The following is a 57671-nucleotide window of genomic DNA, read 5'->3' as shown; positions in this document are numbered from 1 at the left end:
CGTAACTGACCGTTCACAACGCTTTATGGCTTCAGAGATCATTCGTGAAAAGCTGATGCGTTTTACGGGTGAAGAACTGCCATATTCGGTAACAGTAGAGATCGAACGTTTTGATTACAATCCTAAAATGGATGGTTTTCATATTAATGGTTTGATCCTTGTTGAACGTCTTGGCCAAAAGAAAATGGTCGTAGGTAAGAACGGCGAAAAGATCAAAGTCATTGGTCGTGAAGCTCGTCTTGATATGGAAGGGTTATTTGACCGCAAAGTGTATTTAGAACTTTGGGTTAAAGTTAAATCTGGTTGGGCTGATGATGAGCGAGCACTTCGTTCTCTTGGTTACATCGACGATTTATAATCCTCTAGATATAAATAAGAGCTAAAACAAGATCCCATATAACTTAAGTAGATAAAATTATTTTAGTTATTTGGGATTTTTTTGTTGTTATCAAAGTGTATTGCGAACTTTATTATAGGTAATAAATGTGGAAGAAGGCTTACAACGTTGTTTTGTCCTGCACCGTAGACCGTATAGCGAAAGCAGTCTAATTTTAGATGTATTTAGCGAAGAGTATGGCCGTTTATCTATTATCTCTAAAGGGGCACGCAGTAAGCGTTCAAACCTTAAAGGTGTATTACAAGCATTTACACCGCTATTGATGAAATGGTCGGGTAAAGGCTCAATGCGAACTTTGCGTCAAGCTGAAACTATCAGTCTGGCTATTCCTCTCACTGGAATTAATTTATATTCAGCCTTATACATTAATGAACTAGTGGTAAGGGTGATTGAACAAGAAACCCCGTATCCTGCTTTATTTCTCGATTATCTCACCGCATTGACTGAACTTGCTCAGACTAAAAACCCAGAACCTGCATTAAGACGTTTTGAATTGGCTTTACTGTCGTCATTGGGTTATGGCGTGGATTTCTTGCATTGCGCAGGCAGTGGTGAAATGGTTTCTCCTGAAATGACGTATCGCTACAGAGAACAGAAAGGGTTCATGGCATCGATTCGACACGACCCTTTAATGAGTTTCAAAGGTGATGAACTTATCGCTATCAGTGAGCGTCGATTTATAACACCAGAGCAATTAAAAGCGGCAAAACGCTTTACACGTATAGCCTTAAAGCCGTATCTTGGCGGTAAGCCCCTAAAAAGTAGGGAACTGTTTCTTCCAAGAACAAGGAGTATTCTAAAATGAGTTCAATTTTACTTGGCGTCAATATCGATCACGTAGCCACTCTTCGTAATGCAAGAGGGACTAAATACCCCGATCCAGTGCACGCTGCTGAAATTGCAGAACGTGCAGGTGCTGCGGGTATTACGATTCATCTACGTGAAGATCGTCGTCATATAAAAGATCGTGATGTGCGAATTTTACGTGAAACACTGCAAACTCGAATGAATTTAGAAATGGCAGTGACGGATGAAATGGTCGGAATTGCATTAGAAACACAGCCAGAATTTGTTTGTCTTGTGCCAGAAAAGCGTGAAGAGTTAACTACTGAAGGTGGTTTGAATGTCGTTGGTCAACTTGAAAAAGTGAAAGCCGCAACTCAAACGTTATCAAAAGCAGGTATTAAAGTATCCTTGTTTATTGATGCAGATAACGCCCAGATTGATGCAGCTGTTGCGTGTGGGGCTCCTTTTATTGAGCTTCATACTGGTGCGTATGCTGATGCAGAAACAGAAGAAGCCGAACAAATTGAATTGAAAAAAATTGCGGCAGGGGCAACTTATGCGGCAAGTAAAGGGCTGATTGTTAATGCGGGTCATGGTTTGACGTATCACAATGTTGAAGCTATCGCAGCATTGCCTGAAATCTATGAGTTAAATATTGGTCACTCGATTATGGGAAGAGCGGTGTTTGATGGATTAGAGAAAGCGGTCGCTGATATGCATAGAATTATGCTAGGTGCTCGTAAGTAATGGCAATTGTTGGCCTTGGGACTGATATCGCTGAAATAGAAAGGGTAGAGAAAGCCCTTTCTCGCTCAGGAGATGCGTTCGCTGAACGCATCTTAAGTCAGTCTGAGTTTGAGCGTTATCAAGGATTAAAGCAAAAAGGGCGTTTTCTCGCAAAACGTTTTGCCGCAAAAGAAGCCGCGTCAAAAGCCTTAGGGACTGGAATTTCTCATGGAGTGACTTTTCATGATTTTACGATTTCAAATGATGATAATGGAAAACCGATCTTAACGCTTTCGGGTAAAGCACTTGTGTTGTCTCAGCAGTCCTCAGTGTCACACATTCACCTCACCATTTCTGATGAGCGTCATTATGCGGTAGCGACGGTTATTTTTGAGTCTTAATACTACGCCACTAATTACTTGATTAATGGCGTATCACTAAGATAGGAAGTCTTAGTTAAGTAAGATTTGAGCGTCAGAGGTTACTTTTTCCATTTCGTCTTGAAGTTCGAATAACTCAGGCTCAATATTTTTAATGTCTTGTCCTTGTCGTAACGCCGTCTCTATCAAATTACACAATTGCTTTAGTCGTAATACCCCACAATATGAACTGCTACCATGAAGCTTATGGATATAGTGGCAAAGATCTTCTGCTGTTGCTTTTTTATCAATGGCTTTCGTCACCCAGCTATCGACTTCTGGAATAAACTCAATAAGCATAAGCAACATTTCTTTTGCGAGATCTTCTTTTCCTGCTGATTGTTTTAGTGCTGCACTCCAATCAATGCTACTAGTCGCAGGGCAAGATGGATCATCAATTGTAATATCAGGAATATTATCAGGAAGAATAACGATTTTTTCTACTTCCTTATGATCGGTTAATGGACTCCAATGAATGATGACTTGTTGCAGTACATGTTCTTCAATTGGCTTTGTTAAGTAATCGTCCATGCCTTCGCTAATCAATCTTTCTCGTTCACCGGCCATTGCATGAGCCGTTACCGCAACAATAGGCGTTCCAGAATTCAGGGCTGTTTTTCGGATCTCTTTGCATGCCATTACGCCGTCCATTTTCGGCATTTGAATATCCATCAAAATAATATCAAACTTTTGCTCTGTTGCTTGTTGTACGGCATCAATACCATTCTTACAGGTAACCACACTTTCAACTTGTTCATGCAGTAATGCTGAGATTAGCTTAAGGTTTGCTGGGTTATCATCAACAGCCATCACTTTGATCGGTAAGCGTTTTGGCACGTCATGTGACGCCATTAAATCAGGTAACGCTTCGATAACTTGAGAATTCGGTTGTACTAATAAAGCATCTAATAGTTTTTTCTTCGCAAACGGTTTTGATAAACACGTCATGTATGAATATTTATTGAGCTCTTCGGTTAAGGTCAGTTCAGTACTTGGTAATCCAATTACAATTGTTGGGCAATATGGTGTAATTTTCTTAACCATTGCTTTTAATGCTTCTGCATCAGGTTTATCGCTTGAGCTTAAACTTATTAATGCATAATCGTGATTTTCAAGTGTGTCTGGCAATGTAGAACGGTAAGTGACGAAGACACCATGGTGAATAAATTGTTGTTGTAATATGGAGGCTGACTGCATATTAGGTTCAATTAAGAGCAGTTTTTTCTTCTCTAATTGGCTGACATCTCGTTCATCAATCATTGGTAATTCTGTTGGATGCATTCTCATCGTAAACCAGAATGTAGATCCCTGATGAAGACGACTGCTTAATCCTATTTCTCCGCCCATTTGAGACACGAGTTTTTGAGTAATAACAAGACCAAGGCCAGTACCACCATAACGACGAGATATACTCGCATCCGCTTGACTAAATGCTTGGAATAGTTGTGCTTGTTGACGCTCAGATATACCAATGCCGGTATCTCGAACCACAAACTGCACATCAATAAAGTCATCATTAAGGTGTTTTAACTCGATGGAGATATCGATGTTGCCTTTTTCTGTAAATTTAATTGAATTACCAACCAAATTGTTTAGTACTTGCTGAATTCGTAAAGGATCACCAATTAACCCAGATGGAATGCGAGGGTCGATTTTTAACGTAATTTCTAATCCTTTTTCGTGAGCGCTTGGGGCGAGTAAGCTAACCACTTCATCTAAACTGTCTTGGAAATCAAACGGTAGATTCTCTAGCAGTAATTTGCCCGCTTCCAATTTGGAGAAATCAAGAATGTCATTAATGATGGTCAATAAATTATTGGCCGATCGCTCAATGGTTTGTAGGTAATCTTTTTGATTATCAGACAGTGATGTTTTTAGCATTTGACGAGTAAAACCAATAACCCCGTTGAGTGGTGTTCTCAGTTCGTGAGACATGTTTGCTAAAAATTCAGATTTAACTCGAGCAGCTTCTTGAGCGCGTTTTTTAGCGATGTCTAACTCTACGTTTTGTATTTCAAGCTGTTCTAACGTTTCTCGTAAATCGGAAGTCGCTTGGTCGATGCTTTGTTGCATTTCAACATGATAATCAGATAAAGAAATCGCCATGGCATTGATGCCGTTTTTGAGAGTATCTAATTCGCCATGCAATTTATTCTCGATACGCACATTCAAGTGACCACGGCGAATACGGTCAACAACACTTACCATGTGTGAAATAGGTTGGGTTACGTCTTGCATCAAACGAAAGGCAAAAACGCCAGATAAGCTGAGACCTAAAATTAAGACTAATAAGGCTGAAAATATCTCTTGGTATTGCTGGAGTCGTAAGCTTGATAAATCGAGCTCAATAGCAATATACCCTAGCGCCTCATTGACATGGGAAGCATCAAAGTTTGCGGTAAATTGCCCCTCGGCTAAAATTGGCGCTCTTAAAATTAATGAATCATCTAAAAATTCAATATCAAGCAGAAGCGGGATAGGTTTGTCTTTAGGAAAAGTGAGGCTTTCAAAGTTAGGATGAAAATTGGACGTGACAAACAGGTCATGATTTTCATCAAACACCGCAATACTACGCACAATTTTTGAGTGTTTTCGATGCGCATAGCTGATCAGTCGACGTACGGCTTCACGATTTTTTGCTGTCATGCTGTATTCACTTGAAATAGCAAGCGGTTCAATAATACTGGTTCCACTTGAGACTAACTGAGTTTCAAGATCGTGGTATCTGTTTATGGTGAAAAAGCCACTTAATAGCAAACCAATAATTAACGTTGGTGCTAATGTTAGTGTGATGACTCGTGCACGTAAGCCGTATTTTGTCATATCTCTTCATTTTAATTAACTTCCCTAACCGTGTAGCTTAATCAAGTTCAAGGTGAAGCTCAATTGTTCAATCTATAAACCTGAAGCTTAGGCACAAATGAGGACTGCATCTTCAAATCGTTTTGGTATAATAGTGCTAATTTTTGTAAATCAGGCAGTAATCATGGCGCAATTCTTCAAACCGAAAAAGAAAGCTTCGGTAAACACAAAACACCTATCTGTAGATGTGGTTCGATTAGACCACAATAGTGCGGGTATTGCTTTTGTGGATAAAAAACCGGTGTTTATCGAAGGCGCCTTACCTGAAGAACAAGCGATAATTCAATTCATTGAGCAAAAGAAACAATATTCTCGTGCTAAATTGATTAAATTGACAAAAAAAAGCAGTAAACGCCAAGCTCCAATTTGTCAGCATTATGACGATTGTGGTGGTTGTAATCTTCAACATTTACAGCATGCAGAGCAAATCATTGCTAAAAATGACAAGCTGCAAGAGTTAATGAAAAAACAAGGTGTTGATGCTTGTGATGTTGCTGAACCCATTCTTGCGAATGAGCATGATTACCGACGCCGAGCTCGTATTAGTTTAATCATGAATAAACAAACGAATCAATTGGATTTTGGTTTTAGAAAAAAACAGAGCAAAGAAATTGTTAATGTTCGTCATTGTCCCGTTTTAGTAAAAGAACTCGATCAGCATTTAGAATCGCTATACACCTTACTTAATCAGCTTAAAGGTAAGCGACATTTAGGTCATGTTGAATTAGTTCAAGCAGATAACGGAAGTGTATTGCTCATTCGCCATGTCGCTGCATTTAATGAAAAAGATCAACAAGCTTTACTTCATTATTGTGAAGAACGAGATTTGATCCTATACCTAATGCCTGAGTCAGATGTATTGAATCACGTATATGGCGAAGAACCGTATTATGTCATTGATGAGGTGAAGATTTATTTTACGCCTAAAGATTTCATTCAAGTTAATGCCTCAATTAATGACAGCATGGTAAATCAAGCATTAACTTGGTTGGATCTCAATGCGGACGATTGTGTACTCGATTTATTCTGTGGCTTAGGTAATTTCAGTTTGCCATTGGCACAGAAAGTAAAAACAGTCGTAGGTATTGAAGGCGTTGAAGAAATGGTTAAGCGCGCTCAATCTAACGCAAAACGAAATGAATTAGATAATGTGACGTTTTATCAAGCAAATTTAGAAGAGCCGATTGATCAGCAAGTGTGGGCAAGCACAAAGTTTACAAAGATTTTACTGGATCCTGCCAGAGCAGGGGCTGCAGGAGTGATGCAAACTGTGGCAAAATTGAAGCCTGAAACCGTCGTTTATGTATCGTGCAACCCAGCAACACTTGCACGCGATAGCCAATTGCTTATTCAACGCGGTTACAAGCTTACTAGGCTAGGTATGCTTGATATGTTCCCACATACGGGACATTTAGAATCTATGGCATTGTTTGAGCGATAACTGGCAGAAATCGTCAGGTAAGCGAAATGGAGCCAAGCAGAATCATTATAAAATTGGATTATAGGAAACGGACATGGTCGCAGTTCGCGGAGCACATCTTAAGGAAAATGAAACGTTTGAGTTAGCTGAATGGATAATCAGCCTTGAACAAGATAAGAGCACCTCTAAAAAACTGACAGAGGTGTATCAACAATGCCAAGAGTTAGTGGATTCCCATGAAAATGGTCCACTCTTGTTGTGGCGTGGTCGAGAGATGATAGAAATCTTGATCACCCTAAGCATGGATAAGCCGACTTTAATTGCAGCTCAGTTATTTCCTTTAGTTTCATCTGGTGTGTTAGACAGAGAAACGTTAACTGAAAACTACAATAAAGAAATAGAAAAACTGATTGATGGCGTTGAAGAGATGGACGCGATTGGTCAGTTGAATGCGTCTGTTGGGGAAGAGTCAGCCTCTTCCCAAGTCGATAATATTCGTCGAATGTTATTGGCTATGGTTGATGATTTTCGTTGTGTGATCATTAAATTAGCTGAGCGTATTTGTAATTTACGTGAAGTGAAAAATGAACCTGAAGACGTTCGCCGAGCAGCGGCTAAAGAATGTAATAATCTTTATGCTCCTTTAGCGAACCGTTTAGGTATTGGTCAGTTGAAATGGGAAATTGAAGATTACTCTTTCCGTTATCAGCATCCTGATACCTATAAGAAAATAGCAAAACAATTGTCTGAGCGACGTATTGTTCGTGAACAATATATCCATGATTTTGTCACGGGGTTAAGTGATGAAATGGCGGGTTATAACATCAATGCCGAAGTCAGTGGGCGTCCAAAGCACATCTACAGTATCTGGCGTAAAATGCAGAAGAAGAGCTTGGAATTTGATGAATTGTTTGATGTTCGAGCGGTTCGAATTATTGCGGATAAACTGCAAGATTGTTATGCCGCATTAGGGGTTGTACACACGAAGTTTAAGCACTTACCAAGTGAATTTGACGACTACGTTGCAAACCCAAAACCGAATGGCTATCAATCTATTCATACGGTTGTTTTAGGCCCTGAAGGGAAAACCATTGAAATCCAGATCCGAACAAAGGATATGCACGAAGACTCAGAACTAGGGGTTGCTGCGCACTGGAAATACAAAGAAGGCTCATCAAACAGCAGTCGTACTGGTTATGATGAGAAGATTACGTGGCTACGTAAACTGCTTGATTGGCAAGAAGAGATGTCAGATTCTGGTGAAATGCTGGATGAATTACGAAGTCAAGTGTTTGATGATCGTGTTTATGCCTTTACCCCTCGTGGTGATGTTGTTGATCTACCAATGGGCGCGACACCTTTAGATTTTGCGTATCATATTCACTCAGAAGTAGGGCACCGATGTATTGGTGCGAAAGTGGGTGGACGAATCGTGCCATTTACCCATAACCTTGCAATGGGTGACCAAGTTGAAATTATTACCCAAAAAGAACCGAACCCTTCTCGAGATTGGTTAAACCCAACCTTGGGTTTTGTGAACTCTGGCCGTGCTCGTGCAAAGATCAATGCCTGGTTTAGAAAACAGAGTCGTGAAAAAAACCTTGATGCAGGTAAAGAGATTTTAGAAGTTGAATTAGCAAAAATTGGCGCAACGTTAAAAGATGCAGAGCAATACGCACTTAAGCGCTTTAATGTGAATTCAACGGATGAGTTGTTTGCTGGTGTTGGTAGTGGCGACTTACGTATTAACCAAGTGATTAATCACATTAATGCGTTAGTGAATAAACCAACCGCTGAGCAAGAAGATCAAAAAGCGTTAGAGCAATTGCAAGAATCTGAAGCGAAGGCACAAGCACAAGCTCAGGCGCAGAATAAAAAACGCAATGATGCAGTGGTGGTTGAAGGTGTCGATAATTTAATGACGCACCTAGCACGCTGTTGTCAGCCGATCCCTGGTGATCCTATCGCGGGGTACATAACTCAAGGTCGTGGTATTTCAGTTCACCGCAGTGATTGTGATCAGCTTGATGAATTACGTCATCATGCTGCAGAACGAATTATCGACACGGTGTGGGGGAGTGGTTTTGTTGGCTCTTATATATTGACGTTAAGAGTCACAGCCATGGATCGTTCTGGTTTATTGAAGGATCTTACCAGTCTGTTTGCGAATGAAAAAGTAAAAGTGTCTGGCATGAAGAGCCGTAATGATTACAAAAAGCAGCTGACTATTATGGATTTTGATCTTGAAGTGTTCAGTGCTGACATCCTTAGTCGATTAATTACTCGTGTTGAACAAGTAAAAGATGTCATGGAAGCCTCTCGATTATCATAGTAAAACAGAGAAAATAAATTGATGTAGATTTTCTTTAAGTTATTGATAATTAAAACAGATAAAAAATAGAGCCGAATATTAGCGATGATATTCGGCTTTTTTTTATAAAAATTATTCAAGTTCTGAAACTTCGAGCCGTAAATAAATGTATCAACGATGAATTATAGGCTTCAATCCTATAACAATAAATGAAGCGACCCGGAGCAAGAACTATGTCAATTTCAGTAAATACAAATATCTCAGCAATGACAGCACAACGTTACATGAATAATGCAACAGCTGCTCAAGCGGATTCAATGGAGAAATTGTCTTCAGGTTTAAAAATCAACAGCGCTGCTGATGATGCTTCTGGTCTGCAAATTTCAAATCGTATGACAGCACAAACTCGTGGTTTGAATGTTGCTGTTCGTAATGCCAATGACGGTATGTCGATAGCTCAAACTGCTGAAGGCGCAATGAAAGAAACAACAAATGTTCTTCAGCGTTTACGTGATTTATCACTGCAATCTTCAAATGGTTCAAACACGGATGCTGACCGTGAAGCAATGCAAGAAGAGGCAAGCTCACTAACGGATGAGTTGAATCGTATCGCTGAAACAACATCGTTTGCAGGAACTCGTTTAATTAATGGTGAGTTTGGTACTAAGTCATTTCAAATTGGCGCGGATTCAGGCGAAGCCGTTGCGATGACATTAAATAGTATGCGAGCAGATGAAGCGACGATGGGCGGTAAATCTTATTTTGCAGAAGAAGGTCGTGATATTAACTGGACGGTAGGCAAAGAGAATTCGCAATTTAATGTTCAATATAATGATAAAAATGGTAATGAACAAAAAATCAATATTGCCGCAAAATCGGGTGATGATATTGAAGAGTTGGCTACTTACATTAATGGCCAGACAAATGAGTTAAGCGCTTCTGTTACTGAAAAAGGTGTCCTACAAGTATTCATGTCTGGTGAGACTATCTCTTCTCCATTAACCTTCAGTGGCTCTCTCGCTAATGAGTTGAAAATGGGTGGGGAATCAGACGATACCGTTGCTTCTATGAATCTGACGACCGTTGGTGGAGCTCAGCGTTCTATTGATGTGATTGATGCAGCATTACAATATGTTGATGGTAATCGTGCATCACTCGGTGCGTTTCAAAATCGTTTTGAAAGTGCAGTTAATAACTTAACCAACATCAATGAAAATATTTCTGACTCAAACAGTCAAATTAAAGATGTTGATTTTGCTAAAGAAACGACAAACTTAACTAAGAATCAAATTTTAACTCAATCAAGTTCTTCGATTCTAGCCCAAGCAAAACAAGCGCCGACAGCAGCACTGGGTTTATTAAAGTAAGCTTTCTAAATGCCCTTTAGTTTAAGGCGAATGTATTTTTGAAAAAGCGGTGACTATAATGGTCACCGCTTTTTTGTTTTTAATCACAGGAAAATAGGTATGACAACCCCAAATAATATGGAACAGTTACTTTCAATTATGACTCAGTTAAGGGATAAGAAATCTGGTTGTCCGTGGGATCAAAAGCAAACCTTTGATTCTGTTATTCCTCACACCATAGAAGAGACCTATGAAGTGGTGGATGCAATTCATAAGAAAGATTGGGTTAATTTAAAAGAAGAACTTGGGGACCTATTATTTCAAGTTATTTTCTACTCTGAAATAGCAAAAGAAGAGCAGCTGTTTGATTTTAATGATGTGGTAGATACATTAAATGAAAAATTGATCCGCCGTCATCCACACGTTTTTGGTGATGAAATCCTTTCTACGGATGATGAGATTAGTGCTAATTGGGACAAAATAAAGCAACAAGAGCGTGCAAATAAACAGGAAAGTGACCCAAGGTCTAAGATTGGGAATGACAGTATTTTAGATTCAATTCCTACCGCCTTACCTGCATTATTAAAAGCCAATAAAATACAAAAACAATGCTCAAAAGTAGGGTTTGACTGGAATGAACTGCAACCGGTTGCTGAAAAAGTGAATGAAGAGGTCGCAGAGGTTTTAGAAGAGGCGATAAAAAATCCACGGGATGAAAATAAAGTAGAAGAAGAATTAGGCGATTTACTTTTTGCTACAGTAAATTTAGTTCGCCATTTAGGAAAAAATCCAGAGCAAGTGTTATGCAAAGCAAATGATAAGTTTGAACGCCGTTTTCGTCAAATTGAAGCGAACATCGCTAAAAAACACAAAACTTTGCAGCAATGTGATTTAAATGAACTAGACTCTGAGTGGGAAAATGTGAAGCGAAGTGAGCGGAATTGATTTGGAGCAAAAAATAAATCAATTAACTGTGATACTTTTCACGTTGTGGCCATAAAGCGGTTCTGGTATATTCATTTCCCGTCCAGATAAAATCCATTTTATTCCTCAATACACCAATTTCAGGTAACGTATGACGACGAATTACATTTTTGTAACTGGCGGGGTTGTATCCTCTCTAGGTAAAGGTATTGCAGCAGCATCATTAGCAGCTATTCTTGAAGCTCGTGGCTTAAAAGTCACTATGATGAAGCTTGACCCATACATCAACGTTGATCCAGGCACAATGAGCCCAACTCAACACGGTGAAGTATTCGTCACGGAAGACGGCGCAGAAACTGATCTAGATTTAGGTCACTACGAGCGCTTCATTCGCACCAAAATGACTAAACGTAATAACTTTACGGCTGGTCGAGTTTACGCTGATGTTCTACGTAAAGAACGTCGCGGTGACTACTTAGGTGCAACTATTCAAGTTATCCCTCATATTACGAATGCGATTAAAGAACGTGTTATTTCTGGCGCTGCAGGCCATGATATCGCACTCGTTGAAGTTGGTGGCACAGTTGGTGATATTGAATCTCTGCCATTCATGGAAGCGATTCGTCAGCTTGCTGTTGAGCTAGGTCGTGAACACACAATGTTTATGCACTTAACACTTGTTCCTTACTTGGTTGCAGCAGGCGAGCTTAAAACTAAGCCGACTCAACACTCAGTAAAAGAGCTACTGTCTATTGGTATCCAACCAGATATCTTAGTTTGTCGTTCAGATCGTGTTATTCCAGCAAACGAACGTAAGAAAATTGCTCTTTTCTGTAATGTACAAGAAAAAGCAGTTATCTCAATGAAAGACGTAGATTCAATCTACAAAATCCCACAATTGATCCGAGCGCAAGGTACTGATGATTTAGTGTGTCAACGCTTTGGTATTACCGCTCCTGCCGCTGATCTTTCTGAGTGGGAACAAGTAATTTATGAAGAAGCGAACCCGACTGGTGAAGTTACTATCGGTATGGTTGGTAAATACATTGAATTACCAGATGCTTACAAGTCAGTAAACGAAGCATTAAAACATGCGGGCTTGAAAAATCGCTTGAGCGTCACTATTAAATATATAGATTCACAAGATGTTGAATCTAAAGGTACTGAAATCCTAGAAGGTCTAGATGCAATTCTAGTTCCTGGTGGTTTTGGTGACCGTGGTATTGAAGGTAAGATCCTTGCTGCTCAATACGCTCGTGAAAATGCAGTACCATATTTAGGAATTTGTCTGGGTATGCAAGTTGCGCTAATTGATTACGCGCGTAACGTTGCTAATATGGAAGGGGCTCACTCTTCTGAATTCTCTAAAGACACGAAATTCCCTGTTGTTGGTCTAATCACAGAGTGGATTGATGGCGACGGTAATGTTGAAGAGCGTACTGAGAAATCAGATCTAGGCGGTACAATGCGTCTTGGTTCTCAACTATGTCATCTTGCTAAAGGCTCTAAAGCTCGTGAGCTTTACGGTAACGCAACAGTTGAAGAGCGTCATCGTCACCGCTATGAAGTAAATAATAATTTACTTCCGCAGCTTGAAAAAGCCGGTCTTAAGATCTCTGGCTTATCTGCTGATAAGAAGCTTGTGGAGATAATTGAAATCCCTAACCACCCATGGTTTGTGGCTGCTCAATTCCACCCTGAATTCACATCAACACCTCGTGATGGACACCCATTATTTGAAGGTTTTGTTAAAGCAGCAGGCGAAAATGCCCGCGGTGAATTCGAAAAGTAATAGGATTTACGGGTAGCTGTCCAATGTTGTGGCAGCTATTTTTAGCTTTTAAATTAAAGAAAATAGAGGAAACACAATGTCTAAGATCGTTAAAGTTCTAGGTCGTGAAATCATCGATTCTCGTGGTAACCCAACAGTTGAAGCTGAAGTTCATCTAGAAAGTGGTTTTGTTGGTATGGCTGCTGCTCCATCTGGCGCATCTACTGGTTCTCGTGAAGCTCTTGAGCTACGTGACGGCGACAAATCTCGTTTCCTAGGTAAAGGTGTTCTTAAAGCTATCGCAGCTGTAAATGGCCCAATCGCAGAAGCTCTAATCGGCAAAGACGCGAAAAACCAAGCTGAAATCGACCAAATCATGATCGATTTAGATGGCACAGAAAACAAAGCAAAATTTGGCGCTAACGCAATCCTTGCTGTTTCTCTAGCGAATGCTAAAGCTGCTGCAGCTGCTAAATCTATGCCTCTTTACGCTCACATTGCTGAACTAAACGGCACTCCTGGCGTATTCTCTATGCCTCTACCAATGATGAACATCATCAACGGTGGCGAGCACGCTGATAACAACGTTGATATCCAAGAATTCATGATTCAACCTGTTGGCGCTAAAACGCTTAAAGAAGCGGTACGCATGGGCGCAGAAGTTTTCCACAACCTAGCTAAAGTTCTTAAGTCTAAAGGCTACAGCACAGCGGTTGGTGATGAAGGCGGTTTCGCTCCTAACCTTAAATCTAACGCTGAAGCGCTAGAAGTTATCGCAGAAGCTGTTGCAGCTGCTGGTTACGAGCTAGGCAAAGACGTTACTCTTGCTATGGACTGTGCTGCTTCTGAGTTCTACAACAAAGAAGACGGTATCTACGACCTTAAAGGCGAAGGTAAGAAATTTACGGCTGAAGAATTCAACCATTACCTAGCTGGTCTTGTTGAGCAATTCCCAATCGTTTCTATCGAAGATGGTCTAGACGAGTCTGATTGGGCTGGCTTCAAGCACCAAACTGAACTTCTTGGTGACAAGATTCAACTAGTTGGTGACGATCTATTCGTTACAAACACTAAGATTCTTGCTCGTGGTATCGAAGAAGGCATCACTAACTCAATTCTTATCAAGTTCAACCAAATCGGTTCACTTACAGAGACTCTAGCTGCAATTAAGATGGCTAAAGATGCTGGTTTCACAGCAGTTATCTCTCACCGTTCTGGCGAAACTGAAGATGCAACAATTGCTGATCTAGCAGTTGGTACAGCGGCAGGTCAAATCAAAACTGGTTCTATGAGCCGTTCTGACCGTGTTGCTAAGTACAACCAACTAATCCGTATCGAAGAAGCTCTAGGTGAACTAGCGCCATTCAACGGTCTTAAAGAAGTTAAAGGTCAATAATCTCAATTTTTGAGAATATGACTTAATTCTTTAATCGTTCGATTAGAATTTTGATACAAAAACCGTCTCATTTGAGGCGGTTTTTTTTATTTCAGCTATACAGCTAGTGAAGTTCTAATGAGGGGTTGATATAGTTAGCGCTCTTTTCATTATAACTCAAACATTTGTTGCCGGAGCTACTATGCGTGCATTCGCCGTTTTACTGATTATTGCCTTAGGTTGGCTGCAATATACCTTATGGTTTGGAAAAAATGGCATGGAGGATTACGCTCAAGTATCCAATGATGTTCAGCTTCAAGAAGAAGTAAATCAAGGGTTACGTAATCGAAATGGACAAATGTTTGCTGAAATCGACGATTTAAGAAAAGGTTCAGCGGCAATAGAAGAGCGAGCTAGGCATGAACTCGGTATGATTAAAAAAGGTGAGACCTTTTATCGCATTATTGATGAAAATAGTGAGGAATAAAAAATGTCTTCATTGTCTCCTTTATTTATTACCGTAATCGTGCCTGCTGCAGGTGTTGGCAGCCGAATGAAAGCCGATCGCCCAAAACAATATTTAGTACTTGATGGTAAAACAGTCATTGAACATACCATTGAGAACTTATTGGCCTTTCCTATGGTCAATACTGTCATTGTTGCAATCAGCGATGATGACCCATATTTTGATGCGTTATCTATTGCTACCGATAAGAGAGTTATTCGAGTCTCTGGTGGGGAAGAGCGTGCTGATTCTGTTCTTTCTGGTCTAGAATACGTACAAAAAAACACATTAAGTCAATGGGTGATGGTTCATGATGCGGCACGCCCTTGCCTTCGCCATAGCGACATTGCTAAGTTAATTGAAGCCGTGATCCCGGATCATCTGGGTGGTATATTAGCCTCGCCAGTTCGAGATACGATGAAGCAGGCAAATTCAGATTTAAGCATCAGTACAACGATTGATCGCAGTGTGTTGTGGCATGCATTAACACCGCAACTGTTCACTACCGAGTTATTGTATACCGCATTAAAAACAGGTTTAGAACAGGGCTTATCGATTACGGATGAGTCTTCTGCTATCGAATTTATGGGATATCAGCCTAAACTCATACAAGGTCGGGCCGATAACTTAAAAATAACTCAACCTGAAGATCTTGATTTAGCAGAGTTCTACCTTCAAAAAATGAAAAAGGAAATCAACGAATGAGAATTGGACACGGATTTGATGTACATAAATTTGGTGGAGAAGGCCCAGTTATTATTGGTGGAGTCAGCGTTCCTTATGAGCAAGGGTTAATTGCTCATTCAGATGGTGATGTTGCACTGCATGCATTGTGTGATGCTTTGCTTGGTGCCATTGCGGAAGGAGATATTGGTCGTCATTTCCCTGATACTGATGATAAATGGAAAGGCGCCGATAGCAGAGCTTTGCTTAGAGATGTATATCGTCGAGTTAAAGAAAAAGGCTTAGAGCTAGGGAATGCGGATGTCACAATCATTGCACAAGCCCCTAAGATGGCGCCTCATATTAAACATATGTGCGCTGCTATTGCTGAAGATTTAGAAACAAGCTTGGATAATGTGAACGTCAAAGCGACCACGTCCGAGGGTTTAGGCTTTACTGGTAGAAAAGAAGGCATCGCTTGTGAAGCTGTGGTGCTGTTAGTTAAAAAATCTTATTAATTAGAGACAAACTTATGTCAGACATCATGTCTACTTTTTCATGGTTATACGGAAAGCCAGTTGCAACTGGTAAATTAAAGCAGCTACCTGAACACTTTATTGTAAAAGAAGTATTAGGGTATGAGTTCACTGGTAAAGGTGAACACTTAATGGTTAAAATTCGTAAAACTGGAGAAAACACGAAATACGTAGCGAATGAATTCGCTAAGTTTTGTGGTGTTAAATCAAAAGACATCAGCTGGGCTGGTTTGAAAGATCGCCATGCGGTGACTGAACAGTGGTTAAGCGTTCATCTTCCAAAAAGTGATCACTTGAATTTTGTTCTATTTGAAGTGGCACACCCTGGTGTTGAAATTTTAGAAATGACGCGTCATCATAAAAAATTACGTCCAGGCGATCTTCTCGGAAATAGCTTTCAGTTAATTGCGACTGAAGTGACTGATATGGATGATGTACTGGCTCGTTTAGAGAAGGTAAAAGTAACGGGTGTACCAAACTATTTTGGTGCTCAACGCTTTGGACATGAAGGCAATAACGTAACAGAAGCGCGTCGTTGGGGGCGTGAAAATGTCCGTACTCGTGATAATACGAAACGCAGTTTTTATCTATCAGCAGCGCGTTCGTGGATTTTTAACCATATTATTTCTCAAAGAATAACAGAGGGTTACTTCTCTCTACCTGTTGATGGTGATATTCTACTTGATCAAAACGATCGTACGGTTAATGAGAATGTAACGTCAGAAGACTGCATTCAAAAAATTAAAAAGGGTGAATTATCAATCAGTGCAGCACTTGCTGGAGATAATCAACTGCCAACGACAGAGAAAGCATTAATGTTTGAGCAACCACAACTGGATGCTGAACCAGACTTAATGGCCTTGATCCGTGGTAACCGTATGCGTCATGAACGCCGTAGCATTGAATTACATCCAGAGAACCTACATTGGTCTGTGGAAGGCGATCAACTTACCTTAAACTTTTCACTAACATCGGGCAGTTTTGCTACGGTTATCGTTCGTGAATTGTTACAAGAAATTGAAGTTGAACGTACATACGATTAGAACGACTTAAGAAATGAAGTGGAGAACTGAGTGAAGAAATTGCATATATTGCTAAGTAATGATGATGGGGTATTTGCTGAAGGGATGAATACTCTTGCTTTAGCTCTTATTGATATCGCAGATATTACTATTGTTGCTCCTGATCGTAATCGTTCAGGCGCGTCAAATTCCCTTACTCTAGAATCGCCACTTCGTGTCCGCCAAATTGCGGAGCATATTCACTCAGTACAAGGAACCCCAACCGATTGTGTTCATTTTGCATTGAATGAGTTAATGAAAGATAACTTACCTGATTTAGTCATTACAGGGATAAACCATGGTGCTAATTTAGGGGATGATACGCTGTATTCTGGTACCGTTGCAGCGGCAACAGAAGGGCATTTTTTAGGTTTGCCAGCCATAGCAATGTCATTGGTCGGAAAAACACATTTTGATACGGCAGCTCAGGTTGCGGTTGAATTAGTTAAGAATCATTTAGTAAAACCATTAACAACCAAAAGAGTATTGAATGTTAACGTTCCGGACTGTGAATATTCACAATTATCAGATTGGAAAGTGACTCGTTTAGGTGCAAGGCATCATTCTGAAAGCATGATAAAGGCAAAGGATCCTAGAGGAGAAACCATTTATTGGTTAGGTCCTCCAGGGAAAAAGCAAGACGCTGGAGAGGGCACGGATTTCTATGCCATTGCCAATAACTGTGTGTCTATTACCCCTTTACAAGTCGATTTAACAGCACATGATTCATTAACAATGATGAAAGAGTGGCTATCATTGCCGGAGAGCACTCATTAATGATGCATTCTCGCTCTGAGTTACTTGATCAATTCTTACGTCAGCAAGGTATCCTCAATGAGGATATTCTTTTGGCTATCCGACAATTGCCACGTGAGCGATTTGTTCCTGAAGCATTAGCACATCAAGCCTATCAAAATAATGCGCTACCAATCGGTGAGGGTCAGACGATCTCTCAACCGTATATTGTTGCAAAAATGACGGAACTATTGGAGCTTCAATATGACTCCAACTTGTTAGAGATTGGAACAGGCTCAGGTTATCAAACCGCAGTATTAGCCAAATTAGTAGGGCACGTGCACTCTGTTGAGCGTATTAAATCATTACAATGGAACGCGAAGCGCTTATTAAAGCTGTTAGATCTTTATAACATTTCAACTAAGCATGCTGATGGTTGGAATGGTTGGCCAAGTAAAAGCCCGTTTGATGCCATCATCGTTACCGCTGCCGCAGAATCCATTCCTAATGATCTTCTTTATCAATTAAAAGAGGGAGGACGGTTAGTCATTCCCATTGGTACAGAGTCACAACAATTGCTCCGAATTACCCGTCATGGAGATGAATTCCACTCTGAAGTGATCGAAGAGGTGCGGTTTGTGCCTTTAGTTTCAGGGGACTTAGCATAAGTGAATATGGATAAAATAAAACAATACTTCTCTTTCTCTTACTTGGGTGTGATAGCTCTTAGTTTATTGCTTGTTGGCTGTTCATTGGGGCCACATCGTCCTGCGCCAGTATCAAGCGTTAATAGTAAGGCATCTTCTTATGGTGGCACTGAGCGTGGCAGCTATCGAGGAAGTTACTACAAGGTTGAAAGCGGGGATACGTTATATTTTATTTCATATGTAACGAATAAAGATGTTAAAGAGCTTATTGCATATAACGAACTTAAAGCACCTTATGTGATCCAGCCAGGACAAAAAATAAAATTATGGGGCCCTCGATATATTGCTCCTGCGTACGGTGATGATGGCCATTCCGTTATTAAAGAGAATGGTACCCCAAGGTCTACTGCAACAGCGGTTGCCGTTGTTCCTGTTGCTACGAATAAAGCACCGAGTACGGCAAAACCCGTTACGTCCGCTAGCACAAAAACACAACCTGTTCAAAAACAAAGCACAAAAAAGGTTGAAAAGGCGAAATCGAAGGAGTATGTTGAATCTAACAAATCGATAACATCTTCTAAGCCGAAGCCGGTTGTTAAGCCAAAACCGAAGCCAACACCGAAACCAAAACCAGTAGAAAAAAAATCGGAGAAGGTAGATTCGTGGTTATGGCCAACTAAAGGAAGAATCATTGCTAAGTTTTCAACAGGAGACCAAGGAAATAAAGGGATAGATATCGCAGGTCAACGTGGCCAAGAGATCATCTCAACCGCAAAAGGAACCGTGGTTTATGCAGGCAATGCATTAAGAGGTTATGGCAACCTGATAATTATTAAACATAATGACGATTACTTAAGTGCCTACGCCCATAATGAATCATTGTTTGTGAAAGAAGGTCAACACATCAATGCGGGACAAAAAATCGCATCAATGGGTAGCTCAAGTACGAGCAGCGTTCGTTTGCATTTTGAGATCCGTTTTAGAGGGAAATCGGTAAATCCACAACGGTATTTACCGTAACAGGGATGACATAGCTGAGTTGTAATGTCTTGCTGGCTCGCCATAGGGAGGCGCTATGAGTAAAAGCAATGCAGTAACTAAAGTTGAAGAATTTGATTTAGACGTAGTTGATGAAACTGAACTAACGACAAAGACAGAAAAAAAATCTGAACGTCTTGAAGTTAGTAGTTCGCAAAAAGTAATGGATGCGACTCAACTGTACTTAAGTGAAATTGGATTTTCACCACTTCTAACCGCTGAAGAGGAAGTGTATTTCAGTCGCCTAGCCTTGAAAGGTGATGTTGCCGCTCGATCTAGAATGATTGAAAGTAACTTACGATTAGTGGTGAAAATTGCACGTCGTTATAACCATCGTGGTCTTGCTTTATTAGATTTGGTTGAAGAAGGTAATTTAGGTTTAATTCGCGCGGTTGAAAAATTTGATCCAGAAAGAGGCTTTCGCTTCTCTACTTATGCCACTTGGTGGATACGTCAAACGATTGAACGTGCCATTATGAACCAAACGAGAACCATTCGTTTACCTATCCACGTAGTGAAAGAGTTAAACGTATACCTGCGTGCCGCTCGTGAGCTATCCCAAAAATTGGATCATGAACCTACACCAGAAGAAATAGCAGAAAAGCTAGATAAACCAGTAAGCGATGTGAGTCGAATGCTGCGTTTAAACGAGAGGGTCGCTTCTGTTGATTCAATGGTTGCAGGTGACTCAGATAAAGCGCTGCTTGATATTATTCCGGATACGAAACATGCCGATCCTGAATCCGAAACACAAACAAACGATATTAACGAATCTTTAGTTGGCTGGTTAGGTCAATTAAATCCAAAACAAAAAGAAGTCGTTGCACGTCGTTTTGGACTGTTAGGGTATGAAGCGTCAACGTTAGAACAGGTAGGCCGAGAGATTGGTTTAACTCGAGAACGAGTAAGACAAATCCAAGTTGAAGGGTTAAGGCGTTTAAGAGAAATAATGACGCAACAAGGTTTGAATATGGAAACTCTATTTGCTGTTGATGACTTTTAAACTCATTTTTATTTAACAATAAGTAGAATCATAAAAGCCACAGCAAGGTTACTTGCGGTGGCTTTTTTAGTTTATGAGCAAGAGGATTGATTTATCATTGATCGCTTTTTTCACTGTCTTTTAGTGTATGAAACCCAGACCAAATTCTGTTTATTGTCGTGATCCAACATAGAGCGGAAAACACATAAGCAATGATTGAAAAGTGAAAAGGGAATAAGCAAAATAAAACAAAACAGCCAATCGTTTCTGTTCCTTCGGTTAGCCCTCTCATGTAATACAATGATTTGTTTTTGTAGACTGGGTTATCTATATTTCTTTTTCCTGCCATCACCGCAAAAGCCAAAAAACTGCTGCCAGTACCGATAAATGAAAAGATAATTAATGCGCCTGCAATGGCGTTATGTTCTGGATTTGCGAGAACAAATCCAAAAGGAATTAAAGAATAAAAGAGAAAATCTAAACTAATATCTAAAAATCCTCCCGAATCTGTAATGCCGTTGATTCTTGCTAATGCCCCATCCAAACCATCACAAATACGATTTAGTAAAATGAAAACCAAAGCAATATTGTATTCTTGAAAGATTAACGCCGGAAAAGCCATGCAGCCTAAAACGAAGCCAAAAACCGTCGTTTGATTTGCGGTTATACCAAGTTTATTTAATTGACTTGCCGTTATTGATAAGGGTTTACGTATAAGTTGGATGCTGAACTTATCAAGCATGGGGAATCTCCATTGGCCAAGAGAGTTGTTGGCTATTGTTCGGAATGTCATCATTATCATGAGTGACTAATAGTGTAGGTATATTGGCTTCAGCGAGTTGTGTGAATACCCAATCTCTAAATTGTATACGAAGTGCTTTGTCTAATTTACTAAAAGGTTCATCAAGTAAAGCGACTTTGGGCTTTGCTAGAAGCATTCTGACTAAACTAATACGAGCTCGTTGACCTCCTGATATTTGATCTGGAAAAGAGTGAGCTAAATGGTCTAATTGAATGTTTTTTAATGCGTTAATGGCCTCTGCTTGTCGTTCTTTTCCTTTAATTGCATTAGGCAAAGCAAAGGCAAGGTTTTCCCATACCGAAAGGTGAGGGAAAAGAAGATCTTCTTGAAAGAGAATACCGACATTTCTTTTATGGGGAGCCAAAGTATCAATGTTTTCTCCATTTAACTGGATGCTGCCTGAGTAGTTGAAATCATTCGTTAGATGACCTGCGATCACGTTTAATAGTGTTGATTTTCCACAGCCACTTGGCCCCATAATACTCAGTACTTCCCCTTTATTTACAGATAAAGAGCAAGAGGACAATAACTCAGTCCCACTATGAGTGAAAATGGTGAGATTCTTTATTGATAGGCTCATGACCTTCAACCTTCCTTGTCTTAATATTGATGTGGGAATGACGAGAATAATATCGACCGATAACGACGGCTAACGTAAAGAAAACAAAAGGCAACAGCGCTTGCCAAAGTGCATAAAGTGCCGTAATTCGACGATCAAATCCACTGGATAATGCCACAGCCTCCGTCGTTAGCGTCATCACTCTTCCTGCTCCTAACATCTTTGTTGGTAAATATTGAGCCAAACTGACACTGATCCCTATTGCTCCCGCATAAATAATGGCAGGAAAAAGTAAGGGGGCTTTAATCGTGAACCAACAATGCAATGGTGATTTACCTAAGCTTAACCCAGTTTGAATTAAGCGTTGATCAAAACTACGCCAAGGGCCATCTAGTGCAAGAAAAATATAAGGGAAAGAGAAAAATATGTGTGACCAAATCACCCAAATATAATAAGAATCATGAGAGAAATAGAGTGCGGCAACTTGAATACCAAACAAAAGAGAAAGTTGGGGTACTAACATCGGTATCGCTATCAGTAGGGGCGGGATATGCCAACGATATTTAAGTCTATATTCATGCCCAATTAATGCCAATACAAGCGCGATACTTGCTGAAATAAGAGCAATAAAAAGGCTGTCAGCAATGGTAGGGACAATATTCGGCCATTCTTCAATCCAGAACCGTAGAGAGAACTGAGTAGGCGTTAAATTAGGAAATCGCCACCGCTGTGTGATGCTCCATACCCACATAATAGGAAAAGAGATAACAATAATGCTACTAACCATCCCAAATAAAGAAAGCCCTGGAAATAAAAATCCAAATCGGCCAGAGATTTGCCATGCTCGGCAATAGCTTGTTATTCCCCATTCGATAAAGCGGTGAATGGCAATTAGCAGTAAACACAGGATAAATAGGATAACAGCCCCTGCGCCCGCTCTAGGCTGAAGGTTAATGTCTGGATCACTAAACCATTGCCAAACTAAAACAGCAAAGGTTGGGGGATTACTGGATCCAATAATTAAACCCACATCAACCACTGAAACGCTGTAAGCAATGATCGCCAATAAAGGGAAGCGCGCTTTTTTTAGCCATTGAGGAAAAAGGCACTTCCACCACATTTGATGAGGCTTATAGCCTAAACTGGTCGTTACTTTTATTGTTTTATCAATATTGAGCTGCTGCATTATCGGAATGCTCATGAGTAACAAAAAAGGCACTTCTTTAATGATGAGCACTAAGATTAGACCGATATTGAACGGGTCATTAATGATTGAAAATAAAGGTTCATTAGTTATGGGAGCAATGAGTCTGGCAATCATTCCGGTTGGAGAGAAAAGAAAGGCGAACCCAATAGCGAAAGCAACATGGGGCATCGCAAGTAAAGGGGCTAGAAGTGGTTCTATTTTTTTCCAAATAGGACGATGCCAACCACTTTGCAAAATGGCAAAGGAGATAATGCAAGTAAAGAAGGTACTGATGATTGCACTGGATAGCGTTAATAAAATGGAATGCCAAACGCCACTCCACTCAAAAGCCGCATGATAGCCATTCAGAGTAAACTGAGTTAATCTAATGGAGGGGATATAACTCAATGATGAGCTTAATACACCAATTAGACCGGGAGCAATAGGGACAATGCAGATCACAACAAGAAAAGCATAGAAAACGTGTAATATCATAATCTTGTTATTTAGATCCTAAAAAATTATAGACCAGTATTGGAGCAACAAGTTCCAGTTATAAAATGAATCATTTGATTAAATTACCCCTATCCATTTAGGGATGGGGGCACTGTTATTGACGCGATTTAATTTTGATAATACGCTTTATTGCCAATATCAAAGTGCAGTGGCATACGCCATTTTTGTATAGCAAGAAAAGCAAATACAACGCTAGAAAATGCCAAACAAGCGAGTGCAATGATCCAGATATTTAATGCGAGCATTAACACGGCGGTACAAAGTAAAAATGGAATGGCTTTTAGTCCCGGAACGCTGAAACAAAATGATTCTTTCATCGCAATACCAGAGAAGGTAATAAACAAGAATCCGATAGGTAACCAAAAGTAGTGGCTATTGTCTAACGGGCTTAATAATACTAAACCTATCCACGTTGACCACGTAATTATTATACGGATTTTTTTATCATACACATGCAAATTTGCGGCGCTCATTGCACTTGATACCGCTAAGGCTAGGTACGCCAATTTATCGAGAGGTTGTTCAAGAGCGATAAGTCCGATCTCATCTGACAGTGCAATGCACGAAAGAAGAAGTGCCAAGCTAAAAAGTGCGATTCCACAACGATAAGTAATAACACTGAATTTATCGATATTATCCAGTTTTTCAATGTGCTCTGTATTCGCCATATTTATATTCCAATTTTAAGCTTAGCCTATAACTGTAGCATGCTTATGATTGAAATTGCCTGTATATATTTCGTTGTATATGTTTATTTTTATGGTGATAAAGGCGGTTTTTTTTGGTTATTTGTACCTTATTAGTACGGTTGTTTTTCAGTTAGGTAAATTCAGTGATTAATGTCACATATTTGGTGATTTTAAATCTGCACAATGTATACTCCTTTTCCCAATACAAGCCGTCACAGGGAACAGTGAATGACCCCAAGGATTAGGACCAGCTACTGTTAAACAGCTTGTAAAGGAACCCAAATGAACCGCTTTTTATCTATTTCTACCTCCTCTTGGTACAGTAACGCTTCACCATTAACGTCCTTTATTGCGGCGTGCCCTTTCGTTTCTTCATATTTATCTTTAATCATTAAATAGGCATTACTATGACCATTTTATTTATTCTACTTGGCATGTGCGCGCTTATTTTTTGTGCATGGATATTTTCTGAAAAACGTTCAGCTATCAATTGGAAAACCGTTCTTAGAGCTCTTTTTCTACAACTCACTTTTGCAGCTCTTGTACTTTACTTTCCATGGGGTCAGACGGCTCTTGCTGCGCTAAGCAGTGGGGTATCAAGTTTGTTGGGTTTTGCTGATGAAGGCATCGCGTTTTTATTTGGTGATTTAGCATCAACAGGCTTTATTTTTGCGATTCGTGTATTACCAATCATTATTTTCTTCAGTGCCTTAATTTCTGCTCTGTATTATTTAGGCATCATGCAAAAAGTGATCGCTGTTTTAGGTGGCGCGGTTCAGAAATTCTTAGGAACAAGTAAGGTTGAATCTTTAGTTGCGACAGGTAACATCTTCTTATCTCAAGGTGAATCTCCTCTACTTATCCGTCCATTCTTGGCAAAAATGACACGTTCGGAGCTGTTTGCTGTGATGGTCGGTGGTATGGCATCGGTTGCTGGTAGTGTTCTAGGTGGTTATGCCGGATTAGGGGTTGAGCTTAAATATTTAATCGCAGCAAGCTTTATGGCGGCACCCGGCAGTTTATTAATGGCTAAGATTTTAGTGCCTGAGCAAGAAACGCCGGTTGATCAGCATGAGTTAACGATCGATAAAAGCGAACAGAGTAATGTGATAGATGCACTGGCAAGTGGTGCAATGAATGGCATGAAAATCGCGGTCGCTGTCGGTACGATGTTAATTGCTTTTGTCAGTGTGATTGCAATGCTAAACAGCGGACTAGAAATGGTTGCTGGATGGTTTGGCTTTGAAGGCATAACGCTGCAAATTGTGTTTGGTTATTTATTTGCACCTATTGCTTGGATCATTGGTATTCCTGAAAGTGAAATGGTGATGGCGGGTTCATACATTGGCCAAAAAATAGTATTAAATGAGTTCGTTGCTTTTATCGACTTTGTTCAACATAAAGATCAATTATCAGCTTACAGCCAAGTAATTATTACTTTTGCATTATGTGGTTTTGCTAATATTAGCTCGATAGCGGTTCAATTAGGTTCTATTGGTGTGATGGCACCAGAGCGCCGTGCTGAAGTCGCGAATATGGGTTTTAAAGCGGTACTTGGTGGCACGTTAGCTAACTTAATGAGTGCGTGTTTAGCTGGTTTGTTCTTTAGTTTATCTCTGTAAGATTGTTTTAAAAAAGCCCGTGATACAGGTTGTTATTAACAACCATGCTCACGGGCTTTTTTTTAAACGTTAAGTCTGATTAGGTTGCCTTAACCAATCACTATTTGTCCTAATACATAACCGACCATACAGGCCGAAATTACCCCGATTAAACCAACCGACATAAACGAGTGGTTAAAGTAGTATTTACCAATCTTAGTCGTACCTGAGCTATCAAAGTTAACCGTAGCAATATCTGATGGGTAGTTTGGAATAAAGAAGTAACCATAAACTGCAGGCATTAAACCAATCACCAAAGCAGGCTCTAGACCTAGAGCAAGGCCAACAGGTAACATCATTCGAGCCGTTGCTGCTTGAGAGTTAACCACTACAGATACAATGAATAGCGCTAAAGTGAATGTCCATGGGTGAAGTGTCACCATATCCACAATTCCGGCTCTAAATTGAGGCATTGCGTATTGGAAGTAGGTATCTGACATCCAAGCAATACCGAAGATAGCAATCGCGGCAACCATACCTGATTTAAACACCACACCATTTGGAACATCACGAGGATCGGTCTTCGTCGCTAATAGAATGACACCACCAAACGCCAACATCATCATTTGGATCACGACTGACATTTTGATCGGAGCGCCACCTTCTGTGATGGTACGGATCTCTGGCAACATAGCGATGACAACAATAGATACGATGGCAGCTAAAAAGATAAGTACCGCATTGCGGGCTTTGGTTGGTAGTTTTTCATCTAAAGACGTAGAGGTAGTGTTTAAGATTTTTTCACGCCAAATAGGATCTTTTAAACGAGCTTGATACTCTTCATCATCGTCTAATTCTTTACCACGACGTAAACTGTACAGCGCCAACATTAGTGTACCAAATAACGTTGAAGGAACCGTAACCATTAAGATCGACAATAAGGTAATTGATGCATCGATATCGACTAATTGCGCTAAATAGTAAACAACCGCAGCAGAAAGAGGGGAAGCGGTAATTGCGATTTGAGAGGCAACAGAAGCCGCCGCCATAGGGCGTTCAGGTCGAATACCATTTTTTAATGCTACATCACCAATGATAGGCATAATCGAATATACCGCGTGACCTGTACCTAGCAAGAATGTCATCGCATAGGTAACAAAAGGAGCGATGATAGTAACGCGTTTCGGGTTCTTTCTTAAGATCCGCTCTGCGACTTGCAGCATGTACTTGAGGCCCCCAGCGGCTTCTAGTATCGATGCACAAGTAACAACCGCTAAGATAATAAGCATAACGGTAACGGGAGGAGATGTAGGGGGCATTTTGAAGATAAACACTTCAATAACCAGACCAATCCCAGAAACGACGCCTAAACCAATCCCGCCAAAGCGAGAGCCAATATAGAGCACTAGTAATAGAAAGATAAACTCAAAATACAACCACCTGCATAAATGCAAAAAATAATAAAAAATCAATTACAGGCATTAATACCTTATATATCAGAGGCTTTTATTGAGCTTGTTCTCATTTAGAGTGTTGTTGGTTTTGTAAATAGAGGTTTGATTGATCTGAGTTAAAGGGATGACTATTTTTTTGATCGAAATAAAAAAGTGTGGGCTATCTATCAGATAAATCTAGGTGGTTTTATTATTAGGAGGGCGTAATTGATGTATTACGCCCTAGTGAGGAGTTAATCGCGGGTGAAGTTGAGCTCTGAAAAATGGTCAAGATCATACGGTGTTTGTTGGTAAACACAGTAATTCAACCAATTAGAAAACAACAAATGTCCGTGACTACGCCACGTCGCTTTTGGTGGAATATCAGGGTTATCATCAGGGTAATAATTAACCGGAATAATAGGTTCCATTCCTTCACCTAAATCACGAAGATATTCATTATGTAAAGTGAGAGAGTCGTATTCAGGGTGACCAGTAACAAATACATTTCGCTTGTCTTTGGTTGATGCTAAATAAACCCCGGCTTCTTTTGAGGTAGCAAGGATGTCGAGATCGGTATGAGCGTTAAGATAATCGGCAGAAAAATCCGCATAATGAGAATGAGGCGCTAAAAATTGATCATCAAAACCACGTAAAATGGGGTGATGTTGTTCAAGGTTGGTGTGTTTGTAAACACCAGACAGTTTTTCTTTGCGTGTGCGTTTTGGTAAATCATACAGCAATTTTAAACCGGCTTGTGCCGCCCAACAAACATACAAACTCGATGTGACATGATCCTTTGCCCACGTCATGATGGTTTGTAAGTGCTCCCAATAAATAACATCTTCAAATTGGACTAAACCCAATGGAGCGCCAGTAATTATCAATCCATCAAAATTACGATTTTTAATGCCTTCAAATTGGCGATAAAAAGTATCTAAATGTTCGGTCGGGGTATTTTTACTGGTGCGATTATCAATGCGTAATAGCTCAACATCCACTTGTAGTGGACTGTTTGATAACAAGCGAAGAAATTGAGTTTCTGTTTCTATCTTCTTAGGCATCAAATTTAATATGATCACTTTAAGAGGACGAATGGCTTGTGTGGTGGCTCGAGATTCTTGCATGACAAAGATATTTTCTTCACGCAATACTTCAGCAGCAGGGAGTTGGTCAGGGATTCTAATTGGCACAACTTATCCTTAAGTTATTTTTAATTCATAGCATTCTATACGTCTATACTCCTAAACTACCTTAATATGAATAGGGTGTCGACACAAGAAAGGGCACTAATTGCGCCCTTTCTTCTTTTTTTAGTCCCTAGTTATAAATAACCAGATTGTCTCTTTCATCATGATGCCGATTTATAGAAGACTTTTAATTTACTTAATGAGAGTGCACTTCGTGGGATCTTCGACAGTAAAATCCCACCAAGCAGCGGCGCTAGCATGATAAGGGACTTATCTGAAATAGTGGTTCCAGAAGTGAGTGAAGACAAACTGAGTGCGACTAATGGGAAGATTAAGAAACAGATTGATGCGGCAAAGGGGGTTGATATTTGACCTAATTTAAAATAAGCCACAATGCCACCGACACTTGCAAAGACACCTAAGTAAGCGACAGCTATTACAGAAGATGATGAGAACGCTTGTACGTCGACCTGTTCAAAAGCAAATGACGTAATAAACAATAATAGTGCGGCAATAAAACTAGGAATGGCGTTGTAAGTGATGACTTGAATATCTTTACAGTATTTTTGCACCATCACATACATGATCGCATGAATAGCAACGGCTAACGCTAACGCAGCTGAACCAATCAGTAAATCATCACCACCAATCCCCAGTTCATTTGATAAAATGACATACAAACTGCTAACAGCAATAAACAAGCCTGCAAATTGATGGGGTGAAAGTCTAAGTCCTAAAAATAAAGTGGATGTGATCATTACGGCAATTGGCATGTTGGCAAAAATAATAGATGCAAGGCCAGAAGAAATATACATCTCACCAGCTATCATTAAGGTAAATGGAATCGCAAAATAGAAAACAGCGACAATAATCATCCACTTATTTTTCCCTCTTGGAAAGAATAAAGGCTGATTAAAAATCTTCGACAATAAAATTAGAATAGGCGAAGCAATAAGAAAGCGCAGAGCCGTCGAAAAAATAGGTGGGATGGTATCGACGGCTATTTCCATAGCAAGCCATGTGGTTCCCCAAATGAAGCACACAGAGCAAAACAGCAGCAGCGAAAGGTATTTCTTATCCATATAAAGTGTCCATTCTATATTGTTTTAATGTATCGATATTTTTTGTGCAATAGCAACAAGATGAACGGGAAATATACGTGCTTCACCGGAGAATAACTTACTCATTTATGTCATAAAAAATCAAGTTTATAGAATTTTTTTCTCTTTTATTGAGTTTGTTAAGTATTTATTCCATATTTTACTTCTTATTGTCTGTTTAGTTGACTGTAAATTCACATAATCTAAATTAGTTGTTGCTAAATAACCTTTGACTAATGTTCGTGATTTAGTATGCTTAACACTGAGTTAACCTAAAAGAGAGAAGAAAATAATGAGTATATCGATTCCATGGGAGTCCTTATTTGGCGGCATGTTACTTGGCGTTTCTGCGACGTTGTTATTACTGCTAAATGGTAAAATCGCAGGAATTAGTGGGGTGCTTACTGGGCTATTAGTACCTAAAAAACAAGATTATGCTTGGCGTGTCTTGTTTATTGTGGGAATGATCTTTGGTGGTGTTGTTGGTGTTCATTATCTTGGTGCTTATGTGCCTAGTGAGTATAATGCGACGGTGAGCACCCTTGTTATTGCTGGTTTACTGGTTGGTATTGGCACCCGTTTAGGCAATGGTTGTACTAGTGGGCATGGGATCTGTGGTATTGGTAGATTGTCTGTTCGCTCAATGATTGCTACCGCTACTTTTATGATTGTTGCGGCTATCACTGTTTTTGTTCTCAATCACCTTCTTTAGTTGGATTCGATGATGACTACTTTATTATTTCTTTTTGTATCGCTGGTTTCAGGGCTTCTTTTTGGTATCGGTATGGTTATTTCTGGAATGGCAGATCCTCACGTTGTGATTGCTTTTTTAGATATTGCTGGAGAGTGGGATCCAAGCTTAATGTTTGTGATAGGAGGGGCGTTATTGGTATTTATGCCCGCGTATTTCCTATTGATTAAGCCGAAAGAAAAACCATTAAATGCAGGTGAGTTTTGTTTATCTACCAATAAAAAAATTGATAAGCGATTAGTTATCGGTGCGGTAATTTTTGGTTTAGGATGGGGCATTGCCGGTGTTTGTCCGGGACCCGCCGTATCAAGCATCGCTCTTGGTAATAAAGATGTGATTATCTTTTTTGTTGCTATGATTATCGGGTTATATATGACCCATAAAATACTGCAATCTAAAGACGCGTAAATTGACGTCGATTTAATTAATACAAAAAATGGGCAAACCTATTTGAGTTCGCCCTTTCTTATTGATTAGTAACTGTAACGTTCTTCCGGCTTTTCACTGTCGTATTCTACTAACTCCCACTCGAATCCTGCTTTGTCATAAAAGTAAGTACGTCGCCCATGTTTTTCTTGAGTGACTAGACCATTCTGTTCGTAACCTAAAGTAAGTAATTTTTCCTGAAGACGGTCTAAATTGTCGACGATCATTCCAATATGGTTAACACCGATATTGTGATAGGGCTTACGGGTATCTTGTGATGAGATCGCATCTTTGGGTTCTTGTAAGGCAAAATAACATTCATCGTTACCGACATGAGCCCATCGATAACTACCTACTGGCGTTTGATCTATTTTGACTCTAAAGTCAGGTGCTGCATTTAATAGAAAAGCGATGGCCGCATCTATGTTTGGAACGGTGATGTTGGCGTGTTCAAAGCGTGTCATAGTGACTCCTTGTTATACTCATTATTAACGTAGAGACACTGTAAAAGGTAAAGTTAACTTTAGGTCAATACATTATATGTTTTTTTGTTCACTATTATTTATTGCTTAGTGATGTAAATATTAATAGCATTTTTATGTTTTCTTGATTTTTATTTTCCCTTCTTTTTATAAGGTTATAAGTTGATAAAACTTGATCTATTTATATTCCATTTATGTTGCATTCATAAACGCTAGGTTCTATTAATATTAAAAATAGACTTGTTCATGTGAAAAATGGTTATGCTATGTTATCTTTCTTATATCTTGAATTTTATTAGTTTGTTTTAATTCAATAGCTTATATTTTTATTTTTTGCTTTTTATGTTGTTTTAATTCGTTGGATCCTAAGATTTCATTTTTGATAAGGGAATGATATAGGCAGATATAAATAGTTTATTTATAATCGCCATCTCTTTTATGAATCGTATCAATATAAATAGATAATCTTTATTTTTTGAGATGCATAAACTGCTTATATTAATAACGATTTAACACCAATGAGTATCTTATGGTCGGATTATGTTTTCAAATTAATGACTGGACTCTCGTCATTGAAGAAAATAAATTATATCGCCAAGATAGGGAAGTCTCGGTTGAACCTCGTTTAGTTAATTTGCTTCGTTTTTTAGCCCAACATTCCGGTGAAGTATTTTGCCGTGATGAATTAATACAACATGTTTGGGATGGTGCGTTCGTCACTGATCAAGTTGTCACTCAATCTATTTTTGAATTACGCAAGATATTAAGAGATGGGCGTTTAGATAACGCGAGATACCTTGTGACCGTGCCAAAACGTGGTTATAAGCTTGTTGCTGACACTCAACTCGTTAATTTTGAAGAGACAGAGTTTTGGAAACCTTGTGACTATTCTAAAACGGTAATCTCTTCAGCGTTAAATTATGCAGAATCAGGGCATGCAGCTCACGAGCTTGTTGATGAGAAAGTAACAACAACAGAGCATGATCTTTCTTTTCCATCAGGCCCACTAACCCGTGCTATCACGACAATATCGAAAGATGTTGAAAAAGAAAAAAATAAACAGGGGGCAAGCTTTAACTCTTTCCATCGTTGGAAACTACTCGCTTTTGATGCTTTTCTTGTTTGTATTTTAATAGCAGTAATTATGTCGACAACGTATCAACACACCAGTACACACATTACAAAAGCGATCGATATCGATTTAATCGAATTTACGTTTCATGCAAGCCGTAATCAAAAAGATGAAACGGAATTTCTTGCTGATGGGATAAGCCAAAAATTAATGGCAGATTTAGCCAGTGTTGGTAATTATCGTGTTCAATTAGATAAAACCGCCTTTACGACTGGGATTTTACCTGGGAAAGCGGTGGATGTACGTGTTGAAGAGCAGCAAAATAAAACCTATTTAGATGTAGAGTATCGCAGCAATACATCCAATAAAGTGTTGTTTAGTCGTCAATATCGAATGACGCCATCCAATCTTGAGCGTGTCTTACGTCAATCGTCTTTTGATTTAATGAACGCACTGGGTGTTACTGTTTCTGAAGCACAGATGGACGAATTAATGATTGGCTTACCTAAAGAGGAAGGGTTGCTAGAGGTATTGATTCAAGCAAATCATTATATCAATCAACCGGATCCTCGATTGTTTGAGCAAGGCATACGACTGTTAGAGAAAATATCATCAGAAGAACCTGATAATGGGTATATTTTGGCTGAATTATATATTGCTTATAATGCATTTTCAGCACTTAACCCTGAGCTTGAATTGAGCGATAACACCATGAAAATTGATAATTTAAGTCAAGATTTGGTGGGCAAATACGGGGTTGCAACAGATGAAATATGGCCTGCGCGTATTTATGAAGCATTAGCAATGAATGCCATTAAACAAGATGATAAAGAAGCGGCTCAAAAATACCTTACGCATGCTTTTGCGCGCAGAGAGTCAGCTTTCTCATACATTCTTGAAGGAAAGCTTGCGGAGCTGAATGGGAATTTAGATAAAGCGGGGGACGCTTATAGTCGAGCGTTCTTTATGGATACGTCTCTAGAAACGTACATGTTAAGTGAGAACTTAGCGTTTTACAGTGATCTAGAAACCGTGGCTTATTTTATGTATAGAGCCGTAAAGCCAAGTGAAGTTCGTTTAATGTAAATGACAAATAACGGATAACAAAAAGCCCGTAGTACTCAGGACTATGGGCTTTTTTATTTTACGAGAGAATAAAGTATTTACACTTTCTTTTTCTCTGGATGCCATGCTGTGTCGACGTTATCCAGTTGAGGAAACTTAGTGCGATCAAATTCAGGTATTTTACCTGCTTTTAATTGCGTTTCGTAATCTTTGATAACGTTAATTGCCAACTTAGACAGAAAGATGAGCGCGACAATATTGATTAATGCCATCATGCCCATTGATGCGTCAGCTAAGTTCCATACCACAGGTAAAGAAGCCACTGAGCCAAACATCACCATTGCTAATACACATAGGCGGAAACCAAATAGGCCTTTCTTAGAGTTACCGTTTAAGAACATTACGTTGGTTTCAGCGTAGCTGTAGTTCGCAATGATAGACGTAAAGCAGAACAATAAGATAGCAAGAGCCATGAAGTAACTTGTCCAGCTACCTAGCTCATTGGTTAGCGCTTGTTGTAGAAGGCTGATACCTGTTGCTGCATTTGGTTGATCCATTACGCCAGAAAGCATAATCATCGCCGCAGAAGCCGTACAGATAACAATCGTATCAACAAATACACCTAGCATTTGCACAAAACCTTGTGATGCAGGGTGGTTAGGGTTTGGCGTTGCACTTGCTGCGATGTTCGCTGCTGAACCCATCCCCGCTTCGTTCGAGAATAAACCACGAGCAATACCAGATTGCATAGCTTGCGCGATAGTATAAGCAACACCACCTGCCGCGGCTTCTTGCCAACCGAATGCACTCTTAACGATAAGCGTTAATACCGCTGGAACTTCAGTGATGTTCATTACCACAACGATTAATGCAATCGCAAGGTAACCAACCGCCATTACGGGTACGATTTTTGATGATGCCGTTGCAACACGACGTAAGCCGCCCATGATGAAGAACGCAGATACCGCTACGATAACCACACCCATGATCGTTTTATCAAAACCAAATGAATGACTAAGAGCATCGGTAATGGTGTTTGCTTGAACAGCATTGAAGACTAAACCAAAAGCGATGATTAAAAAGATAGAGAAAAGTGACCCCATCCAGCGTTGGCCTAGACCTTTTTCCATGTAGTATGCTGGGCCGCCACGGTATTGACCATCAACATCTTTTACTTTGTAGACTTGAGCGAGAGTTGATTCGATGAATGCGGTTGCCATTCCAAATAAAGCGATAAGCCACATCCAGAAGATAGCACCAGGGCCACCAACGGTTAATGCCACTGCCACACCTGCCATGTTACCCGTTCCCACGCGAGCTGCCATAGAGGTACAAAATACTTGATAAGAGCTGATGCCGTTTTCGACTTCTTTGTCGTTACGTAGAATTTGAATTGAATGACCAAGTTGACGTATTTGAATGAAACCAAGACGTAGTGTGAAGTAAACACCAACACCAACCAGAAGATAGACGAGAACTTGTCCCCAAAGAATGCCGTTGATAGTGCCAATGACAGACATTAATGCCTCGTTCATTGACTCAATTAGCGTTGAATCTGTGCTTGTCATGAAATTTCCTTATTATTAATCGTTAATTTATCTTTCCTGAATTAAAGGGGAGCAAAAGCCACTCTTTAAGAAATATAAGTAACTTTGTTATAGAATTGTATAAAATATCGTTTGCTAAGGATTCGCGGCGATTAATATAGTGTAGGGAGCTTTGTTTAGTCAATAATAATGAAACAATACACCCATCTTTTTTTACTATTGAGGTTAAAGATTTACAAAAAAACGTTTGTATTTCGTCGTTAATTAACACCTTGTTTTTATATGGGTACTGTTTAATCCGCTGTCTCTCTACTTACTCCTTTCGTATCTTCCTTATATCAGAACATTATCATTCTTGATGAATTTATATTTTTTATAAAACTCAAATTAAATATAAATAACCATTAAGTAAGTTGTTGATTACAAGTGCTTATAATGGTTTTTGTGTTTATGTAAAAAGATAAACTTCCTTATGTTTTCATCATTATTTTATTGATAATTTTATCCTGATTTTTTTTATTGTCTTTGGGCGTAATCTTCATCTCAACATTACAGCGAGATGTTGTTCTTATACCCAAATGAGTTTTTATAATTTGGTTTAAATAATGTCTCCCCTTTTTAATGAACATTTAAGTATAACGGGCACGAAAAAAGGCCCATTCGATAATCCCTGGAGATATGATGGAATCGAATACCAAAAAAATTGGCTTAATTGCCTGTACTGGCGTTGTTGCCGGCAACATGATGGGGAGCGGTATTGCACTATTACCTTCTTCATTAGCAGCTGTTGGCTCAATTTCAATTTTTAGTTGGATCATTTGTTTAGTTGGTGCGTTGAGTTTGGCATTTGTTTTTGCTCGCTTAGCAACAAAGAACCCACAAGAAGGTGGTCCAATCGCTTACGCTGGTGAAGTTGCTCCTGTGTTTGGTTTCCAAACTGGGGTTCTTTACTACCACGCAAACTGGATTGGTAACTTAGCCATCGCCATTACTGGTGTGTCTTATTTATCTGTTTTCTTCCCAGCTTTAAGTCATCCAATCCCTGCTGCAATAGCAACGGTTGCGTCTGTATGGATATTTACCTTTGTAAACTTACTCGGTGGTAGCTGGGTTAGTCGTCTTTGTACTCTAGGTCTCGGGCTTATCCTTATTCCAGTTGTTGGTACCGCTGTTGCTGGTTGGGGGCATTTTGATATGGCCATTTACAACCAAAACTGGAACGTATCATCAGGCACAAACAGCCATGCTGTTATCAGTGCGGTATTGATTTGTTTATGGTCATTTGTTGGTGTTGAATCAGCCGCTGTATCATCTGGTATGGTAAAAAATCCAAAACGCACGGTTCCTCTAGCAACCATGTTGGGTACAGCGATTGCGGGTATTATTTATATCCTATCTACTCAAGTTATTGGTGGTATGTTCCCGGCGTCTGAAGTCGCTGCATCAAGTGCACCTTTCGCACTGGCAACAACAGAAATCTTCGGTAGCTGGTCTGCTCCATTCGTTTCTGCATTTACTGCACTTGCGTGTTTCACTTCTCTTGGTTCTTGGATGATGTTGGTTGGTGAGGCCGGTAAACGTGCTGCTAACGATGGCAACTTCCCTAAAATCTATGGCGAAACTGATAAAAATGGCGTAGCGAAAAAAGGGCTTATCTTAGCATCGTTAAAAATGACAGCGCTAATGATTGTACTTACTGCGTTCAGTTCTCAATCTGCTCATACTGCTGACTTATTTAATCAGCTAACAACAGATGCCGTACTACTAACAATGCTTCCTTACTTCTACTCAAGCATTAACTTAATTCGCTTTGAAGGTATGACTACTCGTAGTGGCTTTACGATGATGTTCTCTGGCGTGGCTTGTGTGTTCTGTATGATTGCGCTTGCTGGTGCAGAAGGTGCAACACTGACTGCAACCTTTATCGTGTCACTGGTTATCCTTATGTTCTACGCAAAAAAAATGGGCTTGAAACAAGCCGAGCAACACATAAGCACTGAAGCTGCTGCCCATTAATTATCACACGATAGCGTAAACACTTAACGCTACCAACTTAGTAAGTTTACCCCCTGGCGCTCCACTACCTCACCATCAAAAAGATGGGGAGCGCCTTGTTTCGTCTTGGAGATATAAAATGAATATTTTTGCTATCCTAAACCACTCAGGTGTTTTCTTTAAAGAAGAGCCAGTTCGCGAACTTCATGCTTCTTTAGAAAAAGCAGGCTACAAAGTTGTTTACCCAGTAGACGCACAAGATTTGTATAAAATGGTTGAAATGAACCCACGTATTTGTGGTGTGTTATTTGACTGGGATAAATACTCATTAGACTTATGTACTGAAATTAATGTCTTGAATGAAAAATTGCCTTTGTATGCCTTTGCAAACCAACATTCAACGTTAGATATTTCATTAACGGATTTACGTCTAAATCTTCATTTCTTCGAATATGCATTAGGCATGGCCGATGATATCGCTCTGAAAATTAATCAAGCGACTGAAGAATACATAGATCAAATCATGCCTCCTTTTACTAAGGCACTATTCAAATATGTAGAAGAAGGTAAATATACGTTCTGTACTCCGGGTCACATGGGCGGTACTGCTTTCCAAAAAAGTCCAGCAGGCAGCATCTTCTATGATTTCTACGGTCCAAACGCATTTAAAGCGGATGTCTCAATTTCAATGCCTGAACTAGGTTCATTGCTTGATCACTCTGGTCCTCATAAAGAAGCAGAAGAGTATATTGCTCGCACGTTTAATGCAGACAGCTCTTACATCGTAACGAACGGTACGTCTACTTCAAATAAAATTGTAGGTATGTTTTCTGCACCAGCAGGCAGCACAGTACTTGTTGACCGTAACTGTCACAAATCTTTGACTCACATGATGATGATGAGTGATGTAACCCCTATCTATTTCCGTCCAACGCGTAACGCTTACGGTATTTTAGGTGGCATTCCTCAAAGTGAATTCACTCGTGAAGTGATTGAAGCAAAAGTAGCAGCAACACCAAACGCAACTATGCCTGGTTATGCGGTTATTACTAACTCTACTTACGATGGCTTGTTGTATAACACTCAATACATCAAAGAAACGCTAGACACTAAATTCATCCACTTCGACAGTGCTTGGGTTCCTTACACTAACTTCAACTCTATTTACGAAGGTAAATGTGGTATGAGTGGTGAAGCGATGCCGGGTAAAGTGTTCTATGAAACACAATCAACTCATAAATTATTGGCTGCGTTCTCTCAAGCATCAATGATCCACGTGAAAGGTGAGTTTGATAAAGAATCTTTCAACGAAGCCTTCATGATGCACACATCAACATCACCTCAATACGGTATTGTTGCATCAACAGAAATTGCTGCGGCGATGATGCGCGGTAATACAGGTAAGAAACTGATCCAAGACTCTATTGACCGTGCGATTCGTTTCCGTAAAGAGATCAAACGTCTAGAAAGTGAAAGTGACAGCTGGTTCTTCGATGTATGGCAACCAGAAAATATCGATACAACAGAATGTTGGAAACTGGATCCTAAAGATACATGGCATGGTTTTAAAGACATCGATGATGACCACATGTACCTTGATCCAATCAAAGTAACGCTATTAACTCCAGGAATGAACGAAAATAGCGAAATGAGTGAAACAGGTATCCCTGCTTCTATCGTTGCTAAATACTTAGATGAACACGGTATTGTAGTAGAGAAAACAGGTCCATATAACCTATTATTCTTGTTCTCTATCGGTATTGATAAATCAAAAGCAATGCAATTACTGCGTGCGTTAACTGACTTTAAACGTGGCTATGATCTAAACTTAACAGTGAAAAACTTCTTACCTTCACTGTACAACGAAGATCCAAGCTTCTACGAAGGCATGCGCATTCAAGAACTGGCACAAGGCATTCACGATCTTACTCGTCAATACCGTTTACCAGAATTGATGTTCAAAGCGTTTGATGTATTACCTGAACTAAAAGTAACGCCACACGCAGCATGGCAAGAAGAGCTACGCGGCAATGTGGAAGAAGTGAAACTGGAAGAAATGGTTGGTCGCGTAAGTGCCAATATGATCCTTCCTTATCCTCCAGGTGTTCCACTAGTACTTCCTGGTGAAATGGTAACAACAGAATCTCGTCCAGTACTTGATTTCTTAGAGATGCTATGTGCAATCGGCGCTCATTACCCAGGTTTTGAAACGGATATTCACGGTGTATATGCTCAAAAAGATGGCAGTTACACAGTGAAAGTATTAAAAGAAGATTAAGCCCTAGGGTTTTAAAGGATTATCGTTTATTTTAGGGCACGGAAGCCCTTACTCTATTTTAAATTATGGTGATGTTATGAAACGTATTCTTTCCATTCAGTCTCATGTGGTATTTGGTTGTGCAGGCAACAGTGCAGCGGTTTTTCCAATGCGAAGAATGGGAATGGAAGTGTGGCCAATTAACACGGTACAGTTTTCAAATCACACACAATACTTACAAGGCTGGAAAGGCATTGCTATGCCTGCGGGCCATATTTCAGAATTAGTTGATGGTCTATCAGCAATTGAAGCAACAAAAGTCTGTGATGCCGTATTAAGTGGTTACTTAGGATCAGCAGCACAAGGCCAAGAAATTATTACGGCTGTTAAAAAAATCAAACAAGACAACTCAAACGCGATTTACTTCTGCGATCCTGTGATGGGACATCCTGAGAAGGGGTGCATCGTTGCCCCAGAAGTGGAAGTGTTTTTTAAAGAATCTGCGTTAGCATCAGCGGATATTATTGCGCCAAATTTACTTGAATTAGAAAGTTTATCTGGCATGACTATTAATACCTTAGAGCAAGTGATTGAAGCAAATAATCAACTGCTTGAAAAAGGCGTTAAGATGGTAGTGGTAAAACACTTAAGTCGTGCGGGAATTAAAAAAGATCGTTTTGAAATGCTATTAACCACCAAAGACGGCAGTTACCATATTTCTCGTCCTTTATATGACTTTGATGCAAAGCGTCAGCCAGTAGGGGCTGGAGATTTAATCAGTGGCGTAATGCTGGCTAACTTAATTGCGGGTTGCTCTCCAATTGATGCGTTTGAACGTACCAATGCAGCGGTTGATTCTGTGATGAAAGAAACCTTCAAACAAGGTGCGTATGAGCTACAGCTTATTGCCTCACAAGAACAATTTAATGCGCCAAATATTACGGTAAAAGCGACGAAAGTAGCGTAATCCGTTATATTCACAATGAATAGAAAATGCAAAGCCCTTTAATCCCTATCGTCAGTGATTAAAGGGCTTTTTTATTGTGTTGATTTCTTTTTAATTATTGAATAGATCAGATGTAAGCGTGCGGGGAACTACACCTAACAAATAAAATTCATTATGCGTATCTTACGATCTTTCATTTAACGAGAACGTAATTATGCAAAAAGATAAAAAGAGAACACCAGAGCAATGGCACGCTCTATTTGAATCTCAGCAATCTAGCAAGCTTAGTGCCGCTGAATTTTGTCGTAACCATAATATTCTGCCAAAGACATTTAGTGCACGTAAAGCACGATGGAAACAAAAGATTAACGCTTCTACTTTCTTGAAAGTAGAAGCGTTAACATCAACTATCATCGCCACTCCACAATTACCAGATATTCAACTTTCTATCGGAAAATTGCGATTAACATTGCCAGCTACTGAACCTCACTGGATAGGACTCTTATTAAAAGGGTATCAATCATGAATGTATTTACTGATGTTTCCACCATTTATCTTCATCGTGATTTTGTCGATTTTCGCAAGGCCATTAATGGCCTTGTCGTGATTGTTGAGCAAGAAATGCAACTATCACCGTTTAGTGATGCTCTATTTATATTTTGCAATAAGCCTCGTGATAAACTCAAAATATTGTATTGGGATAAAACAGGATTCGCTTTATGGTACAAGCGATTAGATGAAGACCGCTTCAAATGGCCACGAAATATAAATAACGATACGTTAGCATTATCAGAGCAGCAACTGACACTGCTATTACAAGGTTTTGATATCTTAGGACATCAACCGGTACATTATCAAACAACCCTTTAAATAGTTGATTCTCAGTCAAGAATAGGAGGCAACCGATTGATTACCTGTATTATCGTTATATAGTCATCTACATGACTGATAAAATAAAACCACTTCCTGATACCATTGTCGAGGTGAAAAGACTTCTGTTCCAGCTGAAAAATAAATATAACCGTCTTCTAGAGCAAATTTCGGCTGGCTCAACATCAGCGCTTTGGTAAAAGCAGTGAATCTGACTCGACTCAATTTGATTTATTCAATGAAACAGAAGAAGAAATCATCATTGAAAATGATGACACACAAACGATTACCTACACTCGTCAAAAGCCAAAACGCCAACGCTTACCTGAAGACTTACCGCGTACTGTTATTATCCACGACATAAAAGATAAAACTTGTAAGTGTTGCGGTCTAGAGATGCATGCGATGGGTAAAGACATCAGTGAAAAGTTGGAATTTGTACCAGCTAAAGTGGAAGTTATTCAACATGTTCGTCCTAAATATGCTTGCCGAAATTGTGAAAAAAACAATACTTCAGTAGACATTAAACAAGCCCCAATGCCAGCGTCACCAATCCCTAAAGGGATTGCGACCGCAAGTTTACTTGCTCAAATTATTACGGCTAAATTTCAATACAGTCTTCCACTTTATCGTCAAGAAACGTTATTTCAGCAATGGGGTATCATTATTGGACGGCGAACGATGGCGGATTGGTTAATAAAATGCTCGGTACTATTTACCCCTCTTAATAACGAGTTACATCGTATTTTGCTTGAACAACCCACTCTGCATTGTGATGAAACAACGGTAAATGTGTTGGATGTTGAAAAAGCAAAATGTTATATGTGGGTCTACTGCTCTGGCTATGATTCTCCAGGCTCTGGTGTTTTGCCTGGAATTGTACTTTATGATTATCAATCTAGCAGGCATGGCTACCATCCAGTTAACTTTTTAAAAGGTTATAACGGGTATTTACATACCGATGGTTACCAAGGTTATGAACAAACTGAAGCGATGTTAGTTGGCTGTTGGGCACACGCACGTCGACGATTTATTGAGGCTCAACGTGTTCAAGTAAAAGGGAAAACAGGGAGTGCAGATTGGGTATTGAGTAAAATCCAAAAGCTATACCGGATCGAATCGTTATTAAAAGAGGCTTCCCCTGAAGCCAAGTATGTTGCTAGGCAGACAGAAGCCCGCGATTTACTTAAAGAGCTCCGTGATTGGCTTGATAGCGCAGTTAGTCGAGTATCACCTAAAACAAAATTAGGTGAGGCGATTAGCTATACATTAAATCAATGGGATAAATTAGTTCGTTATATTGATGATGGATTGTTATCTATTGATAACAATCGAGCAGAGCGAGCGGTTAAACCGTTTGTTATCGGCCGGAAAAACTGGTTATTTTCGGGTTCAACGGCTGGTGCAGATTCAAGTGCAATGCTTTACAGCATTGTAGAAACAGCAAAGGCAAACGGATTAATCCCTTACGATTATATTAGGTATTGTCTAGATCGTTTATGTGTTGGATCGCCAGATATCGATTCACTTTTACCTTGGAATGTAAAAGACAAGGTGTAGTTCCCCGCACGCTTACAAAGATTTAGATTATCAAACCGCCTTAGAATTTAATGCTTTTTCTAAAGGGTGTGTGGATAGTACTGAAAACACCAATATGCTGTTTCACCAGTTCATTGATAAGCCACTTAAAGGCAAAAAAATTAATGAGTACCGCAATTCAAAATTAATCGTTACTACACTGCAAAAGCTCAACAGTGTGATATCTAAGTCTCGCTATTTAAAAGAGATGGAGTCATTAAAAGATAAGCGCATTGTGTTTATTTTTGATGAATGTCACCGCAGTCAATTTGGTGATACCCATAAGAGTTTGATTGAGTTCTTCAAGGGTGCTCAATTATTTGGTTTTACTGGAACACCTATCTTTGCTGAAAATGCAGTAGCTAAGAACTCAGTCAAGAAAACCACCAAAGACTTATTTGATGAGCGTCTACATGCTTATGTGATTGTCGATGCTATCCGTGACCAAAACGTATTGAAGTTTGCGATTGAATACGTTGGTCGTTATCAATATAAAACAGGCTCTAAAAATACCTTAGATATTGATGTAGAAGATATTGATACCAAAGAGCTGTTATCGTCACCAGAGCGTCTAGATAAGATAACCGACTACATCATTGCCAATCATAATCGCAAGACTCACAGCCGCGCCTACAATGCCATGTTGTGTGTGTCGGGTATCCCTGAGCTAATTCAGTACTATGAATTGTTTGCTAAGAAAAAAGCAGAAGGTAAACACACGCTAAAAATAGCGACGATTTTTAGTTATGAGGCCAACGAAGAAGAAGAGTATGAATTAAGTGGCTCTGATGCAGTAGAAATTAAAGAAGCCGCAGCGAAGTACTTAAATAATACGGATGCAGTAAAACTACACAGTCGAGATAAGCTAGAAGCATTTATGGCAGATTACAATGCGATGTTTGGCTCAAGCTATACCACCAAGGATTATCACTCGTTCGATAAGTATTACAAAAATCTGTCTCAACGAGTGAAAGATAAAGAGATTGATATTCTTCTTGTGGTGAATATGTTTTTAACAGGCTTTGATGCAAAGTGCCTTAATACACTTTATGTCGATAAGAACCTCAAGCATCATGGATTAATTGTAAGCGTGCGGGGAACTACACCTTGTCTTTTACATTCCAAGGTAAAAGTGAATCGATATCTGGCGATCCAACACATAAACGATCTAGACAATACCTAATATAATCGTAAGGGATTAATCCGTTTGCCTTTGCTGTTTCTACAATGCTGTAAAGCATTGCACTTGAATCTGCACCAGCCGTTGAACCCGAAAATAACCAGTTTTTCCGGCCGATAACAAACGGTTTAACCGCTCGCTCTGCTCGATTGTTATCAATAGATAACAATCCATCATCAATATAACGAACTAATTTATCCCATTGATTTAATGTATAGCTAATCGCCTCACCTAATTTTGTTTTAGGTGATACTCGACTAACTGCGCTATCAAGCCAATCACGGAGCTCTTTAAGTAAATCGCGGGCTTCTGTCTGCCTAGCAACATACTTGGCTTCAGGGGAAGCCTCTTTTAATAACGATTCGATCCGGTATAGCTTTTGGATTTTACTCAATACCCAATCTGCACTCCCTGTTTTCCCTTTTACTTGAACACGTTGAGCCTCAATAAATCGTCGACGTGCGTGTGCCCAACAGCCAACTAAAATCGCTTCAGTTTGTTCATAACCTTGGTAACCATCGGTATGTAAATACCCGTTATAACCTTTTAAAAAGTTAACTGGATGGTAGCCATGCCTGCTAGATTGATAATCATAAAGTACAATTCCAGGCAAAACACCAGAGCCTGGAGAATCATAGCCAGAGCAGTAGACCCACATATAACATTTTGCTTTTTCAACATCCAACACATTTACCGTTGTTTCATCACAATGCAGAGTGGGTTGTTCAAGCAAAATACGATGTAACTCGTTATTAAGAGGGGTAAATAGTACCGAGCATTTTATTAACCAATCCGCCATCGTTCGCCGTCCAATAATGATACCCCATTGCTGAAATAACGTTTCTTGACGATAAAGTGGAAGACTGTATTGAAATTTAGCCGTAATAATTTGAGCAAGTAAACTTGCGGTCGCAATCCCTTTAGGGATTGGTGACGCTGGCATTGGGGCTTGTTTAATGTCTACTGAAGTATTGTTTTTTTCACAATTTCGGCAAGCATATTTAGGACGAACATGTTGAATAACTTCCACTTTAGCTGGTACAAATTCCAACTTTTCACTGATGTCTTTACCCATCGCATGCATCTCTAGACCGCAACACTTACAAGTTTTATCTTTTATGTCGTGGATAATAACAGTACGCGGTAAGTCTTCAGGTAAGCGTTGGCGTTTTGGCTTTTGACGAGTGTAGGTAATCGTTTGTGTGTCATCATTTTCAATGATGATTTCTTCTTCTGTTTCATTGAATAAATCAAATTGAGTCGAGTCAGATTCACTGCTTTTACCAAAGCGCTGATGTTGAGCCAGTCGAAATTGCTCTAGAAGACGGTTATATTTATTTTCAAGCTGAAGCACAAGTGCTTTCAGCTCGTCAATGGTATCAGGAAGTGGTTTTATTTTATCAGTCATGTAGATGACTATATAACGATAATACAGGTAATCAATCGGTTGCCTCCTATTCTTGACTGAGAATCAACTATTTAAAGGGTTGTTTGATAATGTACCGGTTGATGTCCTAAGATATCAAAACCTTGTAATAGCAGTGTCAGTTGCTGCTCTGATAATGCTAACGTATCGTTATTTATATTTCGTGGCCATTTGAAGCGGTCTTCATCTAATCGCTTGTACCATAAAGCGAATCCTGTTTTATCCCAATACAATATTTTGAGTTTATCACGAGGCTTATTGCAAAATATAAATAGAGCATCACTAAACGGTGATAGTTGCATTTCTTGCTCAACAATCACGACAAGGCCATTAATGGCCTTGCGAAAATCGACAAAATCACGATGAAGATAAATGGTGGAAACATCAGTAAATACATTCATGATTGATACCCTTTTAATAAGAGTCCTATCCAGTGAGGTTCAGTATTAGCTGGCAATGTTAATCGCAATTTTCCGATAGAAAGTTGAATATCTGGTAATTGTGGAGTGGCGATGATAGTTGATGTTAACGCTTCTACTTTCAAGAAAGTAGAAGCGTTAATCTTTTGTTTCCATCGTGCTTTACGTGCACTAAATGTCTTTGGCAGAATATTATGGTTACGACAAAATTCAGCGGCACTAAGCTTGCTAGATTGCTGAGATTCAAATAGAGCGTGCCATTGCTCTGGTGTTCTCTTTTTATCTTTTTGCATAATTACGTTCTCGTTAAATGAAAGATCGTAAGATACGCATAATGAATTTTATTTGTTAGGTGTAGTTCCCCGCACGCTTACGATTAATTCAAGCGTTCTCACGCCCTAATCGATTGTTAGATGAGAAGAAGTCCCACGGTAATATCGTGTGCTTCCGTAACCTGAAAAAAGCCGCTGATGAGGCATTTACGCTGTTCTCTAATAAGCAACCTAAAGAGGTGATAGAGACACCAGCCTACGATGAGCTATTAGCTGATTTTGATAAGGCGTATGGGGCATTAATGGTAATCACACCAACCCCTGATTCGGTGGATGATTTACCTGATGAAGATGCACAAAAGTTGTTTGTTCTTCAATTTCGTAAACTGATGCAGCTTAAAAATATGCTGAGCAACTTTGCTGATTTTGATATGGCATCAACAGGGATGGATGAGCAAGAGTTCCAAGACTTCATTAGTAAATACGCTGATTTAAGTCGTCAGATACGTGAAGGCTCAACCAAAGAAAAAGTCTCTATTTTAGATGATGTGGATTTTGAGTTAGAACTACTGCACCGTGATGAAATCAATGTGGCTTACATTCTTCATCTATTGCGTGAATTGCATGGTGAAGACAGTGAAGACGCTAAAGTGAAAAAGCGTCAAGTCATTGCTAATTTAGTGAGTACCGACCCAACGTTATTAAGTAAGAAAGAATTGATTGAACGATTCATGAATGAGCACCTTGATGGCATTCCAGCTCAAGTGAATGTAGAAGAAGAGTTTGAGTTCTTCTGGGAAAAAGAAAAGCGTCTAGCCCTAGAGAAAATGGCAATAGAAGAAAAGCTTAATCAAGGAAAGTTAGAGAGCTTAGTCAGTCGATATGAAACGAGTGAGGTTATGCCATTGCGTGATGACTTTGCGGCAACGCTTGAGAGCAAGCCAACCATACTGCAACGTAAGAAGATTGTAGGGCGTTTAACTGAGAAGTTTAAAGGCTTTGTCGATACGTTTATTGGTGGGTTTTAGGATGTTGGTTAATGATACTAAGCAATAGGGGGCTTCTATTAGCTTATAGTTATTGGTAAGTTATAGGATGCAGCGCAAATTTAAGATACGTTAAAATGATTTGCCTTATCGTAAAGGATTAAGTACTTAACGAATGTAGTATCGAATCTTAGAGTGTAATTAATTGAAAATATATTGTATTAATTAATGGTTGATATTTAAACATTATGTAGACGCCGACACCAAACTTGGTGGGTAGTGTCTAGTTCCGATGCTATAAAATCATTATTGGCGTATTATAAAATAAAGTTGAGTAATCATGAGAAGTTTTAAAGAAATACAAGAAATTTTAGGTACGCAGCCTGATGTGAAAAAAATATACCTTATAGGCTGTACAGGTGCAGGTAAAACATCACTGGTTCAACATATCATAGGCTCTAAAAAACACGGTTTTCCGGTGACTAGTCATAGACGAACTACGATTGCACCTACTGAATATGTAATTCAAAAAAACATTCCTTTTAAAACAACAATTATTTTAAAAAATAAGAATGATGTAGTTTTTGCAATAGAGGAATTAATTCAAGGAGCTATATTAAAAGCTAAGCAAGATAAAGCGACCACTGAAGATGTGGTTTTTGAATTAGAACAATCCCCCGATGACCGATTTAAGCTGAATCAAATGGTTAAAGGTGAAACGTTTGTAAAAGTTGCAAATGACATTATTACGAATGTATTACCGCCTATAAGTGGTAAAGATATTAACGATGAAACGTTGCTATCAGACTCATTTATTAAAGATGAAATAAAGAAAATTGTTACTGAAATTTTAGCTGAAATTGAAGCTAACTTTAATAGAGCGTGCGGAAATGGTCATACGCTATTTACAAATAAAACGTTAACGATAGATGGTATTAGTGACAAAGATGAATTTATACTGAAAACTAAGAAACTCTTAAGCCATGATTTTGGTTCTATTTCTATATTAGCTGAATATATACGCATTGAAGGCGACTTGTTAGCTGATTGGCTTGATCCTAACCTAGAGTTTTTATTAATTGATGGAGAGGGGATTGGGCACTCTTTAGGTGAAAAAAGAGATACGCTATCTTCACGTCATTACAATTTTTTTAATTATTGTAATAATATTGTATTAATTGATGATGCGAATGATCCGTTTGCGGCTGGTGGTCATGGTGCAATTGAGGGGATATTCTTAAACGGGTATCAAGAGAAATTTAAATTAGTATTCTCTAAAACAGATAAACTTGAGCAGACAGATCTGAATGCATACTTTAGACGTAGTTTAAATAATCTTAGAAATGCGCTAAAAAAAGATGAAATAGAATTTAATGAAGAAAACAAAGATACTTACAAACTAAATGCGCTTGATGATAAAAACATTAATGATGAATCTAGAAAAACAATACAACGGCTATTAACTAACATTAGTAATAGTAAAAAAAAGCACTTAACCCCTTTAGAATATGATTTTGACTTACTGCTTTCTAAATACAATAGTGAGACATTGGTATCAACTATTGTTAATAGAATTGAAGAGGAACATTGGGCTGTAGTTAAAGCTCTTTCAAAACGACTTCAGAGTGCAGATATTGAATATAGGCATTTAAAACCAATTAGCTGGATTCTGATTTTTTTGATGCATGAACTTAACTCTTTTCTTAAAAGAGATGAACTAACTTCTGAAGTATTTGATAGTCAAAATATAATCAAACAGAATGTATCTCACCGATTGGTACAGTATATATATACTAATTTTGTAAAAGAGAAAGAGCACTTGTGGCAACAAGCATATGAAAAAAGTGGTTTTGGCTCTCACAGAGAACGGAAAGATTTTATCTTTAATCAAATAGTTAGGGTTTTTTTACCTAGTAAAGATAAAGAGGATGCATTTAAATCATTTAAGAAAGACATTAAAAGCTTACTATTAAAGTCAGGAGCACTTGAGCTAAAGACTGCGGTAAAAACTGAAATTACTCATGTATCTATAAAAAAAATATTTGGATCTAAAAACGTTGAATGGTCGTTAGGTGATGATGTTAATGTCTTAATTGGTAAGAATGGTTGTGGCAAATCAACTTTGTTAAAACTCATTTTTGCTTGTATTAATAATGATGAGGAAACATTAGAGTCATTTAGGTCTCCATATGTAGAATTAACAATTTTAAAAACCTTTGATAATGGTGAAACTCAAATATCTAAAATATCACAAAGTAAATCACCATCAAAAATTAATGCTGTCATGGTGAATACATTCGATATTAAGTTAGATCGGCAGAACAATGATGTAGTTGACTTAGATAGTCAGTTACTGAAACTAACAGGAGAGCTAGAAGGATTTCAGCGTGGTCTATTACAATCAATTAATAAAACTGTTGGAGAACAAATTAAGCAACGAGATGAGGCAATAAGTAAACTTACAACTGCTACTCCTGATGATTTTGCTCGTTTACAAGAACTAAGCATTCAAATAAATGATGCAACGACAAAAATATATAAACCGTTGATTGAGTTTAAGTCAATTATTGATGAGTATTTTTCAGGTACAAATAAATCGATAATTATTGATGATGAAGAGTTCCCATTAGTTGTCGAAGTTGAAAATAATTCTCACCATATTAAAGTGACGGATTTGTCGTCAGGTGAAAAGCAACTTTTAATTATCTTCTTAACGGTGATTCTACAAAAGAATAAATCATTTATATTATTAATGGATGAGCCAGAAACATCCTTACATGTAGAGTGGCAAGCAACGTTTATTGATTTTATTAAGAAATTAAATCCTAACGTACAAATTATTATTGCGACTCATAACCCTCTTATTTTGTTGAATAGAGAAAGTGATGAAATAGGAATTATTGAAGCAAATAATGATGAAGTGCAAAAAAGAACAAGTGGAACTAAGTACCTAGATATATCATCAATCTTGTTAGACCATTTTAAATTACCATCTTTGGTTGGCACTCAAATGCAAAATGATATCCAGCGTTTTAGTGCGCTTAAGATGCGAGAGCCTGAATTAAATTTGGAAGAGAAAAATCAGTTATCTGACCTTGGTGAATTATTAGAAAATAGTTTGGCTGGTGATATGATTTATAATAAAAAATATTTCGATTTTTTAACCTTTCTTAAAAATAACAAGCACATCAGTTATGAACAATATGAAGCTTCTTCAGAGCAGGATATGGCAGACTTCTTAAGTGAGTTTGGAGGCTCATTCAATGATTGATATGCGTACTTTATATCAACATGCCGACTACTCAGTAGCTCTTCAAAACTTTAATAGCAGTAGTCCAAAGAAATGGTCTAAGTTCCAAGGAGTTCACCTTGCGGTTACTAATCATAGGTGTCCAATTTGTGAATGTACTTTAAAAAATGGGCAACTGTTAATGAGAGCTAGTAGTAAGCCTGGTAAGCCTCCTGTCCAAGTTAAAGCTACTGTTGATCATTATCGACCGCAAAAGTATTATCCTTTTCTAGAGTTTGAGGATAAAAATTATATTTTAATGTGCTCTGAATGTAATAATATTTATAAAGGCTCGGAATTCCCAATATTTGGCGTTCAGGTAACGAGAGCAACCAGTGTTGCAGGATTAGCAACAGAACAACCACTTATAGCTAATCCTGTTAGTGATAATATATTCGATTTATTTAAAGTCGTTGCTAGGCGTTTAACAAATGGGCGAAAGGTTCTAGAGTTAACGCCTAAACATACATCTGGTTATCTGCATGAGAAAGCTTTAGCCACAATTAAACTATTCGGTATAGGGGAGTGTGAAGTTAATGCACATTCTAATGTTAATATTAAAGCATTGAGAGTTAATCTACTTCGCAGCCATTTTTCAATGTTTGAAGATTTCATTAATGCTTATGAAAATAAAGATGTACCTAAAATGCGAAGTGAAATCACGAGAAAAAAATTAGATTCATACGGTTTCTTGAAAATTATACTTGCTAATAATGTAACAAACCTAACTTAAGAAATGATTAAATATCGTACTCTAATCTATTGTCGCGGGGAGTTGTTGTGAGATGATAACTAAAATAACTGAGCTGAAGTTCCTTTTTATCGTTTAGGGTCATAAAAAGTAGTTGATGTCTAATCAGTTAGATTGAGATAAGGCTCCTTCGGGAGCCTTATCTATGCCGCTTATCCAACCAAAGATAAACACTTCATTCCTGATATAGATAAACTTCCTTTCGATGCTTCCTCAATATGTCCACTCCACCACTTCATCATCGGTATTCTTCGTTCAAGATAATCAGTACGGTTATAAGCCGCACGTACTTGACTGTCATCTACGTGGGCAAGAGCCGCTTCAATTAGGTCTGATTCAAAGCCTTGTTCGTTTAGCGTAGTACTGGCTACTGAACGTAATCCATGACTTACTAACCTACCAGCAAAACCCATACGTTTTATTGCCATATTTGCTGTTTGGCTATTTGATGGTTTTAATGGTGCTCTATCTGAAGGGAATACAAATTCTCTATGAGCACTAATAGGTTTCATAACTTCTAGTAAAGAAAGAGCTTGAGCAGTTAAAGGTATACGATGTTCCCTACGCTTTTTCATTCTCTCTGGTGGAATTGTCCAAATTCCTTTCTCTAAATCTATTTCTTCCCAACGTGTTCCAGCGGCTTCTGATGGTCGAGTCATTGTATGAAGTTGCCATTCAATTAAACAACGAGTAGTACGCTTAATAGAAGCATTAGCAATGGCTATCATAAGTTCTGGTAACTCATCAGGTTTAAGAGCCGCCATATTTTCTTTTTTGGGTTTCTTAAAAGCAGCTTTGATCCCTGCAAGAGGGTTAGCATGAATAAGCCCACAGTTTACTGAATAGGTCATGATCTCATTTAATCGTTGAGTCAGTCGTTTAACTGTTTCTAAACTTCCTTTCGCTTCAATTGGTCGAAGTAATTCAATAATCATTGGTGCTGTAATTTGAGATACAGGTGTACTTTTAAGTATAGGGAATATATGTAGCTCTAAAGATCGCCATACGTCTTGAGCATAATCTACAGTGATGTCATCTTTCTTACGCTCAAACCATTCAGTAGCAACATTAAAAAAAGTATGTTCATGAATTATCAGGTCTTGGTGTTTTTTCTCATCACGATGTTCTTTAGGGTCTATACCTTGCGCAACTAACTCTCTTGCAGACACGGTTAGCTTTCTGGCATTCGCAAGACTAAGTGAAGGGTAAGAACCTAGCCCCATATTTAATCGTTTTTTAGTTTGAGGATGAATGTAGTTGAAGTTCCATAGTTTAGAACCATTAGTACGAATTCGTAATTGAAGACCTTCACCATCAGAGAGGACATAATCTTTCTCTCGTTCTTTTGCATTATCAATTTGTTTATTATTTAAGCGAGTTGTCTTTAATGCCATGGTAAATCCCTCAATCATGTATTCCACAGATCTCTATTATAGACTTGGAATACATAAAGGAATACATGAAATGATGGAAGTAACTGGATGTTATTGGACGCTAAAATGATGCAATCTAACGTAAATTATTGATTTTTGGTTTGTTTAGATACAAAAAAAGACGCCCGAGGACGTCTTTAAATGTGTATTTGGTGGAGCTGGGGGGATTTGAACCCCCGTCCGAGAACCGTTCACCGTTGGCGCTACATGTTTAGTCGATCTTTAATTTCACCGTAAAACTGCGAACCGACACGCTATCTTATGGCTAACCTGAATTATAATTCAAACTTCATCTCTCAGGTGGGAGAATCCATTCTAGTTCGTTTGGGTTTGATCCCCTGTTATTCCCCGTCTTACAAACGGAAGCTAGGGCAGGAGAGCACCGAGTAGGTTATTAAGCTGCTAGTGCGTAGTTTTCGTCGTTTGCGACTATTTTTTTGCGGCTTTTTACGTGGCCAACCGCCCCACGACATGCTCCTAGGGTTTCAAAATTCCCGTCGAATCCTGAATCAGCCCCAAAGATTTGGTACCTGATGATACTAACAGAAAAACAGCGTCTGTCTAGTTAGTATCAGTCTAACTGGTTGAAATTAACGCAAACTACTCTTCATAATTCGAGCTTTATCTCTGTTCCAGTCTTTTTCTTTTGAATCTGTACGTTTATCGTGCAGTTTCTTACCTTTTGCTACACCAACTTTTATTTTCGCCCAAGAGCGAACCCAGTACATGGTAGTAGCAACAAGCGTCATACCTTCACGGTTCACACGACCGATTAGATTATCAATTTCTTTACGGCTCATTAAAAGTTTACGAACACGAGTAGGGTTCGCAACAACATGAGTCGATGCTGCTTGCAGTGGTGTTATGTTCATACCACTAATGAAAATTTCGCCATCGCGAACATATACGTAGCTTTCCGCGATATTTACTTTACCAGAACGAAGAGATTTAACTTCCCAGCCTTGGAGTTCGACCCCAGCTTCGATTTCATCTTCAATGAAATATTCGTGGCGAGCTTGCTTGTTCATAGCAATGGTATTACTGCCCGCTTTATCTTTTGATTTCTTCTTTGCCATAATGCCCACATTATACGTTATTAGTTGAGAATAGGGGAAGTAGTTTGGCTCTTAACATCAAGATGGTATGATGCAACCCTCTATTATGTAAAGGAGAATTTATGCCTCAGGTTAGCCGTTCTGCATTAGTACCTTTCAGTGCAAAGCAGATGTATGATTTAGTCAATGATGTTGCGTCTTATCCTCAGTTCTTACCCGGGTGCTCTGGTTCTAAGATCATAGAACAAACAGAATGTTCTATGATAGCGTCGGTCGATGTAGCAAAAGCAGGCATAAAGAAGACGTTTATTACCGAAAATACGTTAGTTGATGCTCAAATCATAGGAATGAACTTGGTTGATGGGCCTTTTAAATCATTAACGGGTGGATGGCATTTTACTGAATTAGATGAAACGGCGTGTAAAGTAGAACTAAAATTAGATTTTGAATTTACCAACGCGTTAGTAGCAATGGCATTTGGTAAAGTTTTTCAAGAGCTTACTAATAATATGGTGAATTCATTTACCCAGCGAGCGAAGCAGATTTATGTCAATAATTAACGAGATGATACATGTTGAAGTGGTGTATGCCTTGCCAACAGAGCAAGTGGTTTTTAAACTTGCCGTAAAAGCAGATCAAACCGTTCAAGAGATCATTGAGCAATCTGGTGTATTAGAACGTTATCCTGATATTGATTTAGTCGTAAATAAAGTCGGTGTATTTAGCCGTAACGTAAAGTTAGATGCGACAATCAGAGATAAAGATCGTATAGAAATTTATCGACCATTACTTGCTGATCCAAAAGAGATTCGACGAAAAAGAGCGGCACAAGCAAAAAAAGAAGCCGCTAAAAAATAGAGCAGTATCGGAAAATAAAAAACCGGAAGTCGTTTAACGATTTCCGGTTTTTTGTGTTTAAACGTAGTTTTTCTTTTGTAAGGAAAATTACATTTTTTCGAAGAAGCTATCGCTCATAGGGAAATATCCCTCAATACTGGTTAGATTACCATTATCATCAAACTGAGCAATCATGTCCTTTTGAACTGATTTCTCGTGTCCATGAGTAAATAGATAAATGTAATACCAAGTGTTTGGGTAGCCTGATTCAACAAGCATTGGGGAACCCATAACAAACTGTACTTGTTGTTTTGTCATGCCAAATCGCAGTTTATCGACGGCTTCCTGTTCGACGTAGTTACCTTGGCTAATATCGATTCGATATACCAATGGTTCTACTAGCGAGCAACCACCCAATAGTCCAGCAGCAAGGGGTAGAGCAATGATCCATTTTTTGAATTGCATAGTTCGTACAGCTTTAGCCTTTTAAATAATTAAATAGATGATAAACAAGCTGACTTGATAAGTAAAAAGGTTAAGCCTGTTCTGGTGTATTTTGACCCTAAATTTTGAATCTAGTTGCATCTATTGTGTTTTTTCGTCGTAAATTGCCGATAAAGTGAAATAAAAAAGCCAATACAATTGTTGTACTGGCTTCGTTTATCTTAGTTTTATGTATTTATCTACTTACATCGATGTAAGTAGATAAGGCTATTTAAGCTGCGTTTAACAATTCTTTGGCATTAGCTAAGGTATGTGCTGTAATTTTAGTTCCGCCAAGTAAACGCGCTAATTCTTCTACGCGTTCTTGCGTGTTAAGTGGGCGCATTTGTGTTTCTGTTTTTCCTGACGTTGTTTGTTTTTCAACAAATAATTGGTTATGCCCACAGCCTGCAACTTGAGGTAGGTGGGTAACACACAGTACTTGGGTTGATTCACCTAAAGTGCGAAGCATTTTTCCTACAACTGCTGCAGTTGGTCCACTGATACCGACGTCAACTTCATCAAAAATCAAACTTGGTGTTTCTATTTTTTGCGCCGTAATAACTTGTATAGCCAGAGAAATTCGAGATAGCTCACCACCAGAAGCAACTTTAGCGATAGGGTGCAAAGGCTGCCCCGGGTTGGTTGATACTTTGAAGCATAAAGTATCAATGCCTAGTGGTGAAATTTTAGTGGCGGCATCACTTTCTATTTGAATATCAAAAACGGCTTTTTCCATGCTTAATGTTTGCATGCTTTCCGTGATTTTATTGTTTAGCTCTTTTGCGTAACGTTGACGACTTTTAGTGAGCTTATGTGCAGACTCTAAGAAGTGTTGTTTTAATTCTTCTACTTCTTGTTCGCGTAGTTCTCGTTTTTCATCGGAGCAATCTAGGCGTTCATATTCAGCTAAGAGTTGTTGATGATGTTCATATAATTCATCAGCGACGACATGGTGCTTTTTAGCCATTGACATGACTTTACTGAAGCGCTCTTCGACATAAGCGATTTGAGAAGGGTCAACATCGATAGTATCTAAATAATGCTTAAGCTCATGGTTTGCTTCTTCTACTTGAATCATCGCGTCATTTAACATTTCAGTTAATGGGGCCAATTGCGGGTCAAGCTGACTTAATTGTTGAATATGATTATTTGCATGCTGAAGAAGTTGAAGTGCATTCACATCATCGTTTTCATACAACAGAGAGACGGCTTGTTGGCAGTAATCAACTAATTCACTCGAATTTGAAAGACGTTTATGATCTTCCTCAAGGGTTGCGAATTCTTCTTCACCTAATGCTAATTCATTCAATTCTTTTATTTGGTATTCAATCAGCTGTTTTTGCGCTTCGTTTTGTAGACTGTTTTTGATTAATTGTTTCAATGAATTATCGCATTGACGCCATGCTTGATAACGACTGCGTGTTTTATTTAATAGAGAAAGATGTCCAGCGTATTGGTCTAACATATTGAGCTGATATTCAGGTTTCATTAATTCATGATGAGCATGTTGACCATGAATATTAATTAATAAGTGACCTAGTGTTTTTAGCTGTGTTGCAGGTACAGGGCTGCCATTAATAAAGCCACGAGAGCGGCCTTCTTTAGTGATTACACGGCGTAGAATACAATCATTGCCATCGTATAATTCGTTATCTTCTAACCATCGCTTAGCATTAATATTGTTCTCCAAAGTAAAGAGAACTGTGATCTCTGCTTTCTCTTCGCCTTGGCGAACCATTGACGCTTCAGCTCGATCACCTAGACATAAACCAAGAGCATCAATCGCGATAGATTTACCGGCACCAGTTTCACCAGTAATGGTGGTCATGCCTTTGGTAAGATCTAATTCTAGCGATTTCACGATTGCGAAATGAGTAATTTTAATATGTGCCAACATAAGCCATTCTCTACGAAATTTAAATAACACTAAAGTACTGTATAAAGAAACAGTATATACTGTTTCTTTATACAGTAAAGTTTATTTGAATTTTTTGTGAATCGCTTATGATTTAAGATTATGGTTTTTAGAAAAGCTTACTAGACCAGCCTAACTTATTTCTAAGTACATGATAGTAGATATAATCTTTGGGGTGGATAAGTTGCAACTTGCCTGGGCTTTGGAAAATATGAACTTCGTCACCTGGGCTAACTGGTAAAGAGACTTGTCCATCACAACTGACTTCAAGTGAACTGCGATTATCTGGGGAAACTAATAATTTAATATGGCGGCCTCCCTCAACGACTAAAGGTCGACTTGAAAGCGTATGTGGAAACATAGGAACAATTGAAATGGCATTTAAATTAGGAGAAAGGATTGGACCACCGCCAGACAAAGAATAAGCGGTTGATCCTGTTGGGGTTGAAATAATCAAGCCATCAGAGCGTTGAGAGAACGCAAAGCTATCATCAATATAGACTTCAAATTCAATCATATGTGCCACTTGTCCAGGGTGAAGGACAACTTCATTAAACGCTGAATTGTGACTTTTTAATTGTCCATGGCGGTGAACTTCAGATTCAAGTAAGAAACGTTCTTCTTTTATGAATTCGCCATTTAATACTTCAGTTAATGGCTCTTTAAAATTATCAGGGTCAAGATCGGTTAAAAACCCAAGGTTCCCTCTATTTACGCCAATAACGGAAATATCAAAGCGTGATAATACACGTGCCGCGCCGAGCATGTTCCCATCACCACCAACAACAATTGCAAGATCGGCTAACTCACCAAGTTTAGGAAGATGGTTAAAGCATTCATCAGGTATAGTAGGCAGAGCTTCACGTAAACGCTCATCCAATAAAACCGTATAATTTAGCTCAGTAAGCCAATCGTATAAGGCTAAATGCGTTTTTATGGCATTAGGGTCTCTAGGTTTACCAATGATTGCTATAACGTTAAAAGCTGTTTTCATATCCATCATCCATCATTAAATGGGGAACAAATGTTACAATTAATACTATTATGCTTGAA

At 38.9% G+C, this 57671-nt stretch carries 52 protein-coding genes, 1 other RNA gene and 2 pseudogenes (1 of these 55 only partly in view); 35 read left to right on the top strand and 20 right to left on the bottom strand.

What is annotated here, in order from left to right:
- The 4 genes from era to acpS form a co-directional block, all read left to right on the top strand.
- Window positions 1-358, top strand: partial view of a GTPase Era gene (era, locus tag VSAL_RS13190; protein ID WP_012550996.1) — the 3' portion only. Its footprint begins 608 nt before the window's first position; the window shows 358 of its 966 coding nt (coding positions 609-966); the start codon falls outside the window, past its left edge; its stop codon occupies window positions 356-358.
- Between the two features lie 127 nt (window positions 359-485).
- The gene (recO, locus tag VSAL_RS13185) at window positions 486-1202 is read left to right on the top strand and encodes a DNA repair protein RecO (protein WP_012550995.1); all 717 of its coding nucleotides are present in this window, start codon (window positions 486-488) and stop codon (window positions 1200-1202) included.
- Entirely contained in the window at window positions 1199-1930 is a 732-nt protein-coding gene (gene pdxJ, locus VSAL_RS13180) for a pyridoxine 5'-phosphate synthase (RefSeq protein WP_012550994.1), read from the top strand. The genes recO and pdxJ overlap by 4 nt, the downstream gene beginning before the upstream one ends.
- Window positions 1930-2310 (top strand): holo-ACP synthase, encoded by a 381-nt coding sequence (acpS, locus tag VSAL_RS13175; RefSeq protein ID WP_012550993.1) that lies wholly within the window; start codon window positions 1930-1932, stop codon window positions 2308-2310. Before pdxJ ends, acpS begins: the two co-directional genes overlap by 1 nt.
- A 51-nt stretch (window positions 2311-2361) precedes the next feature.
- On the opposite strand, the gene barA is transcribed toward acpS, so the two are convergent.
- Window positions 2362-5151, bottom strand: coding sequence for a two-component sensor histidine kinase BarA (barA, locus tag VSAL_RS13170; protein ID WP_012550992.1), 2790 nt, complete (start codon window positions 5149-5151; stop codon window positions 2362-2364).
- A 163-nt stretch (window positions 5152-5314) separates the two neighbouring features.
- On the opposite strand from barA, the gene rlmD reads away from it, so the two are divergent.
- The 14 genes from rlmD to rpoS all read left to right on the top strand — a co-directional run bounded on the left by rlmD (window position 5315) and on the right by rpoS (window position 20525).
- The gene (gene rlmD / locus VSAL_RS13165; RefSeq protein ID WP_012550991.1) at window positions 5315-6631 is read left to right on the top strand and encodes a 23S rRNA (uracil(1939)-C(5))-methyltransferase RlmD; all 1317 of its coding nucleotides are present in this window, start codon (window positions 5315-5317) and stop codon (window positions 6629-6631) included.
- Window positions 6632-6704: 73 nt separating this feature from the next.
- Window positions 6705-8942, top strand: a complete 2238-nt coding sequence (relA, locus tag VSAL_RS13160) for a GTP diphosphokinase (RefSeq protein WP_012550990.1) — start codon at window positions 6705-6707, stop codon at window positions 8940-8942.
- A gap of 212 nt (window positions 8943-9154) precedes the next feature.
- The gene (locus VSAL_RS13155) at window positions 9155-10288 is read left to right on the top strand and encodes a flagellin (RefSeq protein WP_044583324.1); all 1134 of its coding nucleotides are present in this window, start codon (window positions 9155-9157) and stop codon (window positions 10286-10288) included.
- Window positions 10289-10387: 99 nt separating this feature from the next.
- Window positions 10388-11212: a nucleoside triphosphate pyrophosphohydrolase gene (mazG, locus tag VSAL_RS13150; RefSeq protein WP_012550988.1), complete on the top strand. Its 825-nt coding sequence runs from the start codon at window positions 10388-10390 to the stop codon at window positions 11210-11212.
- 130 nt (window positions 11213-11342) lie between these two features.
- On the top strand, window positions 11343-12983 hold the full coding sequence (locus VSAL_RS13145) for a CTP synthase (RefSeq protein WP_012550987.1): 1641 nt from the start codon (window positions 11343-11345) through the stop codon (window positions 12981-12983).
- Window positions 12984-13059: 76 nt separating this feature from the next.
- Entirely contained in the window at window positions 13060-14358 is a 1299-nt protein-coding gene (gene eno, locus VSAL_RS13140; RefSeq protein WP_012550986.1) for a phosphopyruvate hydratase, read from the top strand.
- Window positions 14359-14539: 181 nt separating this feature from the next.
- Window positions 14540-14824 carry a cell division protein FtsB gene (gene ftsB, locus VSAL_RS13135; protein WP_012550985.1) on the top strand — a complete coding sequence of 95 codons (285 nt, stop codon included), beginning with the start codon at window positions 14540-14542 and terminating at the stop codon, window positions 14822-14824.
- A 3-nt stretch (window positions 14825-14827) separates the two neighbouring features.
- On the top strand, window positions 14828-15547 hold the full coding sequence (gene ispD, locus VSAL_RS13130; protein ID WP_012550984.1) for a 2-C-methyl-D-erythritol 4-phosphate cytidylyltransferase: 720 nt from the start codon (window positions 14828-14830) through the stop codon (window positions 15545-15547).
- On the top strand, window positions 15544-16023 hold the full coding sequence (gene ispF / locus VSAL_RS13125; RefSeq protein ID WP_012550983.1) for a 2-C-methyl-D-erythritol 2,4-cyclodiphosphate synthase: 480 nt from the start codon (window positions 15544-15546) through the stop codon (window positions 16021-16023). The genes ispD and ispF overlap by 4 nt, the downstream gene beginning before the upstream one ends.
- Before the next feature lie 14 nt (window positions 16024-16037).
- The gene (truD, locus tag VSAL_RS13120) at window positions 16038-17084 is read left to right on the top strand and encodes a tRNA pseudouridine(13) synthase TruD (RefSeq protein ID WP_012550982.1); all 1047 of its coding nucleotides are present in this window, start codon (window positions 16038-16040) and stop codon (window positions 17082-17084) included.
- Between the two features lie 30 nt (window positions 17085-17114).
- A complete protein-coding gene (gene surE, locus VSAL_RS13115; RefSeq protein ID WP_012550981.1) occupies window positions 17115-17879 on the top strand; it encodes a 5'/3'-nucleotidase SurE in 765 nt (254 codons plus the stop codon).
- Window positions 17879-18505 carry a protein-L-isoaspartate(D-aspartate) O-methyltransferase gene (locus tag VSAL_RS13110; protein ID WP_012550980.1) on the top strand — a complete coding sequence of 209 codons (627 nt, stop codon included), beginning with the start codon at window positions 17879-17881 and terminating at the stop codon, window positions 18503-18505. Before surE ends, VSAL_RS13110 begins: the two co-directional genes overlap by 1 nt.
- Window positions 18506-18511: 6 nt before the next feature.
- Window positions 18512-19504 (top strand): peptidoglycan DD-metalloendopeptidase family protein, encoded by a 993-nt coding sequence (locus tag VSAL_RS13105; protein WP_012550979.1) that lies wholly within the window; start codon window positions 18512-18514, stop codon window positions 19502-19504.
- 55 nt (window positions 19505-19559) lie between these two features.
- Window positions 19560-20525 (top strand): RNA polymerase sigma factor RpoS, encoded by a 966-nt coding sequence (gene rpoS, locus VSAL_RS13100; RefSeq protein WP_012550978.1) that lies wholly within the window; start codon window positions 19560-19562, stop codon window positions 20523-20525.
- A gap of 94 nt (window positions 20526-20619) precedes the next feature.
- Here rpoS and VSAL_RS13095 read toward each other — a convergent pair whose 3' ends face one another.
- The 5 genes from VSAL_RS13095 to VSAL_RS24095 all read right to left on the bottom strand — a co-directional run bounded on the left by VSAL_RS13095 (window position 20620) and on the right by VSAL_RS24095 (window position 24648).
- Window positions 20620-21246 carry a CDP-alcohol phosphatidyltransferase family protein gene (locus VSAL_RS13095; protein WP_012550977.1) on the bottom strand — a complete coding sequence of 209 codons (627 nt, stop codon included), beginning with the start codon at window positions 21244-21246 and terminating at the stop codon, window positions 20620-20622.
- Window positions 21239-21886: an ATP-binding cassette domain-containing protein gene (locus tag VSAL_RS13090; protein ID WP_044583323.1), complete on the bottom strand. Its 648-nt coding sequence runs from the start codon at window positions 21884-21886 to the stop codon at window positions 21239-21241. The genes VSAL_RS13095 and VSAL_RS13090 overlap by 8 nt, the downstream gene beginning before the upstream one ends.
- Window positions 21846-23543, bottom strand: coding sequence for an ABC transporter permease (locus VSAL_RS13085; protein WP_407921290.1), 1698 nt, complete (start codon window positions 23541-23543; stop codon window positions 21846-21848). Before VSAL_RS13085 ends, VSAL_RS13090 begins: the two co-directional genes overlap by 41 nt.
- A gap of 131 nt (window positions 23544-23674) precedes the next feature.
- Window positions 23675-24235 carry a DUF2301 domain-containing membrane protein gene (locus tag VSAL_RS13080; protein WP_012550974.1) on the bottom strand — a complete coding sequence of 187 codons (561 nt, stop codon included), beginning with the start codon at window positions 24233-24235 and terminating at the stop codon, window positions 23675-23677.
- A 278-nt stretch (window positions 24236-24513) separates the two neighbouring features.
- The gene (locus VSAL_RS24095) at window positions 24514-24648 is read right to left on the bottom strand and encodes a hypothetical protein (RefSeq protein ID WP_269447610.1); all 135 of its coding nucleotides are present in this window, start codon (window positions 24646-24648) and stop codon (window positions 24514-24516) included.
- Between the two features lie 15 nt (window positions 24649-24663).
- On the opposite strand from VSAL_RS24095, the gene VSAL_RS13075 reads away from it, so the two are divergent.
- On the top strand, window positions 24664-25878 hold the full coding sequence (locus tag VSAL_RS13075) for a NupC/NupG family nucleoside CNT transporter (protein ID WP_012550973.1): 1215 nt from the start codon (window positions 24664-24666) through the stop codon (window positions 25876-25878).
- Window positions 25879-25967: 89 nt separating this feature from the next.
- On the opposite strand, the gene VSAL_RS13070 is transcribed toward VSAL_RS13075, so the two are convergent.
- The 3 genes from VSAL_RS13070 to VSAL_RS13060 form a co-directional block, all read right to left on the bottom strand.
- Window positions 25968-27293, bottom strand: a complete 1326-nt coding sequence (locus VSAL_RS13070; RefSeq protein ID WP_044583322.1) for an anaerobic C4-dicarboxylate transporter — start codon at window positions 27291-27293, stop codon at window positions 25968-25970.
- A gap of 251 nt (window positions 27294-27544) precedes the next feature.
- A complete protein-coding gene (metA, locus tag VSAL_RS13065) occupies window positions 27545-28483 on the bottom strand; it encodes a homoserine O-acetyltransferase MetA (protein ID WP_012550971.1) in 939 nt (312 codons plus the stop codon).
- Window positions 28484-28641: 158 nt separating this feature from the next.
- Window positions 28642-29562, bottom strand: a complete 921-nt coding sequence (locus VSAL_RS13060; RefSeq protein ID WP_012550970.1) for a DMT family transporter — start codon at window positions 29560-29562, stop codon at window positions 28642-28644.
- Window positions 29563-29872: 310 nt separating this feature from the next.
- Between VSAL_RS13060 and VSAL_RS13055 the strand changes: the two genes are divergently transcribed.
- Together VSAL_RS13055 and VSAL_RS13050 are read left to right on the top strand one after the other, a co-directional pair.
- Window positions 29873-30292: a YeeE/YedE family protein gene (locus tag VSAL_RS13055; RefSeq protein ID WP_012550969.1), complete on the top strand. Its 420-nt coding sequence runs from the start codon at window positions 29873-29875 to the stop codon at window positions 30290-30292.
- Between the two features lie 9 nt (window positions 30293-30301).
- Window positions 30302-30739, top strand: coding sequence for a YeeE/YedE family protein (locus tag VSAL_RS13050; RefSeq protein ID WP_012550968.1), 438 nt, complete (start codon window positions 30302-30304; stop codon window positions 30737-30739).
- A 65-nt stretch (window positions 30740-30804) separates the two neighbouring features.
- Here VSAL_RS13050 and VSAL_RS13045 read toward each other — a convergent pair whose 3' ends face one another.
- On the bottom strand, window positions 30805-31221 hold the full coding sequence (locus VSAL_RS13045; protein ID WP_012550967.1) for a VOC family protein: 417 nt from the start codon (window positions 31219-31221) through the stop codon (window positions 30805-30807).
- Between the two features lie 547 nt (window positions 31222-31768).
- Between VSAL_RS13045 and cadC the strand changes: the two genes are divergently transcribed.
- A complete protein-coding gene (cadC, locus tag VSAL_RS13040) occupies window positions 31769-33397 on the top strand; it encodes a lysine decarboxylation/transport transcriptional activator CadC (RefSeq protein WP_012550966.1) in 1629 nt (542 codons plus the stop codon).
- 77 nt (window positions 33398-33474) lie between these two features.
- Here the strand turns inward: cadC and VSAL_RS13035 are convergent, their stop codons facing one another.
- Complete coding sequence (locus VSAL_RS13035) at window positions 33475-34944, bottom strand: alanine/glycine:cation symporter family protein (protein WP_012550965.1); 1470 nt, start codon at window positions 34942-34944, stop codon at window positions 33475-33477.
- Between the two features lie 660 nt (window positions 34945-35604).
- Between VSAL_RS13035 and cadB the strand changes: the two genes are divergently transcribed.
- The 8 genes and pseudogenes from cadB to VSAL_RS24265 all read left to right on the top strand — a co-directional run bounded on the left by cadB (window position 35605) and on the right by VSAL_RS24265 (window position 43752).
- Window positions 35605-36939, top strand: a complete 1335-nt coding sequence (gene cadB, locus VSAL_RS13030) for a cadaverine/lysine antiporter (protein WP_012550964.1) — start codon at window positions 35605-35607, stop codon at window positions 36937-36939.
- Window positions 36940-37057: 118 nt separating this feature from the next.
- Window positions 37058-39196: a lysine decarboxylase CadA gene (locus tag VSAL_RS13025; protein ID WP_012550963.1), complete on the top strand. Its 2139-nt coding sequence runs from the start codon at window positions 37058-37060 to the stop codon at window positions 39194-39196.
- Between the two features lie 76 nt (window positions 39197-39272).
- Complete coding sequence (gene pdxY / locus VSAL_RS13020; protein WP_012550962.1) at window positions 39273-40142, top strand: pyridoxal kinase PdxY; 870 nt, start codon at window positions 39273-39275, stop codon at window positions 40140-40142.
- A gap of 193 nt (window positions 40143-40335) precedes the next feature.
- Window positions 40336-40647 carry an IS66 family insertion sequence element accessory protein TnpA gene (gene tnpA, locus VSAL_RS13015; RefSeq protein ID WP_012549149.1) on the top strand — a complete coding sequence of 104 codons (312 nt, stop codon included), beginning with the start codon at window positions 40336-40338 and terminating at the stop codon, window positions 40645-40647.
- Complete coding sequence (gene tnpB, locus VSAL_RS13010; RefSeq protein ID WP_012548924.1) at window positions 40644-40991, top strand: IS66 family insertion sequence element accessory protein TnpB; 348 nt, start codon at window positions 40644-40646, stop codon at window positions 40989-40991. Before tnpA (VSAL_RS13015) ends, tnpB (VSAL_RS13010) begins: the two co-directional genes overlap by 4 nt.
- Window positions 40992-41062: 71 nt before the next feature.
- Window positions 41063-42551: pseudogene (locus VSAL_RS13005) on the top strand (IS66-like element ISVsa2 family transposase).
- Between the two features lie 28 nt (window positions 42552-42579).
- Window positions 42580-43104, top strand: a pseudogene (locus VSAL_RS24270) (DEAD/DEAH box helicase family protein); the annotation flags it as partial.
- Window positions 43105-43209: 105 nt separating this feature from the next.
- Entirely contained in the window at window positions 43210-43752 is a 543-nt protein-coding gene (locus tag VSAL_RS24265) for a type I restriction enzyme subunit R domain-containing protein (RefSeq protein ID WP_407921289.1), read from the top strand.
- On the opposite strand, the gene VSAL_RS12995 is transcribed toward VSAL_RS24265, so the two are convergent.
- The 3 genes from VSAL_RS12995 to tnpA (VSAL_RS12985) form a co-directional block, all read right to left on the bottom strand.
- A complete protein-coding gene (locus VSAL_RS12995) occupies window positions 43670-45157 on the bottom strand; it encodes an IS66-like element ISVsa2 family transposase (RefSeq protein WP_012549008.1) in 1488 nt (495 codons plus the stop codon). The two genes, VSAL_RS24265 and VSAL_RS12995, sit on opposite strands and share 83 nt — an antisense overlap.
- Window positions 45158-45228: 71 nt before the next feature.
- Complete coding sequence (tnpB, locus tag VSAL_RS12990) at window positions 45229-45576, bottom strand: IS66 family insertion sequence element accessory protein TnpB (protein ID WP_012548924.1); 348 nt, start codon at window positions 45574-45576, stop codon at window positions 45229-45231.
- Window positions 45573-45887 carry an IS66 family insertion sequence element accessory protein TnpA gene (gene tnpA, locus VSAL_RS12985; RefSeq protein ID WP_012548925.1) on the bottom strand — a complete coding sequence of 105 codons (315 nt, stop codon included), beginning with the start codon at window positions 45885-45887 and terminating at the stop codon, window positions 45573-45575. Before tnpA (VSAL_RS12985) ends, tnpB (VSAL_RS12990) begins: the two co-directional genes overlap by 4 nt.
- An 86-nt stretch (window positions 45888-45973) precedes the next feature.
- Between tnpA (VSAL_RS12985) and VSAL_RS12980 the strand changes: the two genes are divergently transcribed.
- The 3 genes from VSAL_RS12980 to VSAL_RS12970 all read left to right on the top strand — a co-directional run bounded on the left by VSAL_RS12980 (window position 45974) and on the right by VSAL_RS12970 (window position 50874).
- Window positions 45974-46894 (top strand): type I restriction endonuclease subunit R, EcoR124 family, encoded by a 921-nt coding sequence (locus VSAL_RS12980; protein WP_083799296.1) that lies wholly within the window; start codon window positions 45974-45976, stop codon window positions 46892-46894.
- A 298-nt stretch (window positions 46895-47192) separates the two neighbouring features.
- The gene (locus VSAL_RS12975; protein WP_012550961.1) at window positions 47193-50123 is read left to right on the top strand and encodes an AAA family ATPase; all 2931 of its coding nucleotides are present in this window, start codon (window positions 47193-47195) and stop codon (window positions 50121-50123) included.
- Window positions 50116-50874 (top strand): hypothetical protein, encoded by a 759-nt coding sequence (locus VSAL_RS12970; RefSeq protein WP_044583318.1) that lies wholly within the window; start codon window positions 50116-50118, stop codon window positions 50872-50874. The genes VSAL_RS12975 and VSAL_RS12970 overlap by 8 nt, the downstream gene beginning before the upstream one ends.
- Before the next feature lie 170 nt (window positions 50875-51044).
- Here the strand turns inward: VSAL_RS12970 and VSAL_RS12965 are convergent, their stop codons facing one another.
- The 3 genes from VSAL_RS12965 to smpB form a co-directional block, all read right to left on the bottom strand.
- The gene (locus VSAL_RS12965) at window positions 51045-52286 is read right to left on the bottom strand and encodes an integrase domain-containing protein (protein ID WP_012550959.1); all 1242 of its coding nucleotides are present in this window, start codon (window positions 52284-52286) and stop codon (window positions 51045-51047) included.
- Between the two features lie 189 nt (window positions 52287-52475).
- Window positions 52476-52842: a transfer-messenger RNA gene (ssrA, locus tag VSAL_RS22575) on the bottom strand.
- A 73-nt stretch (window positions 52843-52915) separates the two neighbouring features.
- Window positions 52916-53401 (bottom strand): SsrA-binding protein SmpB, encoded by a 486-nt coding sequence (smpB, locus tag VSAL_RS12960; protein WP_012550958.1) that lies wholly within the window; start codon window positions 53399-53401, stop codon window positions 52916-52918.
- Window positions 53402-53502: 101 nt separating this feature from the next.
- Here smpB and VSAL_RS12955 point away from each other — a divergent pair, with 101 nt between their 5' ends.
- Together VSAL_RS12955 and VSAL_RS12950 are read left to right on the top strand one after the other, a co-directional pair.
- Window positions 53503-53940: an SRPBCC family protein gene (locus VSAL_RS12955; protein ID WP_012550957.1), complete on the top strand. Its 438-nt coding sequence runs from the start codon at window positions 53503-53505 to the stop codon at window positions 53938-53940.
- Window positions 53927-54238 (top strand): RnfH family protein, encoded by a 312-nt coding sequence (locus VSAL_RS12950; protein WP_017021288.1) that lies wholly within the window; start codon window positions 53927-53929, stop codon window positions 54236-54238. Before VSAL_RS12955 ends, VSAL_RS12950 begins: the two co-directional genes overlap by 14 nt.
- Before the next feature lie 87 nt (window positions 54239-54325).
- On the opposite strand, the gene bamE is transcribed toward VSAL_RS12950, so the two are convergent.
- The 3 genes from bamE to nadK all read right to left on the bottom strand — a co-directional run bounded on the left by bamE (window position 54326) and on the right by nadK (window position 57612).
- Window positions 54326-54682, bottom strand: coding sequence for an outer membrane protein assembly factor BamE (gene bamE, locus VSAL_RS12945; RefSeq protein WP_012550955.1), 357 nt, complete (start codon window positions 54680-54682; stop codon window positions 54326-54328).
- A gap of 250 nt (window positions 54683-54932) precedes the next feature.
- Window positions 54933-56600, bottom strand: a complete 1668-nt coding sequence (gene recN, locus VSAL_RS12940) for a DNA repair protein RecN (RefSeq protein ID WP_044583493.1) — start codon at window positions 56598-56600, stop codon at window positions 54933-54935.
- Window positions 56601-56727: 127 nt separating this feature from the next.
- Window positions 56728-57612: an NAD(+) kinase gene (gene nadK / locus VSAL_RS12935; RefSeq protein ID WP_044583492.1), complete on the bottom strand. Its 885-nt coding sequence runs from the start codon at window positions 57610-57612 to the stop codon at window positions 56728-56730.
- Window positions 57613-57671 lie beyond the last annotated feature (59 nt).

Origin of the sequence: Aliivibrio salmonicida LFI1238, from assembly GCF_000196495.1 — a bacterium.
Taxonomy (GTDB): domain Bacteria; phylum Pseudomonadota; class Gammaproteobacteria; order Enterobacterales; family Vibrionaceae; genus Aliivibrio; species Aliivibrio salmonicida.
This window is presented reverse-complemented; position numbering and strand designations above follow the sequence as displayed.

Coding starts and splice junctions, on each gene's coding strand:
- smpB (WP_012550958.1), bottom strand. CDS start 53,401: ATGGCAAAGAAGAAATCAAAAGATAAAGCGGGCAGTAATACCATTGCT.
- VSAL_RS12970 (WP_044583318.1), top strand. CDS start 50,116: ATGATTGATATGCGTACTTTATATCAACATGCCGACTACTCAGTAGCT.
- ispD (WP_012550984.1), top strand. CDS start 14,828: ATGTCTTCATTGTCTCCTTTATTTATTACCGTAATCGTGCCTGCTGCA.
- VSAL_RS13025 (WP_012550963.1), top strand. CDS start 37,058: ATGAATATTTTTGCTATCCTAAACCACTCAGGTGTTTTCTTTAAAGAA.
- pdxY (WP_012550962.1), top strand. CDS start 39,273: ATGAAACGTATTCTTTCCATTCAGTCTCATGTGGTATTTGGTTGTGCA.
- VSAL_RS12995 (WP_012549008.1), bottom strand. CDS start 45,157: ATGACTGATAAAATAAAACCACTTCCTGATACCATTGACGAGCTGAAA.
- VSAL_RS13050 (WP_012550968.1), top strand. CDS start 30,302: ATGATGACTACTTTATTATTTCTTTTTGTATCGCTGGTTTCAGGGCTT.
- pdxJ (WP_012550994.1), top strand. CDS start 1,199: ATGAGTTCAATTTTACTTGGCGTCAATATCGATCACGTAGCCACTCTT.
- VSAL_RS13080 (WP_012550974.1), bottom strand. CDS start 24,235: ATGGCGAATACAGAGCACATTGAAAAACTGGATAATATCGATAAATTC.
- cadC (WP_012550966.1), top strand. CDS start 31,769: ATGGTCGGATTATGTTTTCAAATTAATGACTGGACTCTCGTCATTGAA.
- cadB (WP_012550964.1), top strand. CDS start 35,605: ATGGAATCGAATACCAAAAAAATTGGCTTAATTGCCTGTACTGGCGTT.
- VSAL_RS13145 (WP_012550987.1), top strand. CDS start 11,343: ATGACGACGAATTACATTTTTGTAACTGGCGGGGTTGTATCCTCTCTA.
- VSAL_RS12965 (WP_012550959.1), bottom strand. CDS start 52,286: ATGGCATTAAAGACAACTCGCTTAAATAATAAACAAATTGATAATGCA.
- tnpA (WP_012549149.1), top strand. CDS start 40,336: ATGCAAAAAGATAAAAAGAGAACACCAGAGCAATGGCACGCTCTATTT.
- ispF (WP_012550983.1), top strand. CDS start 15,544: ATGAGAATTGGACACGGATTTGATGTACATAAATTTGGTGGAGAAGGC.
- VSAL_RS13105 (WP_012550979.1), top strand. CDS start 18,512: ATGGATAAAATAAAACAATACTTCTCTTTCTCTTACTTGGGTGTGATA.
- relA (WP_012550990.1), top strand. CDS start 6,705: ATGGTCGCAGTTCGCGGAGCACATCTTAAGGAAAATGAAACGTTTGAG.
- mazG (WP_012550988.1), top strand. CDS start 10,388: ATGACAACCCCAAATAATATGGAACAGTTACTTTCAATTATGACTCAG.
- tnpB (WP_012548924.1), top strand. CDS start 40,644: ATGAATGTATTTACTGATGTTTCCACCATTTATCTTCATCGTGATTTT.
- VSAL_RS12950 (WP_017021288.1), top strand. CDS start 53,927: ATGTCAATAATTAACGAGATGATACATGTTGAAGTGGTGTATGCCTTG.
- recN (WP_044583493.1), bottom strand. CDS start 56,600: ATGTTGGCACATATTAAAATTACTCATTTCGCAATCGTGAAATCGCTA.
- VSAL_RS13090 (WP_044583323.1), bottom strand. CDS start 21,886: ATGAGCCTATCAATAAAGAATCTCACCATTTTCACTCATAGTGGGACT.
- tnpB (WP_012548924.1), bottom strand. CDS start 45,576: ATGAATGTATTTACTGATGTTTCCACCATTTATCTTCATCGTGATTTT.
- VSAL_RS12955 (WP_012550957.1), top strand. CDS start 53,503: ATGCCTCAGGTTAGCCGTTCTGCATTAGTACCTTTCAGTGCAAAGCAG.
- VSAL_RS13060 (WP_012550970.1), bottom strand. CDS start 29,562: ATGGATAAGAAATACCTTTCGCTGCTGCTGTTTTGCTCTGTGTGCTTC.
- VSAL_RS13055 (WP_012550969.1), top strand. CDS start 29,873: ATGAGTATATCGATTCCATGGGAGTCCTTATTTGGCGGCATGTTACTT.
- VSAL_RS13035 (WP_012550965.1), bottom strand. CDS start 34,944: ATGACAAGCACAGATTCAACGCTAATTGAGTCAATGAACGAGGCATTA.
- rpoS (WP_012550978.1), top strand. CDS start 19,560: ATGAGTAAAAGCAATGCAGTAACTAAAGTTGAAGAATTTGATTTAGAC.
- VSAL_RS24265 (WP_407921289.1), top strand. CDS start 43,210: ATGTTGTGTGTGTCGGGTATCCCTGAGCTAATTCAGTACTATGAATTG.
- nadK (WP_044583492.1), bottom strand. CDS start 57,612: ATGAAAACAGCTTTTAACGTTATAGCAATCATTGGTAAACCTAGAGAC.
- tnpA (WP_012548925.1), bottom strand. CDS start 45,887: ATGCAAAAAGATAAAAAGAGAACACCAGAGCAATGGCACGCTCTATTT.
- acpS (WP_012550993.1), top strand. CDS start 1,930: ATGGCAATTGTTGGCCTTGGGACTGATATCGCTGAAATAGAAAGGGTA.
- VSAL_RS13110 (WP_012550980.1), top strand. CDS start 17,879: ATGATGCATTCTCGCTCTGAGTTACTTGATCAATTCTTACGTCAGCAA.
- truD (WP_012550982.1), top strand. CDS start 16,038: ATGTCAGACATCATGTCTACTTTTTCATGGTTATACGGAAAGCCAGTT.
- bamE (WP_012550955.1), bottom strand. CDS start 54,682: ATGCAATTCAAAAAATGGATCATTGCTCTACCCCTTGCTGCTGGACTA.
- ftsB (WP_012550985.1), top strand. CDS start 14,540: ATGCGTGCATTCGCCGTTTTACTGATTATTGCCTTAGGTTGGCTGCAA.
- VSAL_RS13095 (WP_012550977.1), bottom strand. CDS start 21,246: ATGCTTGATAAGTTCAGCATCCAACTTATACGTAAACCCTTATCAATA.
- VSAL_RS13155 (WP_044583324.1), top strand. CDS start 9,155: ATGTCAATTTCAGTAAATACAAATATCTCAGCAATGACAGCACAACGT.
- VSAL_RS12975 (WP_012550961.1), top strand. CDS start 47,193: ATGAGAAGTTTTAAAGAAATACAAGAAATTTTAGGTACGCAGCCTGAT.
- VSAL_RS13045 (WP_012550967.1), bottom strand. CDS start 31,221: ATGACACGCTTTGAACACGCCAACATCACCGTTCCAAACATAGATGCG.
- barA (WP_012550992.1), bottom strand. CDS start 5,151: ATGACAAAATACGGCTTACGTGCACGAGTCATCACACTAACATTAGCA.
- eno (WP_012550986.1), top strand. CDS start 13,060: ATGTCTAAGATCGTTAAAGTTCTAGGTCGTGAAATCATCGATTCTCGT.
- rlmD (WP_012550991.1), top strand. CDS start 5,315: ATGGCGCAATTCTTCAAACCGAAAAAGAAAGCTTCGGTAAACACAAAA.
- VSAL_RS13075 (WP_012550973.1), top strand. CDS start 24,664: ATGACCATTTTATTTATTCTACTTGGCATGTGCGCGCTTATTTTTTGT.
- VSAL_RS24095 (WP_269447610.1), bottom strand. CDS start 24,648: ATGATTAAAGATAAATATGAAGAAACGAAAGGGCACGCCGCAATAAAG.